Origin of the sequence: Pseudomonas sp. SWRI179 (assembly GCF_014268705.1) — a bacterium.
Taxonomy (GTDB): domain Bacteria; phylum Pseudomonadota; class Gammaproteobacteria; order Pseudomonadales; family Pseudomonadaceae; genus Aquipseudomonas; species Aquipseudomonas zanjanensis.
This window is the reverse complement of sequence record NZ_JABWRA010000008.1, coordinates 54,639-111,548: the sequence shown is the minus strand read 5'-3', so window position 1 is coordinate 111,548 and position 56,910 is coordinate 54,639. Positions and strand designations below refer to the sequence as shown.

The following is a 56,910-nucleotide window of genomic DNA, read 5'->3' as shown; positions in this document are numbered from 1 at the left end:
TGCCCGGCTGCGGGCCGAAGGCCATGGCGCCGAGGCCCTGGCCCGGCAGTTGGGCCGCCTGGAAATCGAACTGGTCCTCACCGCTCACCCCACGGAAGTGGCCCGCCGTACCCTGATCCAGAAATACGACGCCATCGCCGCGCAACTGGCGGCCCAGGATCACCGCGACCTGACCAGTGCCGAGCGCGCGCAGATCCACGAGCGCCTGCAACGCTTGATCGCCGAAGCCTGGCACACCGAAGAAATCCGCCGCACCCGGCCGACCCCGGTGGACGAGGCCAAGTGGGGCTTCGCGGTGATCGAGCATTCGCTGTGGCACGCCATCCCCAATTACCTGCGCAAGGCCGACCAGGCCTTGCATGCCGCCACCGGGCTGCGCCTGCCGCTGGAGGCCGCGCCGATCCGCTTTGCCTCGTGGATGGGCGGCGACCGTGACGGCAACCCGAATGTCACCGCCGCCGTGACCCGCGAGGTGCTGTTATTGGCGCGGTGGATGGCGGCGGACCTGTACCTGCGTGACGTCGACCAACTGGCGGCCGAACTGTCCATGCAAAACGCCAGCGAGGCCTTGCGGGCCCAGGCCGGCGACAGCGCCGAACCGTATCGTGCCGTGCTCAAGCAACTGCGCGAACGCCTGCGCGCCACCCGCAACTGGGCCCACGCCTCCTTGAGTGCCGCCACGCCGCCAGGCGCCGAGGTGTTGCAGCACAACCGCGAACTGCTGGACCCCCTTGAGCTGTGCTACCACTCCCTGCACGAATGCGGCATGGGCGTGATTGCCGATGGGCCGCTGCTCGACTGCCTGCGGCGGGCGGTGACCTTCGGCTTGTTCCTGGTGCGCCTCGATGTGCGCCAGGACTCGACGCGCCATACCGCCGCCATGACGGAAATCACCGACTACCTGGGCCTGGGTCGCTATGAGGATTGGAACGAGGAGCAGCGCATCAGCTTTTTGCTGGAGGAGCTGAACAACCGGCGTCCACTGCTGCCGGCCCATTTCAAGCCCTCGGCCGACACGGCGGAAGTGTTGGCGACGTGCCGGGAAGTGGCCGCGGCGCCGGCGGCGTCCCTGGGTTCCTACGTGATCTCCATGGCCGGCGCGGCGTCCGATGTCCTCGCTGTGCAACTGTTGTTGAAGGACGCCGGGGTGTTGCGGCCGATGCGGGTGGTGCCGCTGTTCGAGACCCTGGCCGACCTGGACAACGCCGGGCCGGTGATCGAGCGGCTGTTGCTGCTGCCGGGCTATCGTTCACGGCTGCAAGGCCCTCAGGAAGTGATGATCGGCTATTCCGATTCGGCGAAGGATGCCGGGACCACGGCGGCGGCCTGGGCGCAATATCGGGCCCAGGAACGGCTGGTGGACATCTGCCGCGAGCAGCAAGTCGAACTGTTGTTGTTCCACGGTCGTGGCGGCACCGTGGGCCGTGGTGGCGGTCCGGCGCACGCGGCGATCCTGTCCCAGCCACCGGGCTCGGTGGCCGGGCGTTTCCGCACCACCGAGCAGGGCGAAATGATTCGTTTCAAATTCGGCCTGCCGGACATCGCCGAACAGAACCTCAATCTGTATCTCGCCGCGGTGCTTGAAGCGACGCTGCTGCCACCGCCGCCACCCACGCCGCAGTGGCGGGATTTGATGGATGAACTGGCGGCCGATGGCGTCAGTGCCTACCGCGCGGTGGTGCGGGAGAATCCGCAGTTCGTCGAGTACTTCCGCCAGTCCACCCCCGAGCAGGAACTTGGGCGCCTGCCGCTGGGCAGCCGGCCGGCCAAGCGTCGCGCCGGCGGCATCGAAAGCTTGCGGGCGATTCCGTGGATTTTCGGCTGGACCCAGACCCGCCTGATGTTGCCGGCCTGGCTCGGTTGGGAAACCGCACTGAGCAAGGCCCTGGAGCGCGGCGAAGGGGAGTTGCTGGGGCAGATGCGCGAGCAATGGCCGTTCTTCCGGACCCGCATCGACATGCTGGAGATGGTGCTGGCCAAGGCCGACGCCGATATCGCCCGCTCTTACGACGAGCGTTTGGTGGAGCCTGGGCTGCTGCCTTTGGGTGCGCATTTACGCGACCTATTGTCGCAGGCCTGCACGGTGGTGCTTGGCTTGACCGGTCAGTCGCAGCTACTGGCACATAGCCCAGCCACGCTGGAATTCATCCGCCTGCGCAACACCTACCTCGACCCGTTGCACCTGTTGCAGGCCGAACTGTTGGCGCGCTCACGCCAGCAGGAAGTTGCCCAAGGCAGCCCCGTGGAACAGGCATTACTGGTGTCTGTGGCGGGGATTGCCGCCGGGTTGCGCAATACCGGCTAAGATCAGGCAGCGCACCGAAACGGCTCGCCCGGCGTTCCCGGGCGTTGTTCTGCGGGGGCGGGGACAGGTCGGCCAGGCGACAGTTTGTTGCCCGGTTGCGGCGCTCGCCACCCCCTCCGAAGGTCGTATCGGGCGCGGGTTCCTCCGACTTTCGGCGGCTTGTGTGGGTCGGGCCTGCTGTGTATCTTGATCAGCCTTTGGCCGTTTGGGCGGTCACGATCAAGTTTTTCGAAGATTGGCCCCGCGAGGCGAATCCGAGCGTTTTACATAAAAAAATTGAGGAGCACATCGATGCGCGTCATTCTGCTGGGAGCTCCCGGGGCCGGTAAAGGTACTCAGGCAAAGTTCATCACCGAAAAATTCGGTATCCCGCAAATCTCCACCGGCGACATGCTGCGTGCCGCGGTCAAGGCTGGCACGCCACTGGGTGTTCAAGCCAAGAGCATCATGGATGCCGGCGGCCTGGTGTCGGATGACCTGATCATCGCCCTGGTCAAGGATCGCATCGCTCAACCCGACTGCGCCAATGGCTTCCTGTTCGATGGCTTCCCGCGCACCATTCCCCAGGCTGAAGCCCTGGTGACTGCCGGTGTTGAGCTCGATCACGTGGTCGAAATCGCGGTCGACGACGAAGAGATCGTCCAGCGCATTGCCGGTCGTCGTGTCCACGAGGCGTCCGGCCGTGTCTACCACACCGTCTACAACCCGCCGAAACTTGCGGGCAAGGACGACGTCACCGGTGAAGAGCTGGTGCAGCGCAAGGACGACACCGAAGAAACCGTGCGTCATCGCCTGTCGGTCTACCATTCCCAGACCAAGCCGCTGGTGGCGTTCTACCAGAATCTGTCGGCTGCCCAGGGCAAGCCGAAGTACAGCCACATCCCGGGCGTTGGCTCGGTCGATGCGATCACCGGCAAGGTGCTCGAAGCGCTGAGCTGAAAAGCCTGATCAGTTGCATCAACTACGGCCCGCTTGCGGGCCGTAGTTGTTTATACTGGCGCACTTTTTCCCCACCTGATTTACGGACACATCGATGAGCACCTTGCTGGCCCTGGACACCGCGACTGAAGCTTGCTCCGTTGCCTTGCTGCACGACGGCAAGGTCACGAGCCATTACGAGGTGATCCCGCGCCTGCATGCGCAGAAGCTGCTGCCGATGATCCAGAAACTGTTGAGCGACGCCGGCACGACCTTGCAGGCGGTGGATGCGATTGCCTTTGGCCGTGGGCCGGGAGCTTTTACCGGCGTGCGCATCGCCATCGGCGTGGTGCAAGGCCTGGCATTTGCCCTGGAGCGGCCAGTGCTGCCAGTGTCAAACCTGGCGGTGCTGGCCCAGCGTGCCTTGCGCGAACAGGGCGCTCGCCAAGTTGCCGCGGCCATCGATGCGCGCATGGATGAGGTGTATTGGGGCTGCTACCGCGAAACCGACGGCGAGATGCGCCTGGTCGGTGCTGAAGCGGTGTTGCCGCCCGAAGCGGCGGCGTTGCCGGGCGATGCCAGCGGTGATTGGTTCGGCGCCGGCACTGGTTGGGGCTATGGCGAGCGGATCGGTGTCAGCCTCATCGGCCAGGACGCCTCGATGCTGCCCCATGCCGAGGACCTGCTGGCCCTGGCACGTTTCGCCTGGGAACGCGGCGAGGCCATTCCAGCCGATGATGCGCAGCCGGTGTACCTGCGGGACAAAGTCGCAACCCCCAAGTCCGAGCGGTAATCCCAGACTTGACCGCATTCCCAAGTGGGCACAGTTGTGGCGAGGGAGCTTGCTCCCGCTGGGGCGCGAAGCGGCCCTAAAATTTCATTCGCACCTTATCTTGCCAGATTGAAATCAATTTTTTGGGGCCGCTTCGCAGCCCAGCGGGAGCAAGCTCCCTCGCCACAAAGTCATTTTCGCCGCCAAAAGTCACACTCAAATAATGCCAGTCGTCACTTTTTCCGCCCGTTTTTAAACCTTTTCGACTTTATGTGTTCTAGTTATCACTTGCGCATTTGCGCGGCTGCGAAAGTGCCGCTAAATTGCCATCATTGATACCGAGCATTCTGTTATGCGTATAGACGGCGTTTCATCCCAGTCCTACCCCATCAAGCGTCGGCCTCGTGCGGGTAAAGCCAGCGAGCCGGAAAACTTCGATGACATCGATGGCGAGGTGGAATTTCCGTCTGAAGAGCAACTGGCCGCCCGCGCCGCCAAAGCCTCTGCGCAACGCCTGAGCAATCTCCCCGCCCGTCAGCAAGACATGCTTTATCACCGTGCGATGAGCCGCAGTGTCTCCACGGCCCTGGCGAGCTACCTGAGCACCGCCGGTTTCGTCGATTGGGATATGGAAGTGCTGGGACTCGATCTCTACATCTGATGGTCTTGCCTTACTACCTGGGCTGCCCGTCCTGGAGCGAAAACGCCTGGCGCGATTACCTTTATCCCCAGGATGCGAAAAGCACCGATTTCCTCGATCTCTATTCCCAAGTGTTCAATGCCGTGGAAGGCAATACGACCTTCTATGCCAGCCCGTCTGCGCCGACCGTGCAGCGCTGGGCCGAAATCATGCCCGAGCACTTTCGCTTCACCGCCAAGTTTCCTGGCGACATCAGCCACAATGGCGACCTGCGCGAACGGCTGACGGCCACTGAAACCTTCCTGCAACTGCTCAGCCCCTTGGGCGAGCGCGTTGCGCCGTACTGGCTGCAACTGTCCAAGACCTTTACCCCGAATCGGTTGCCGGAACTGGCGGGGTTCATCGACGCCTTGCAGCGCCCCTTGGCCGTCGAAGTCCGTCACGACGATTTTTTTGCCAAGGGCGACGCCGAACGACGGCTCAATCGCCTGTTGCTCGATCGCGGCGTCGAACGCATCTGCCTCGATCCCCGGGCCTTGTTCAGTTGCACCTCCCTTGATCCCGCCGTGCTTCACGCACAATCGAAAAAGCCCCGCGTGCCGCCCCGGCCCGCGGCGTTCACCCAATGTCCGCAAGTGCGTTTCATCGGTCATCCGGTGCTCGAAGCCAACGAGCCGTTCCTGACGCCGTGGGTGGAGAAAATCGCCGGCTGGATCGAAGAAGGGCGCACGCCCTATATCTTCCTGCACACCGCCGACAACCGGCTGGCCGCCAGGCTCGCGCAACGTTTTCACGAGCGATTGATGCATCGATTGCCTGGCTTGCCGGCCCTGCCTGCGCTATATAGAGAGCCCGCCGCCGAGCAACTGGGTTTGCTCTGAGGCCCACTCCCTCTCTGCTCAGGAGCGAACTACATGGAAGCGCACATTCGTCGAGCCCAGGCGTTCAAGGCCTTGCACGAACGCGAAGGGGCTTTTGTCATTCCCAACCCGTGGGACGCCGGTTCGGCCAAGATGCTCGCCAGCCTGGGTTTTGAAGCCTTGGCGACCACCAGTGCCGGTCACGCCTTTTCCCTGGGCCGACCCGATGGCGCGCTGGGTCTGGAAGACACCCTGGCCAACGTGCGGGCGATTGTCGCGGCCACTGACCTGCCGGTGGCCGTCGACCTGGAGAACGGTTTTGCCGATGCCCCCGAGGATTGCGCCCGCAGCCTGATCCGGGCGGCAGAGGCCGGCGCGGTGGGTGGTTCGATCGAAGATGCCACGGGGCGCGAAGACAGCCCGATCTATTGCTTCGACCACGCGGTAGCTCGGGTCAAGGCCGCCGCCGAGGTCGTGCGCAGCTTGTCGTTTCCCTTCATGCTGACGGCCCGGGCGGAAAATTTCCTGCATGGCAATCCGGACCTGGACGACACCATACGCCGCCTCAAGGCCTTCGCGGACGCGGGGGCCGACGTGTTGTACGCCCCAGGGCTGAGCAGCGCCGAACAAGTGCTCGCGGTGGTGCAGGCCGTGGCGCCAAAACCGGTGAACGTGCTGATGTCCGGGGCGCTGGACCTGACGGTGACGCAGTTGAGCGAGTTGGGCGTCAAGCGCATCAGCGTCGGATCGGCGTTGGCCCTGGCGGCGTATGGCGAGTTCTTCCGCGCCGCCGAGGAAATCCAGCAAAAAGGTACGTTCACCTTCACGCGCCGCTCGATGCCGTTCAAGCAGGCCAATCAATTATTCAAGGGTTGAGGCCCGAGGCAACGTCGTGCGGTTTTTGAAAGTTCTTGCGGTAGTGGCACTGCTCATTGGCCTTGCCGTGCTGGGGGTATGGCGCGGCTGGGTAGCGCTGCCGCCCCAATGGAATCCCTGGGCGCCTTTGGACGTCAACCTGGCGCCCAATCTGCTCACCCGTTTCAAACTCATGGCCCTGCGCAACGACCCGCAGCTGTGCGACCAGGCCCTCGCTACCTCCGGGCTGCGCACCGCGCGCCAGGCCGACAGCGGCGCCAATACCACATGCCCATTGACCAATGTGTTGAGGGTGCAGGGCGGTGAGGTGGCGTTGAGCAGCAGCTTCCTCGCCAGTTGCCCGCTGGCGGTGGCGTTTGCGTTGTTCGAGCGTCACGGGTTGCAGCCGGCGGCAATGGCGGTCTACGGGCAGAAAGTAACGCGGGTCGATCACTTGGGCAGTTTCGCCTGTCGCAACATGTACGGGCGTGAGAGCGGGGCGCGCAGCCAGCACGCCACCGCCAGCGCGCTGGACATCGCCGGGTTTCGCCTGGCCGATGGGCGCACGATCAGCGTGCTCAGGGACTGGCCCAAGGACACCGCCGATGCGCGCTTCTTGCGTCAGGCTCGGGATGGCGCCTGCGATATGTTCAGTGTGGTCTTGAGCCCGGATTACAACGCGGCGCACCGCAACCATTTTCATCTGGATGTGGGGCCATGGTGGATCTGTCGCTGATTTAAGCGGCGATGCGCAGGTTCTGCAGCACGATCGGACGTGCCCAGCGGGTGTCGAAGTCCAGTTGTTTCTGCTGCGCCACCAATTCCTCTTCCGGGAACGGCGGGAACGGCTTGTCCAGCAGCTCGAGTTCGAATTCGGCGATCGGCAGGTGCAACGGACGCGGTTGTGGCGCCGGGCCCGGTTCCGGCAGTGGTTGGCCGGCGGTGAGGACGAGTGGGCGGACCCAGTTGCTTTCGAAGGTCTGCTGGTGTTGCTGGGCAACGATTTCTTCTGGCGGGAACGGCGGGAAGGGTTTATCCAGCAGGTCGAGTTCGAATTCGGCGATGGGCAGGAACAGCGGCTCAGGCGGCTTGACCTGTGTTTCGGTCACTTCGCAGGTACGCTGGCTGACAATGTGCGCCAGCAGTTCGGCACCGAGGGTCGGTTCAACGGCCTCATCGAGGGGCTTTGGCTGGTAGCTGCCAGGCGCCGGTGCGTTATCACCCAGTTGATCGGCCAGGGCCCGGGCAAAAAAATCCTGCCACAGGTGACTGACGCCGCTCAGCGCTTGGGTGTTACGCAGGCTGTAATCGCCGTAAGGGGAGATAACGCCTATCGATGTGGATTGAATGTCTGACATTTTTCTCGGTCGACGCTCAGCTCTGGCAAAATGCCGTTCACCGTTGTTATCGGCCGTTTTTGCCGATCCTTAATTTTTTGAGCATGTTTTCCATAAGTGAACAACTTCCATGAGTGAGCAACCCGCGGCCTGCCGCATCCATGTCGAGGCCCTGGCCCCGGCCTTCCAACCGCAGGCCGAACACTGGGCCGAGCGGCTTGGCCTGCCTTTGCAAGGGGACGAAGGCGAGTTCGCCTTGCAGGTCGGTGAGCAAGGGGTGCAGTTGCAGCAGTTGGGCCCGGATGCGCCAGGGCCGGTGCGCGTGGACTTCGTCGAGGGTGGGGCGGCCCATCGGCGGTTGTACGGCGGCGGCAGTGGCCAGATGATCGCCAAGGCAGTCGGGATCGCCCAGGGTGTGCGCCCGCGGGTGCTGGATGCCACCGCCGGGTTGGGCAAGGATGCGTTTGTGCTGGCCAGCCTGGGCTGTGAAATGAGCTTGATCGAGCGCCAGCCGCTGATCGCGGCCTTGTTGGAGGATGGCCTGGCCCGTGGCGCAGAGGACTTCGACGTGGCGCCGATCGTGGCGCGCATGCGCTTGCTCAAGGGCAACTCCATCGAGGTGATGCGCAACTGGGAAGGCGAACCGCCCCAGGTGATCTACCTGGACCCGATGTTCCCTCATCGTGAGAAAACCGCCTTGGTGAAGAAGGAGATGCGCTTGTTCCGGCCCCTGGTGGGCGATGACCCGGACGCCCCGGCGCTGCTCGCCGCGGCCCTGGCCTTGGCGACTCATCGAGTGGTGGTCAAGCGCCCACGCAAGGCCCCGTGCATCGAAGGGCCGAAGCCGAGCCATGGGCTCGATGGCAAGTCCAGTCGCTACGACATCTATCCGAAGAAAGCGCTCAAGCCTTGAGACCGAGTTGCCTGCATCGCGAGCAGGCTCGCTCCCACAGGGTTTGTCGTCGAATGATGGAGATGTGTTCGCACCGGTCAACTGTGGGAGCGAGCCTGCTCGCGATAGCGGTTTGTCTGAGACGGTGATGTTGGCTGTGCCATCGCCTTCGCGAGCAAGCCCGCTCCCACATTGGATCTGTGGTGTTCATCAAACCCTGTGGGAGCGAGCTTGCTCGCGATGGGGCCCTTCCAGCCAGCGAAAGGCTAAGGCCGATAAGCCCGCACGAACAACCCCACCACTTCCTGCACATGAGCCTCGGCGGCTTCCGGTTCCGGGGCCGGGCCGCAGCCTGACAACAAGCGGAAGTTCGCCGCGCCCTTGATCAGGCAGAAGAAGTGCTCGGCGGCATTGCGCGGTTTATCGATGCTCAGGGCGCCGCTCTGGTTGACCTTGGTCAGCAGCCGCTCCATGCCTGAGAGCATCCGTTGCGGACCGGCTTCGTAGAAAATCGTCGACAGCTTCGGGTCCTGGCTGCCCAGGGCCATGATCAGGCGATGCAGGTTCAACGATTCATCGCTGTTGATCAGTTGATTGAACCCGCGGGCAATGTTCAGCAACACGTGTTCGATGGGAACGCCGTCAGGCCATTCGTAAAACAGCGATGGCACCTGCTCTTCACATTTGGCCATCACGGCAGCGGAAAACAGCGTCTCCTTGTCGTTGAAATGGCTGTAGACCGTCAGTTTCGAAACACCCGCCTCGGTGGCGACGGCGTCCATGCTGGTATTGGCATACCCCATGCTCAGGAACAGGCGTTTCGCCGCGTCGAGAATGGCCTGGCGCTTGGCCAGGTCCTTGGGGCGGCCAGGGCCGCTGGGGGTTGAAGGATTGTTCGACATTCTTCGCTTTAATACTGGACTGGTGAGTTTGCTATTAATAACATACTCGCCAGTATAATTATTCCAAGCACCATTAGCGAAAGGTCACTCGCCATGTTCCGCTATGCCCTGCCCCTCGCCATGCCAGTCGCCCTGGCTTTTTTATTGTCTGCGTGCGGTCATGACGAGCCGGTGCCCGTCGCCGTGCGTCCCGCCATGGTGGTCAAGCCCGAGCCGTCGGCCCAGGCGATGGACAGTTACCCTGGCGAAGTGCGGGCACGTTTCGAGCCTGAACTGGCCTTTCGCATTGGCGGCAAGGTGAGCCGACGACTGGTGGAAGAGGGGCAGCGGGTCAAGGCCAATCAACCGCTGGCCGAGCTCGACCCCGAGGACGTACGCCTGCAACTGGAAGCGACCCGTGCCCAGGTCGCCGCCGCCGAGGCCAACCTGAACCTGGTCCGCGCCGAACGTGACCGCTACAAGACCTTGATGGAGCGGCAGATGGTCAGCCGCTCCCAATACGACAACGCCGAAAACCTCTACCGCTCCGGCACCGCGCGGCTCAAGCAGATCAAGGCCGAGTTCGATGTCGCCAACAACCAGGCCAGCTATTCGGTGCTGCGTGCGCCCCAGGATGGCGTGGTGGCCCGGCGTTCGGTGGAAGTCGGGCAAGTGGTTTCGGCCGGGCAAACCGTTTTCACCCTGGCCACCGATGGCGAGCGTGAAGTGCTGATCAGCCTGCCGGAACAGGGCTTTGGCCGGTTCAAGATTGGCCAGCCGGTGTCGGTCGAGTTGTGGAGCCAGCCTGACCAGCGCTTCAGCGGGCGGATTCGTGAGCTGTCGCCGGCCGCCGACCCCAAGTCCCGCACCTTCGCCGCCCGCGTGGCCTTCACCGCCGGCAGTGTTCCGGCGGAGCTGGGCCAAAGTGCCCGGGTGTTTATCCAGACGGCTGAAAAGGCGCCGCTGTCAGTGCCGCTATCAGCCCTCACTGCCGAGAATGGCGCCACCTACGTCTGGGTCGTCAACCCGGACAACACGGTCAGGAAAGCCCCGGTGCGCGTGGGTGCCTTCGGCGAAAAAACCGTGCCGGTGCTCGAAGGCTTGAGCGCCAATGACTGGGTGGTGGCGGCTGGCATACATGTGCTCCTCGACGGCCAGCAGGTGCGGCCGGTGGATCGCTCCAACCGCGTGGTCAACCTGGCGGCCAAGGAGTAATCCCAATGGGTTTCAATCTTTCCGAATGGGCGTTGCGTAACCGCCAGATCGTACTGTTCCTGATGCTGTTGCTGGCCATCGTCGGGGCGCTTTCCTACACCAAGCTCGGCCAGAGCGAGGATCCGCCGTTCACCTTCAAGGCCATGGTCATTCGCACCGTGTGGCCGGGAGCGACGGCCGAGGAAGTGTCGCGCCAAGTCACCGAGCGTATCGAAAAGAAGCTGATGGAAACCGGCGATTACGAAAAGATCGTCTCGTTCTCCCGCCCGGGGGAATCCCAGGTGACTTTCGCGGCGCGTGATTCCATGCATTCGGCGCAGATTCCCGAGCTGTGGTATCAGTTGCGCAAGAAGATCGGCGACATCCGCCACACCTTGCCGCCGGATGTCCAGGGGCCGTTCTTCAACGATGAATTCGGCACCACCTTCGGCAATATCTACGCACTGACCGGCGAAGGCTTCGACTATGCCGTGCTCAAGGACTACGCCGATCGCATCCAGCTCCAGCTGCAGCGGGTCAAGGATGTGGGCAAGGTCGAACTGATCGGTTTGCAGGACGAGAAGATCTGGATCGAGTTGTCGAACGTTAAGCTGGCGACCCTCGGCCTGCCCTTGGCGGCGGTCCAGCAGGCCCTTGAAGAGCAGAACACGGTTTCCACCGCCGGCTTCTTCGAAACCGGCAGCGAGCGTTTGCAGCTACGGGTCTCGGGGAATTTCCAGACCGTGGAGGAGATCCGCAACTTCCCGATCCGGGTCGGCGATCGTACGTTCCGTATCAGCGACCTGGCGGACGTGCGTCGCGGTTTCAACGACCCGCCGGCGCCCCGCATGCGCTTCATGGGCGAAGACGCCATTGGCCTGGCCGTGGCGATGAAGCAAGGCGGGGATATCCTGATTCTGGGCAAGGCCCTTGAGGTCGACTTTGCTCGCCTCCAGAACTCACTGCCGGCCGGCATGCAATTGCACAAGGTGTCGGACCAGCCGGCGGCGGTAAAGACCGGGGTCGGTGAGTTCGTCCAGGTGCTGGTGGAAGCCCTGACGATCGTGTTGCTGGTGAGCTTCTTCTCCCTCGGGTTGCGCACCGGGATGGTGGTGGCCCTGGCGATTCCGCTGGTGTTGGCGATGACCTTCGCCGCCATGTATTACCTGGGTATCGGCCTGCACAAGATTTCCCTCGGTGCGCTGGTGTTGGCCCTGGGGTTGCTGGTGGACGACGCGATCATTGCGGTGGAGATGATGGCGATCAAGATGGAGCAGGGTTTCGACCGGATCAAGGCGGCCAGCTTCGCCTGGACCAGCACCGCATTCCCGATGCTCACCGGTACCTTGATTACGGCGGCGGGCTTCCTGCCGATCGCCACCGCGCAATCGGGCACCGGCGAATACACCCGTTCGATTTTCCAGGTGGTGACTTTGGCATTGCTGGCCTCCTGGGTGGCCGCCGTGGTGTTCGTACCGTACCTGGGGGAAAAGCTCCTGCCGGACCTGGCGAAAATTCACGCGGCCAAACATGGCACGACTGACGGCCAGACCGACCCTTACGGCACGCCGTTCTATCAGCGTGTCCGGCGGATGGTGGAGTGGTGCGTGCGTCGGCGCAAAACCGTCATCCTGCTGACCGTGCTGTTGTTTGTCGGCTCGGTGGCGTTGTTCCGGTTCGTACCGCAGCAGTTCTTCCCGGCATCGGGGCGGCTGGAGCTGATGGTCGACTTGAAACTGCAGGAAGGCGCCTCGCTGAGTAATACCGCCGAGCAGGTCAAGCGCCTGGAAGCGCTGCTCAAGGACCATGCCGGCATCGACAACTATGTGGCCTACGTCGGCACCGGTTCACCGCGTTTCTACCTGCCGTTGGACCAACAGCTGCCGGCCTCCAGCTTCGCCCAGTTCGTGGTGCTGGCCAAGACCATCGAAGACCGCGAGCCGTTGCGCAGTTGGTTGATTTCGACCCTGAACGAGCAATTTCCGACCCTGCGCTCGCGGGTCACGCGCCTGGAAAACGGCCCGCCGGTCGGCTATCCGGTGCAGTTCCGCGTCACGGGTGAACACATCGAAGAAGTCCGGGCCCTGGCGCGGAAAGTGGCGACAAAAGTTCGCGAAAACCCCTACGTGGTCAACGTGCATCTGGACTGGGAGGAGCCGAGCAAGGTGGTGTACCTCAACGTTGACCAGGACCGCGCCCGGGCCCTGGGTGTCAGCACCACCCACCTGGCGAGTTTCCTGCGCAGCTCCCTCACCGGCTCCAGCGTCAGCCAGTACCGGGAAGACAATGAATTGATCGAGATTTTGCTGCGCGGTACGGTGCATGAGCGCACCGAGTTGTCGTTGCTGCCGAGCCTGGCAGTGCCGACCGACAACGGCAAGAGTGTTGCCTTGTCGCAGATCGCGACGTTGGAATACGGTTTCGAGGAGGGCGTGATCTGGCACCGCAATCGGCTGCCGAGCGTGACCGTGCGGGCCGATATCTACGGCAAGGAACAACCGGCGACCCTGGTGCAACAGATCTTCCCGACCCTGGACCCGATTAGCGCCGAGCTGCCGGACGGTTACCTGCTGGAAGTGGGCGGTACGGTGGAGGATTCGGCCCGTGGCCAGAAATCGGTGAATGCCGGTGTGCCGTTATTCATCGTGGTGGTGCTGACGCTGCTGATGCTGCAACTGCGCAGCTTCTCACGCACGGCCATGGTGTTCCTTACGGCGCCCCTGGGATTGATCGGCGTCACGCTGTTCCTGCTGGTGTTCCGCCAGCCGTTCGGCTTCGTCGCCATGCTGGGCACCATTGCGCTGTCGGGGATGATCATGCGCAACTCGGTGATCCTGGTGGACCAGATCGAGCAGGACATCAAGGCCGGGCTGGCGCCTTGGCAGGCGATCATCGAAGCCACGGTGCGACGCTTCCGCCCCATCGTGCTCACCGCACTGGCGGCGGTGCTGGCGATGATCCCGCTGTCGCGCAGTTTGTTCTTCGGGCCGATGGCGGTGGCGATCATGGGCGGCCTGATCGTGGCCACGGCGTTGACGCTGTTGTTCCTGCCAGCGTTGTATGCGGCGTGGTTCAGGGTCAAGAAAACCTGATCAACAGGTGTACACCTAACCTGTGGCGAGGGAGCTTGCTCCCGCTCGGTTGCGCAGCAACCGCAAAAGCTTGGGGCCGCTGCGCAGCCCAGCGGGAGCAAGCTCCCTCGCCACAGGATTGTGGTTTGTCAGATAGACGGTGTATTCATCGCGAGCAGGCTCGCTCCCACAGTGTTTTTGCGCTTGGCTTAGAGCGTACCGAACACCTTCTTCGCCAAACTGGTCGCCGCAGCCGCCGGGTTCTGGCGAATGGTGGCTTCCTGCTTGCCGATCATCTCGAACAAGCCGTCCAGCGCCCGCTCGGTCACGTAGTTTTCGATGTTGGCGCTCTTGGCATCCAGCACGCCGAACGTCGCGGCCTGGCCGGCGAAGGCGTTGTATTTCTGGGCCAGGCCGACCTTGTCGGTGGCCAGCTTGACGATGGGCAGGAACTTGGCGCGGATCTGCTCGCGGCTGCTCTTGTTCAGGTATTGCGTGGCCGAGTCGTTGCCGCCGCTCAAGATGCCCTTGGCATCGCTCACGCTCATGTTCTTCACGGCATTGACCAGGATCGGCTGGGCCTGGACTACGGCGGCCTCAGCAGCCTGGTTCATGCTGGTTTCCAGTTGATCGACCTGCTCGCCCATGCCGAAGGCCTTCATCTTGCTGGCAACTTTGCCCAGCTTGCCTGGCAGTTCGATCTTCACGTCCGGGTTGTTGCTGAAGCCGCCGGGAGTGCCGAGTTGCTTGACCGCCACCTGTGCGCCTTGGGTCAAGGCGTCCTTGAGGCCACCCGTGGCATCTTGTTGCGACAGGTCGCCCAGGGACAGGGCCATGGCATTGGCGCAGATCAACAGGCCGGCACACAGGCCGGTGAAACGAAGGGTAGGGCGGAGCATGGCAGCTTCCTTGATGGAATTTAAAAGGAATCAGCGTGCGGCGTTGACGCGAATCTTCAACGGCTGCGGATCTTTGCCATCGAGTTGGACCGTATGCTGTTCAGTGGTGATGAACATCAACTGGCCGTCCACTTCGATGCGGGCGCTCACGGCATAACGATGGCCGGGCTTGACCTGATTGGCATCATAACTGAGGTGGAACGGCAACGGGACCTGGCCTTTGACTGGGCCGCGCTGCTCATCGAGCACCACCGCAGGAGCGTCGGCCAGGGAAACGTCCTGCAGGCTCACGCTCAAGGTGGCGTTGGGCGGCAGGGCGATGCGTTGCAGATAGAAGACTTCGCCATCGAGGCTCGCGACGGAGGCGGCGGGTGGCGTTGATGATTGGCACGCGGCCAGCAGTGAAGTGAATGCAAGCAGAAGACATTTTTTCATGTGGAAGTACCTTTCCTTTGACGCCAGCAACACGCTGGCGTCAAAGAGAATCTGGAGGAATCGGCACCAAAAATCCAGCCGAAACGTAACGACTCAGATGTTGGACGCGATCTCACTGGCCGACGAGGGCGCCAGGCTCAGATCGATCTCAACGTCTTGATCGCCTCCATTCCAAATGAAGGCATGTTCGTTATCGGCTAGAAAGTCAGTGCCTTCATGGTTGATTTGCATCTTCACCGAGAACTCATCCCCTGGGACAGCCGGGTCGAAATCGGGAACGATGTGGAAGGAAAAGACCAGAGGTGTTCCCGCCGGAAATACGTTGGAGCTGATGGCAGGATAGGCGCCTGGCAGACCGGTCTTTTTTTCGATGGAAATTGCATAATCCCCTGCGCCTGTTTGTGGGACTTGATAATCGTCTGGCAGACGCAGTGTTACGTTGATTGCGTGTTTCATGAGTTGAATTCCTTTTCAATACGTCGAGATTGACGTAAGCCCATCCTAGAGAGCTGCTCCAAAGTTCTCTGTAGGTCTTTTCTCCGTTTGACGTCGCTTTGGCCGCTGCGCAACGTCGGAGTACGCCTGTCTATCGACCGATGCACTCACCAGAACCGTTCTCTGTTCACGGTGAGTGATCGGCATGCGTCAAAGGTCGGGGCTGACGGCGACCTCCGCCGCGTCTTCACTGCGATGCAATGCCACCTGGCGGATCGACAAACGAATCTCCGCCGGCAGCACCCGCTTGGCCGCACCTTCGGCCAGTTCGCCGAGCAGCTCGTGATAGCTGAGCTTGCCCGCTTCGTCCCGGCGCAGCACGTCGAGGTCGAGCATCGTCTGGATAAAGTGGCGGAACAGGCTTTTGTCGAAGAATTCCGGCGCATTCAGGCCATGCAGGATCGACAGGCGCTGGGCCATGACGGTGCAGAGGTCTTCCAGTTCTTCGGCGCTGACGGTGTTTTGACCGCTGTTGAGCAGCAGCGAGACGGTCATGTAGAAGCGCTGCAAGGTCTGGGCGATGCTTTTCGACAGCAACGTCAGCAGCACGAAGTGCCGCGAACTTGGCGCCGGACGCAGGTACAGGTCGTTTTCGAAACGCAGCAGGCCCTGTTCGACGAACGCGTCGAGCCACTGGTCGACCACGCCGTCCAGTTCTTCCAGCGACCAGCGAATGAACAGCTCCGATTGCAGGTACGGGTACAACGCATGGGTGTAGCGCAGGATTTGTTCGCGGCTCATGCGCGAGCTGCTCTGGAAGAAGCTCGCCAGCAACGCCGGCAGGGCGAAGATGTGCAGCACGTTGTTGCGGTAGTAGGTCATCAGCACCGCGTTCTGCTCGTCCAGGTACAGAATCTTGCCCAGGGCATCGCTCTGTTCCGACAGCAGGTCCATGCCTTTGACGTGCTTGATCAGCGCTTGGCCATCGCCTTCGGGCAGGGTGGTATGGGGCGAGTACGGGACTTTGCGCAACAACGCCAGGTACAGGTCGAGCACCCGGGCCATGGCGCGGTCGTCCAGGGCCAGGCGGCTGGTGGACAGCAGCGCCAGGGCGACGAGGTTGACCGGGTTGATGGCCGCGGCTTCGTTCAGGTGCCGGGCCACGCGTTCGCCGAGGCGGTGGGTGGTCGCGTTGAGCCAGGCCGGTTTGAATTGCGGGCCCAATTCCTGTTGGCGCCAATCCGGTTGTTCGCTGTCGAGGAATTCCGCCAGCTTGATGGGTTCGCCGAAGTTCACCGCCACCTGCCCGAAGCGCTGCTTGAGGGCGCCGATGACCTTGAAGATGTCGAAGATCGATTCTTTTTTCTTGCTGGCCCCGCGCAGTTCGCCCAGGTAGGTGCGGCCTTCCAGTACCCGTTCATAACCGATGTAGACCGGCACGAAGACGATGGGCATGCGTGACGAACGCAGGAAGCTGCGCAGGGTGATGGCGAGCATGCCAGTCTTGGGTTGCAGCATGCGCCCGGTGCGCGAACGACCGCCCTCGACGAAGTATTCCACCGGAAAGCCTTTGGTGAACAGCGTGTGCAGGTATTCGTTGAACACCGCGGTGTAGAGCGGGTTGCCCTTGAATGTACGGCGCATGAAAAACGCCCCGCCACGGCGCAGCAGGCCGCCGATCACCGGCATGTTGAGGTTGATGCCGGCAGCAATGTGCGGCGGCGTCAGGCCGTTACGAAACAGCAGGTATGACAGCAGCAGGTAGTCGATGTGGCTGCGGTGGCACGGCACATAGATGACTTCGTGGCCCTGGGCGACCTTCTGCACGCCTTCGATGTGGTTGACCTTGATGCCGTCGTAGATCTTGTTCCAGAACCAGCTCAGCACCACTTCCAGGAAACGGATCGCGGTGTAGGTGTAGTCCGAGGCGATCTCGTTGCCGTAGCGCAGGGCCTGGGCCTTGGCTTTTTCCGGGGAGATCTTTTCCCGCTCGGCTTCCTCGGCAATCGCCTGCTTGACTAGCGGCTGGTTCAACAGGCCCTTGACCAAGTGGCGTCGGTGGGAAATATCAGGGCCGATGACCGCCGCCTTCAGATTGCGGAAGTGCACCCGCAGAATCCGCTGGGCCATGCGCACGGTGCGTTCGTGGCCCTTGTCGTGTTCGATCAATTCGCGCAGGTGGATCGGCGCGGAGAATTGCACGCGGGTCTTGCGCCCCAGGATCATGATGCTCAGCAGGCGACGCAGGCGCCCGGTGACGGCCCAACTGTCGGCAAACAACAGCTTCCAGGGGCTGGATTCGCTGTCCGGCGACTGCCCCCAGAACACGCTGACCGGGATGATTTGTGCATCTTCGGCGGCGTTGTGGGTCAGGGCGTCGACCAGCCGCGTCAGGGTGGGCGGCGCACCGCGCTTGTCCTGGCGCCCGATCCAGTCTGGCGCTGGCGTCAGGTAGAAAAACGCCGCCGGCTCCAGCAGGTTGCCCACCGAGACCGGGAGCACCGGACGGGGCAGGCCGGCCTTGGTGCATTCGGTGTCGAGCACCGCCAGGTCGGTGAGCGAGGGATCTTGCAGGACGTAGAACACCGGACGACTGCGGTCGAGGTTGAGGGTGAAGGACGACTGGTTGATCGTCTCGGAGCGAACCCAGAGGTACAACAGTCGGCGCAGGGTGCCAAACACAAGACGGCGGAACGGGGAGCGGGTCATACGGCTTCTGCATGAGTGGATAAAACCGAGCGGCTGCTCGGGCTCGCTAGTGTGCCGGATTCATCGAAAATCGGCAAAAAAGCGCCGAAGTAAAGTCAGTTGAGAGTTTTTCCGGGTGTCATATACTCGGCCAGCTACTGCCCCGGCCTTCTCCATGGACGGCCGGACGGTGGCTTAGGTTCGTACGGCTTTGCCTTTTGCGGTTGGGCGGGAAAAGCCGACTTAATAATAAGAGATGGGAGTGAGCATCATGGCAGCACGGGAAACCGGCAGTGTGAAGTGGTTCAACGACGCGAAGGGTTACGGCTTCATCCAGCGTGAAGGCGGCGCGGATGTATTCGTGCACTACCGCGCCATCCGCGGTGAAGGCCACCGTTCACTGACCGAAGGCCAGCAGGTCGAGTACGCGGTCGTGGAAGGGCAGAAGGGCTTGCAGGCTGAGGATGTGGTGGGGTTGTAACCCGTTCTTGCAGTCACCGCAAATCCCTTGTGGGAGCGGGCTTGCTCGCGAAAGCGGTGTGTCAGCCAATGAAAATATTGCCTGATATACCGCTTTCGCGAGCAAGCCCGCTCCCACATTTAGGTTCAGGTTGGACCTGAGACTAGGGTCACGCCGTCTTCCAGGTAATCTCTTCTTCCCCATCGGCGCTGATGCGAATCCAGCGGTCCGCCGATTCTTCCCCTTCCTCTTCCACCCAGGAGCCAGGCGCGCAGCGCACTTCGACGTTCAGCGCGGCGAAGGCGGCGCGGGCGCAGGCGATGTCGTCTTCCCACGGGGTCTGGTCGCTTTCCAGGTACAGGCTGTTCCATTTGCCCACGGCCTTCGGCAGCCAGGTCACCGGGATGTTGCCAGCCTTGCACTTGTAGGTCTGGCCTTTCTGTACCCAGTCGCTGCAAGGGCCCAGGGCCTGGCCGAGCCAGTGGGCAATGGCCTTGTGGTCGACGTCGGCGTCCTTCAGGTAAATCTCGATATCGGGTTGGCGCATGGATGTCCTCGCTGCGGTCTTGAAAAATCCATTCGCGGATTTAACTGGCCCCAGGCGATTGCCCGAGGCCTAAAGGTCATTATTGAAGAATGAAATAATCGTAGCGCATCGACACCGTGACTTCGAACGGCTCGGCCTGCTCGATCACGCTGGCACGGCGTTCGGCACTGGCGCGCCAGCCATGGGGCGTCATCGCCAGCAGGTTGGCGCGGTCCTGGCCATCGGTGAGCACCAGTTTGAATTCCAGGGTTTCGCTGTGATCCAGCTCCATGCCCGGTGGTACCAGGGCCAGGTGCTTGTCGTCGGTGTATTCGCGTACTTCGTCGTAGAGACGCTCGCGCAATTCCATCAGGTGGCCGGCGGTGGGGCCGACTTTCATCAGTCCGCCGCCGGGGCTGAGCAAGCGCTTGGCCTCCTGCCAGTCCAGCGGGCTGAAAACGCTGGCCAGGAACTGGCAACAGCCGTCCGCCAGCGGCACCCGGGCCATGCTGGCGATCAACCAGGTCAGTTGCGGGTTACGCTTGCAGGCTCGTTTGACCGCTTCGCGAGAGATGTCCAGGGCATAGCCATCGGCATTGGGCAGCGCTTCGGCAATTTGCGCGGTGTAGTAGCCTTCGCCGCAACCGATGTCGAGCCAGCGCCCAGGCGCACGTTCGGCGGCCAGCTCGGCCAGGCGCCGGGCGACCGGGGCGTAATGCCCGGCGTTGAGAAAGTCGCGGCGAGCTTCGACCATCGCCTGGTTGTCGCCAGGGTCGCGGCTGTTCTTGTGCTGCACCGGCAGCAGGTTCAGGTAACCCTGCCGCGCACGGTCGAACCGATGCCCGGCCGGGCACACCACGCCGGTGTCCGCCGCGTTCAGCGGTTCACTGCAGATCGGACAGGCAAGCATCAGGCGAGCAACTTGATCAGCGTCTTGTAGTAGATCTCGGTGAGCACGTCGAGATCGGCGGCCAGCACACGTTCGTTGACCTGATGGATGGTCGCGTTGACCGGCCCCAGTTCTACCACTTGCGTGCCCATGGTGGCGATGAAACGACCATCGGACGTGCCGCCGCTGGTGGAGGCTTTGGTTTCGCGTCCGGTCACGTCCTTGATGCTCGACGACACGGCGTCCAGCAAGGCACCCGGCTCAGTGAGGAATGGCAGGCCGGACAAGGCCCAGTCGATGTGCCAGTCCAGTTGATGCTTGTCGAGGATATCGGCGACGCGTTGTTGCAGGCCTTCGACGGTGGATTCGGTGGAGAAACGGAAATTGAACACCGCTTCCAGGTCACCGGGGATCACGTTGGTGGCACCGGTGCCGGAATTGAGGTTGGAAATCTGGAAACTGGTCGGCGGGAAGAAATCGTTGCCGTGGTCCCAATGCTCGGCGGCCAATTCAGCCAGGGCCGGCGCGGCCAGATGGATCGGGTTCTTCGCCAGGTGTGGATAAGCCACGTGGCCTTGCTTGCCGCGCACGGTCAGCTTCGCGCCGAGGGAGCCGCGACGACCATTCTTGACCACGTCGCCCACCAACGTGGTACTCGACGGCTCGCCGACGATGCACCAGTCCAGTCGTTCCTGGCGGGCCTTGAGGCGTTCGACCACGGCTTTGGTGCCGTGGTGGGCCGGGCCTTCTTCATCGCTGGTGATCAGGAAAGTCAGCGAGCCCTTGTGGTCCGGGTAGTCGGCGACGAACCGCTCGGCCGCCACGACCATCGCCGCCAGGCTGCCTTTCATGTCCGCCGCGCCACGGCCGCAGAGCATGCCCTGCTCGTCGATGACCGCGTTGAACGGGTCGAGCTGCCAGGCCTGCACCGGACCGGTCGGCACCACGTCGGTGTGCCCGGCGAAGCACAGCACCGGCCCGTCATGCTTGCCATGGCTGGCCCAGAAGTTATCCACATCCTCGATACGCATCGGCTCAAGCTTGAAACCGGCGTCGCCCAGGCGCTGCATCATGATGTTTTGGCAATCGGCATCCACCGGCGTCACGGACGGACGGCGAATCAGGTCGCAGGCGAGTTGCAGGGTCGGCGAGAGGTCGGCGTGGGCCGTCATGGAAAACTCCGGAAGCAGGAAAGGAGATCGCAGTCCATGTGGGAGCGGGCTTGCTCGCGAAGCTCTTAGCGTCAGTGATGACGCCTTCGCGAGCAAGCCCGCTCCCACAGGTCCTGAGTTCGACCGTTGGATGGTATTCGGCCGAGGCTACAAAATGGCGGTTATCTTATAGCAAAACGACCCTCATGGGCCCCTGGCGGGGGACAGGTGGAACACAAAACCTGTGGGAGCGAGCCTGCTCGCGAAAGCGTTGGATCAGCAGAATCGATTTAACTGACACATCGCCTTCGCGAGCAGGCTCGCTCCCACAGAGGAGATGGGGTGAGATTCATGTCGCGAACAGCTCGAATTGCCACGGCAAAGCCCTATAATGCGCGCCGGTTTTTGGGGTAATGGTCATGAGTACAGAAGATCCACGGTTTGCCGGCATCGCCCGTTTGTATGGCATCGAAGGCCTGGAGCGCCTGCGGGCGGCCCATGTGGCGATTGTCGGCGTCGGCGGTGTCGGGTCCTGGGCGGCGGAAGCCATTGCCCGTTGCGGCGTGGGCGAGATTTCGCTGTTCGACCTGGACGATGTCTGCGTGAGCAACGCCAACCGTCAGTTGCACGCCCTGGACAGCACCGTCGGCAAGCCCAAGGTCGAGGTCATGGCCGAGCGGCTGCGCGGGATCAACCCCGACTGCACGGTGCACGCGGTGGCGGACTTCGTCACCCGCGACACCATGGCCGAGTACATCACGCCGAACATCGATTGCGTGATCGACTGCATCGACAGCGTCAACGCCAAGGCCGCGCTGATCGCCTGGTGCAAGCGCCGCAAGATCCAGATCATCACCACCGGCGGCGCGGGTGGGCAGATCGATCCGACGCTGATCCAGGTCTGCGACTTGAACCGTACGTTCAACGATCCACTGGCCTCCAAGGTGCGCTCCACCTTGCGCCGCGACTACGGCTTTTCCCGCACCGTGACCCGCCACTACAGCGTGCCTTGCGTGTTCTCTACCGAACAACTGCGCTACCCGAAGCCGGACGGCAGCATTTGCTTGCAGAAGAGTTTTGTCGGTGACGGCGTCAAGCTCGACTGCGCGGGTGGGTTTGGCGCGGTGATGATGGTCACGGCGACGTTCGGCATGGTCGCGGCGACCAAGGCTGTGGATAAGATCGTGGCGGGTGTGCGACGGCCGGCGGACAGAGTCAAGCCCGGGCAGTAATGCAACGCTGCTCACTAAGGGAGTGGTGAACCTGTGGCGAGGGAGCTTGCTCCTGCTGGACTGCGCAGCAGTCCCCATTTTCATGAGCGCTTCGCACTCAAGCGGGAGCAAGCTCCCTCGCCACAGTTATTGCGTCAGCTCAAACATCCGCTTCAACACCGCATTCAACCCATTGCTGCGCGACGGCGATAGCTGTCGCGACAACCCCAACTGATTGAACCAATCCGGCAAATCCACCTGCTGCAACTCGTCAGCGGACAAGCCATTGACCCGCGCCAGCAACAACGCCACCAACCCCCGGATCAACCGCGCATCGCTGCTGGCGGAAAACTGCCAATGCCCGTCGTGCAAGCGACCCACCAGCCACACCTGGCTCTCACAGCCGTGGACGAGGTTGGCCTCGCACTGGTCGGCGTCGCTCAGGGGCGGCAGGCGTTCGCCCCATTGCATCAGCAGACGGGCCCGTTGTTCCCAGCCGGAGGCTTCCTGGAAAATCTGCAACGCGGTGAGGGCGTCGGCGGGCAGGCTCATCGCAGCATCTCCAAGGCCTGGTCCAGGGCTTCGAAGAAACGTTCGAGATCGGCGGAATCGTTGTACAGCGCCAGCGATACCCGAATCGCCCCGGACAGCTTCAAATGCTTGAACAGCGGCATTGCGCAGTGATGCCCGGCGCGCACGGCGATGCCTTGCTCGGTCAGCAGGTGCGCCAGGTCGGCGTTGTGGATACCTTCGACCACGAAGCTGACCAGGGCCAGGCGTGGGTTGCCGACCAGGCGCACGCCGTTGCGCGCCAGCAGGCCGCTAATCAAATAGTCGTGCAACGCTGTTTCATGGTCGATGACCGCTTGCCCGTCGAGACCGGACAGGTAGTCGAGTGTCGCCCCCAGGCCAATCACGCTGGCGATGGGCGGTGTGCCGGCCTCGAAACCCAGCGGCGCCGGGCGGAAGGTGGCGCTGTGGTAATCGGCTTGCTGGACCATTTCGCCGCCAAATTGCCAGTGACGCAGTTTGCTGAGCGCTTCGGTGCGACCGAACAACGCCCCCAGGCCTTCGGGGCCGTACAGCTTGTGACTGGAAAATACATAGAAGTCGCAGCCCAGTGCCTCCACATCGTGGCGGCCATGGACGACACCCTGGGCGCCATCGATCACCGTCAGCGCATCTTGCGCCTTGGCCATCGCCAGCAATGCCGGCAATGGCTGCCACGTGCCGAGGACGTTGGATAGCTGGCTCACGGCCAACAAGCGCGTGCGCGGCCCGATCAGCTCGGCGGCGGCATTGGTATCGATCACTCCATCGGCATCCAGCGGCAGCACTACGAGCTTCAACGCGCGACGCTCGGCCAGTTGCTGCCAAGGCAACAGGTTGGCGTGATGTTCCAGGGCGCTGACAACAATTTCATCGTCAGGGTTGAACAGATGTTCCAGTCCGTAGGCGAGCAGGTTCAACGCCGAAGTGGCGCCGTGGGTGAAAACGATCTGTCCGCAGTCCGTCGCGTTGAGCCATTGCGAAACCTTGAGGCGACTGTCTTCGAATGCCTGGGTGGCCAGCGCTCCGGGCAAATGTTGCGCACGGTGCACGTTGGCCGCGCCGTTAGCGTAATAGTGCGTCAGGGCGTCCAGCAGGGCTTGGGGTTTTTGCGTGGTGGCGGCGCTGTCCAGGTAGGTCTGGCCTTGCCGTTGCAGGGCGGCGATGGCCGGGAAGTCGGCGCGCCAAGGGGATTGGATCAACATGCTTTCGGGCCCTGCTGGAGTTACGCCGGACCCTGTGGGAGCTGGCTTTTTTTTGTGGGAGCCAAGCTTGCTCGCGATGAACGATGACACGGTCTCGCGGTAAACCGTGTCGCTGCCATCGCGAGCAAGCTCAGCTCCCACAAAAAAAGCTCGCCCCACAGGTGAGGGAGTGAAGCTTAGTTATGAGCGTGCAGTGCTTCGTTCAGCTCGATGGCCGACTTATGCGTCTTGCATTCCACTGCACCGGTTTCGGAGTTGCGACGGAACAACAAGTCGGGCTGGCCGGCCAGGTCGCGGGCCTTGACCACTTTGACCAGTTGGTTGTTTTCGTCCAGCAGCTTCACTTTGGTGCCGGCGGTCACGTACAGGCCCGACTCTACGGTGTTGCGGTCGCCCAGCGGGATACCGATGCCGGCGTTGGCGCCGATCAGGCAGCCTTCGCCCACCTTGATCACGATGTTGCCGCCGCCCGACAGGGTGCCCATGGTCGAGCAACCGCCGCCCAGGTCCGAGCCCTTGCCGACGAACACGCCCGCCGAGACACGGCCTTCGATCATGCCCGGGCCTTCGGTGCCGGCATTGAAGTTGACGAAACCTTCGTGCATGACCGTGGTGCCTTCGCCCACGTAGGCGCCCAGGCGCAGGCGCGCGGCATCGGCGATACGCACGCCGGCCGGGACCACGTAGTCGGTCATTTTCGGGAATTTATCCACCGAGAACACTTCCAGCAGCTCGCCGCGCAAGCGGGCTTCGAGCTGGTGCTCGGCCAGTTCGGCCAGGTCGATCGCGCCCTGGCTGGTCCAGGCCACGTTCGGCAGCAGCGGGAAAATGCCGGCCAGGTTCAGGCCGTGGGGCTTGACCAGGCGATGGGACAACAGGTGCAGCTTGAGGTAGGCCTCAGGCGTGGAGCTCAGTTGGGCATCTTCGGCCAGCAAGGTGGCGACCAGTGGCTTGTGGCTTTCGGCCAGGCGGGTCAGCAGCTTGGCTTGCGCGGCATCGACGTTGCGCAGTGCCTCAGCCAACTGCGAAGCCTGGGCGGTGGTGAAGGTGATGGCCTGGTTGCCTTCGCTGTAGCCCAGGATCGGCGCGATAGCGGCAACGATCTCAGCCGACGGCTTGAGCATCGGCTGTGCGTAGAACACCTCCAGCCAAGCGCCTTCACGGTTTTGGGTGCCGACGCCGAAGGCCAGGCTGAACAGGGTAGTGGACATGAAATTACCTCTACAAAATGGACTGGGCAGGCTTACTTGATCTCTGCCGCATAAATATCTGGCTTGAAGCCAATCAGGGTTCGGTCACCGAGATCGAGCACCGGGCGCTTGATCATCGAGGGTTGGGCGAGCATCAGTTCGATGGCTTTCGTCTGGTCGAGATCGGCTTTGCGTTCGTCGTCGAGTTTGCGAAAGGTCGTACCGGCACGGTTCAACACCACTTGCCAGCCATGCTCGTCGCACCATTGGGTCAGGTGCTCACGGTCGATGCCGGCGGTCTTGTAGTCATGAAAATCGTAATGCACAGCGTGATCATCGAGCCAGGTGCGCGCCTTTTTCATCGTGTCACAGGCTTTGATGCCGAAAAGGTGCAACGTTTTGCTTGAATCGGTCAAGGAACTGCCCCCTTTGCAGGTGCTGGAAAATAAAAGGTGAAGGATTATGCCATGACCGGACGGTTTCGCGGCGGCCCAGGTTGATGCGCTACAAAACCTGTGGGAGCGAGCTTGTGGGAGCAAAGCTTGCTCGCGATACAGGCGACACGGTTCAACTGCAACACTGTGCCATCGTTCATCGCGAGCAAGCTTTGCTCCCACTGGCTCATTCCACAGGGCAGGCTGCGACATAGGTGTAACGGTCAGGCTAATGCTAGGCGGTTAATATGGCACTTCAACGGCAAGCTGTTGCTGGATGTGTGTAGTTGGCATTGCAAGGCGGACCTAGCCTTATGATGGGCTTTACAAGATGTACACCCTTCTCTAATGTTTGCCACGAGTGTGCATGAGCCTCCCGCTCGTTAAATCCAGATGAGGCCTGCGTAGCACCGCCCATGGTCAGCCCGTAAAGGGTAAGTAATGGGATGGTTAGGCAGCGGCTAACCCCTCAACCTTTTGGTTGTTGATGCTCCATGAGGGCCTACTGGCCCTATCTATTCTTGAAGCCGAGCGAAAGTTCGGCTTTTTCTTGCCTGTCTTTTGCGCCCCAAGATCAGACTCTGGGGCTGGCTTAGTGCGGGTACATCCCTATCCTCATAAAAAGCAAAGCCGCCCGAAGGCGGCTTCAATCGACACGCAGTTGAGCTTGCTCTGCCCCGTCTGCGTGGCTGGGTCAACCCCGAGAGGGATTCAGAAGGTCAACAATTGCGATCATCGAGATCACATCCGTTTTCTGATCCTTAACCTAACGACAAAGCCCGCAGATGTGGGTTTTGTCGTTTCTGGAAGACATAAGAAGCCCGGACTGTCCGGGCTAGTATCAGGCAGCTTTTACTGGCTTTATCAGGCTTTCTGCTGGGATGCCGAACATATCGTGAAGCTTCCAGATCATGGGCAGAGTTAACGAGCGTTTACGGTTGAGCACCTCGTATACGCGGTTCGTTTTTCCGATAGCGGGAACCAGATCGGCCGCGGTGAGTCCGGATTGCTCCATGCGAAACTTGATGGCTTCAATTGGGTCAGGCAGATCAACCGGGAAGTTCTTGGTTTCGTAGGCCTCGATCAGAGTGACCATGACTTCAAAAGCATCGCCTTCCGGGGTGCCAAGTTCAGGCTCATTCTCAAATAGGGGAGAGATCTCTTTGAGAGCTACCCGGTATTCGTCATCGGTGCGGATTGGACGAATGTTCATGGTGATTACTCCATTTCCACGGTGTTTGCGTCGATCTCATCGTACCGACGATGAGTGCCGACAAACTTGATGTACACAGCGCCGAAGCGGTAGGCAATGGCGACCACCAGGCGGTAGTCGTTACCCTTGATGTTGAATACCACGCGGCGACTCTTGAGAATGCTTGCGTTACCGTATTGCGCCTTGATGTCGTTTGGGTTGGTCCAAGTGGCTTTTTTGGCATCGTCAAGCCAAGCCTTAAGCTGCTGTTCGGAATCTGGGTATTTCTCCCAGAAGGCTTTCAGGTGACTGATGGCGATAATTCTCATGGGTGAGAATGTAGTCCCATGGTGGGACTTTTGCAAGCATTCACAAGCAACAGCTTGCGGTCCTGCCGGGCACTCATCCTTAACCTCATAAAAAGCAAAGCCGCCCGAAGGCGGCTTCAATCGACACGCAACTGAGCTTGCTCTGCCCCGTCTGCGTGGCTGGGTCAACCCGGAGAGGGACCCAGACTCCTGCCAGCGTTCACCGGTGACGGGGGCGATCATGGCTACTGGTATCAGCGAATTCAAGCGAGCTTGATTCTTGAAACAGGGCTGCATGAGTTTTGTTGAGGTGTTAAACCCGTAAAATCAAGGGCTTGCTTTGATGAGGTGCGTTTTATTTCTTTTCTTGTCTGAGTAAGCGCTTATGGTCTGTCAGACGCACCGAAGTTTCCGACACGTTTTTAAGGTTGTCCGTCGGAAGCGAGGGCTCTAGCCTCTGGGTGTCGCTACCAATTCAGCGACCGGACGTGAGAATCCGAATACCCACTATGCGCATAAGCGCCCGCCATATAAAGTGCAGGCGCGTTTCGTCCATACATCATGTTATGGCGGCTGTGCGCGGGCATGTTTCGACATGGCCGGGTATTTAGTGGGTGTTTGACCCGGATTCTCACCCCGCGTACGGCTGCCACTCTCTAGTCCGTGAGAAGGCTTTGTGGCGGCTCCAACACCCAAGGAGCATCCAAATGATCAAAGAAACTCCAAACCCACCAAAATCAGCCTCCACTTTTCCCTACGGCGACTATGCCCCCGAAAAGCTGCAAGAGGCAGCTGACCGTGTGCTGGATCAATATCTCAAGCCTGATGACGACAGCAAGTCAGAACCCAAGCCTTCAGTACAGTTATTCACGGTGGCTGACGGTATCGACACCGAAGTGTTGCTGGCCAACCTCAGCGAAACCCTGGCTTCGGCCAATGCGATGCTCAATGACCTTGCCTTCGATCAGGACGGCTCGCGACGGCATGTAGCGTTGGGGGTGGCGCAGATGATTGAGTTGGGGATGTTGCTGGCGAACAAGTGCCTGGATCGGGTAGAGCTTCGGACTTGATGTAATAAGTGCTGGCCTCATCGCGAGCAAGCTTTGCTCCCACAGTGGTTGGGTATTGTTCACAGGACGCGCGATCAACATCAACCCTCTGTGGGAGCGAGCTTGCTCGCGAAGACGTAGGCCCATTCAACATGGGTGCAAGCTGAACCACCGCTTTCGCGAGCAAGCCCGCTCCCACAGGGGATTTGTGGTGTTCGCAGATATGGGGGCGACACCAGCCCCCTGTGGCGAGGGAGCTTGCTCCCTCTGGGCCGGGCTGGCGCTCCAGCGCGAAGCGGCCCTGAAACCGGGCTGCGCGGTATGTCAGGCAGATTGAGTTGACTGCTTCAGGGGCCGCTGCGCAGCCCAGCGGGAGCAAGCTCCCTCGCCACAACAGCGCTTATGCGTGAGCTTCTTCCTGCTCAGGCACCAACCGTACTTCCACCCTCTGACCCAACGCACGTGCTGCGCTGGCAAGTGTAGCCAGCGTCATTCCCGCATCGTTCTGATTCATTGCTAGGTCAACAGCGGTGCGATTACTGAGCATCCGCTGTGTCAGGGTCTTTTTGACCACTTTCTGAAGCATCATTTGCATCGGTCATCTGCCAAGAAGTGACGCGATTGAAGGCCGTTACGCAAACCTCTTCGGCGATACCTTGCTCGGCGAGAAAGTCGTCAAAGTCAGATCCGATGTGCTTGTTCATTCTAAGTGACTCGGTTGGTATGGACGTGTTGGGGCCGCTGCGCAGCCCAGCGGGAGCAAGCTCCCTCGCCACAACAGCGGTCCGCTTCAGTGCGATACAGCCATCAACCCCGACGCTGGATGAACGCGCGGATCCGCTCCGCCGCTTCCACGCATTCAGCCAATGGCGCGACCAGGGCCATGCGCACGCGGCCGGCGCCTGGGTTGACGCCGTCCACGTCGCGGGAGAGGTAGGAGCCCGGCACGACGGTCACGTGCTCCTGTTCGAACAGGTCACGGCAGAAGGCTGCGTCGTCGCCCGCCACGTTCGGCCACAGATAGAAGCTGCCATCGGGACGTTGCACGTCCAGCACTGGGCTGAGGATTTCCAACACGGCGTCGAACTTCTCCCGGTACAGCGCGCGGTTGGCCCGTACGTGCACTTCGTCGTTCCACGCGGCAATGCTTGCCAGTTGGGTTTGAACCGGCATCGCGCAGCCGTGGTAAGTGCGGTACAGCAGGAAACCCTTGAGGATGTCCGCGTCGCCGGCCACGAAGCCGGAGCGCAGGCCAGGCAGGTTGGAGCGCTTGGAGAGGCTGTGGAAGACCACGCAGCGCTTGAAGTCCTTGCGACCGAGTTCGACGCAAGCGGTGAGCAGGCCTGGCGGCGGGGTCTGTTCGTCAAAATACAATTCGCTGTAGCACTCGTCCGAGGCGATGACGAAGTCATATTCATCCGCCAGGGCGATGAGTTTCTTCAGCACGTCCACCGGGATCAGCGCGCCGGTCGGGTTGCCCGGGGAGCACAGGAACAGGATCTGGCAGCGTTTCCAGACGTCCGGCGAAACGGCATCGAAATCCGGGTTGAAGCCGTTCGCGTCCAGGCACGGCAGATAGTGCGGCTTGGCCCCGGCCAGGAACGCCGCGCCTTCGTAGATCTGGTAGAACGGGTTCGGGCTGACCACCAAGGCATCGTCGCCCCGGTTGACCACGGTCTGGGTGAAGGCGAACAGGGCTTCACGGGTGCCGTTGACCGGCAGCACGTGGCGCGCCGGGTCCAGCCAGCCGTTCGGCACGTTGAAGCGGCGCTCGCACCAGCCGGTGATGGCTTCGCGCAGTTCCGGGATGCCGAGGGTGGTCGGGTACACGGCCATCTTTTCCAGATTGCTGGCCAGGGCCTCGGCCACGAAGCTTGGCGAGCGATGCTTGGGCTCGCCGATGGACAGCGCGATTGGGCGCTTGTCCGGGTTGGGCGTGACGCTGCCGAGCAGGGCGCGGAGTTTTTCGAACGGGTAGGGCTGGAGCTGGTTCAGAGCGTTGTTCATTGAGGGCCTCTTTCAATGTGGGAGCGAGCCTGCTCGCGATAGCGGTGTATCAGGAAGCATCAATGCTGGATGTTCCGCCGCCATCGCGAGCAGGCTCGCTCCCACAGGGGACATGTGTTCGTTCAGATGCTGATGCGTGTCAGGTGGGCATCAGGTTCCTGGTTGACGCTCAAGTGCTGCACGATCGCTTCCTGCAAGCGGCTGCACAGTTGCGGATCGGACAACGGCTGGTTCTGAGCGTCGGTAATGAAAAATACGTCTTCCACCCGTTCGCCGAGCGTGGCGATCTTGGCGTTTTGCAGCGACAGGTCGAACTCCAGGAAAATATGGCCGACCCGCGCCAGCAGGCCCGGGCGATCCGGCGCGCTGAGTTCCAGCACCGTGACCTGGCGCTGGGCGTCGTTATGAATCGTCACTTGCGGCGCGAAGGCGAAATGCTTGAGCTGGCGCGGCACCCGGCGTTGGATGATGGTCGGGTAGTCCGCCGGGTTGCGCAGGGCTTCGGTGAGGCCGTCGCGAATCTGCTTGACCCGCGCCGGGTTGTCGCCAATCGAATCGCCGTCGGTGTCGAGCACGATGTAGGTGTCGAGGGTGAATTGGCTGGTGGACGTAATGACTCGGGCGTCATGAATGTTGAGGTTGAGCTGGTCCATCGCTGCCACCGTCACCGCGAAGAAGTCGTGCTGGTCCGGGGCATAGATGAAGATCTGCGTACCGCCCTCGAACTCACGCTGGGTGGTTTCCTTGATCAGCACCAGCGGCCCGCCATCGGCCGGTTGCTGCAGGATCGCGTCGCTGTGCCAGGCCACGTCGCCGGCGGTGTGGCGCAGGAAGTAATCATCGCCCAATTGCGACCAGAGCTGCTCGACATCGTCCGGGTCGGTGCCGCCGCGGACCAGGATGTCCAGGGCTGCGCTTTGGGTACGACGGATCTGCTCTTCGCGGTCCACCGGGTTTTCCAGGCCGCGGCGCAAGGCCCGCTTGGTCTCGGTGTAGAGCTGGCGCAACAGGCTGGCGCGCCAGGAGTTCCACAGGGTTGGATTGGTGGCGTTGATATCGGCCACGGTCAACACATAGAGATAATCCAGGCGGATTTCGTCGCCAACGGTCTGGGCGAAGTCATGGATGACCTGCGGATCGGACAAGTCCTTGCGCTGGGCGGTGGTCGACATCACCAAATGGTTCTGCACCAGCCAGACGATCAGCCGGCTGTCCCACAGAGGCAGTTGATGGCGCTGGCAGAACGCCTCGGCGTCCACCGCGCCGATCTCGGAATGGTCGCCCTGGCGGCCCTTGCCGATGTCGTGGTACAGCCCGGCCATGTAGATCAGCTCGGGCTTGGGCAGCTTGCCCATGAGCTTGCTGGCCAGTGGGAATTTCTCCGACACCTGGGTGTACTGCAATTTACGCAGGTGCTTGATCAGGTTCAGCGTGTGGGCATCGACCGTATAAATGTGGAACAGGTCGTGCTGCATCTGCCCGACGATGAAGCCGAACTCCGGCAGGTAGCGCCCGAGGATCCCGTAGCGGTTCATCCGGCGCAGGTTGCGGTGCACGCCGATCTTGCATTTGAACAGCTCGATGAACAGGCTGGTGTTGCGGATGTCGTGACGGAAATCCTCGTCGATCAGATGACGGTTTTCCCGCAGCAGGCGGATGGTATCGGCGCGTACACCCTTGATTTCCGGCTGCTGGGCCATGAGCACGAAAATCTCGAGCATGGCGAAGGGCGTGCGGCGAAACACGTTGGCGTTACGCGCTTCGATGTAGCCGTCGTGCAACTGAAAGCGTGAGTTGATTGGCAGCGGCGGTTCTTCGTCCTCGGGGGCGAGGATGACTTCCTCGAAGTGCTGGATGATCAGTTCGCTGAGCTGGGCGATGCTCATCACCACGCGGTAGTACTGCTGCATGAAGTTTTCGATGGACTGCTTGGCATCCTGCCCCTCGAAACCCAGCAGTCCGGCGATGGAGCGCTGGTGATCGAACAGCAGGCGGTCCTCGGAGCGCCCGGCGAGCATGTGCAGGGCGTAGCGGACCTTCCACAGGAATTCCTGGGACGAGGCCAGCAAGGCGTTTTCGCTTTCCACCAGGAAACCTTCCCCGGCCAGGGCGCGCAGGTTCAGCGTGCCGTACTGGCGGCGGGCGACCCACAGGATCGTCTGGATGTCCCGCAGCCCGCCGGGCGAGCCCTTGACGTTGGGTTCCAGGTTGTATTCGGTGTCGTTGTACTTGTGGTGACGGGCTTTCTGCTCGGCGTGCTTGGCCAGGAAAAAGTCCTTGCTGGGCCACATGTGCGCCGTGCTGGTGACATCGAGCATGCGCTGGCGCAGGTGCTCGGGGCCGGCAACGGTGCGGCTTTCCATCAGGTTGGTGATCACTGTCAGGTCGGCGCGGGCCTCGTCGGCGCATTCCTGTACCGAACGCACGCTTTGGCCGACTTCCAGGCCGATGTCCCACAACAGCGTCAGGAAGCGCTCGATGGAGTCGCGGAAAATTTCATGATCGGCGCTGTCCAGCAGGATCAGCAGGTCGATGTCGGAGTAGGGGTGCAGCTCGCCGCGCCCATAGCCGCCCACCGCCACCAGGGCGATGTCGGCATCCTCGCTCCAATCGAACTGCTCCCAGGCCTTTTGCAGGATGTTATCGACGAACCAGGCGCGGTCCTCGATCAGCCGACGAATGTCCCGGCCATTGCGAAAGCGCTGGTCGAGCACTTCGTGGGCCTGGCGGATGGCCTTCTTGAATGCCGAGATGGGGCTTGCCTTCAGGGCCAGTTCAGCCTGGAACTGGCCGCGGTCGAAGAGTTCGGGATCCACCTGCGGCATTGAATGGCTTTCCTTTCTATCTATATCTGTTGGATCTATAGGCTGGGTACGGATCAGGCGGAAACGCGCGCGATGGTGTCATCGCTGCGCAGGGTGAAGATTTCGTAGCCGGTCTCGGTGACCAGCAGGGTGTGTTCCCACTGGGCCGACAACTTGCGGTCCTTGGTGATGGCGGTCCAGCCGTCGCCCAGCACCTTGGTGTCGGCGCGGCCCTGGTTGATCATCGGCTCGATGGTGAAGGTCATGCCCGCCTGCAACTCCATGCCGGTGCCGGCGCGGCCGTAGTGCAGGATCTGCGGTTCTTCGTGGAACACCTTGCCGATGCCGTGGCCGCAGAACTCGCGCACCACCGAGAAACCGTTCTTCTGCGCATGCTTCTGGATCACTTCGCCGATGTCGCCCAGGCGGCAGCCCGGTTTCACCAGTTCGATGGCCATGTACATGCATTCCTGGGTGACCTTGGACAGGCGCTGGGCCCACTCCGGTACGTTGCCGACATGGAACATGCGGCTGGTGTCGCCGTGATAGCCGTCCTTGATGACGGTGACGTCGATGTTCAGGGTGTCGCCATCCTTCAACGGTTTTTCGTTGGGGATGCCGTGGCAGACCACGTGGTTGATCGACGTGCAGATCGACTTCGGGAAGCCTTTGTAGTTGAGCGGGGCGGGGATGGCTTTCTGCTCGTTGACGATGTAGTCGTGGCAGATACGGTCCAGCTCTTCGGTGGTCACGCCCGGCTTGACGTAGTCGGCGATCATCTCCAGCACTTCGGCGGCGAGTTTGCCGGCGACACGCATTTTGGCGATGTCCTCGGGCGTCTTGAGGGTAACGGTCATACAGGCTCTCTCTGCGCCCGACGGCGCTGTTCAAAACGAAATGGGCAGCGGATGATGACTCGCGTGGCCCTGAAAGAGGCGATTCTAACAGACGATCAGCGCAAAGAACTCCCCAGCCCGGAACTCTGTGGCCTGGGCGCGAGAGTGGGAGCAAAGCTTGCTCGCGATCCAGGCGACTCGATTTCTAAAGGACCGCATCGCCTTTTCGCGGGCAAGCCTTGCTCCCACAATCCCCTCGCCACAGGGATTTGAGAATCCGTGTTCCGTTTTCGCCCTTGCTGTGGTATAAAATGCGCCGCTTTCCGGGGATGACCCCGTAAGCTTAAATCCACACACGTGTCGACACGATGACCTGGGTGCCTTCGGTTTATATAGCCGCTGGTTGGTCATTGGGATACGTGGAGGCCAAACCCGACTTATCAAGGAACTATCATGTCCCAAGTCAACATGCGCGATATGCTGAAGGCCGGTGTGCACTTCGGTCACCAGACCCGTTACTGGAACCCGAAAATGGGCAAGTACATTTTCGGCGCGCGTAACAAGATCCACATCATCAACCTTGAAAAAACCCTGCCGATGTTCAACGAAGCACTGACCTTCGTAGAGCGCCTGGCCCAGGGCAAAAACAAGATTCTGTTCGTCGGCACCAAGCGTTCCGCTGGCAAGATCGTTGCTGAAGAAGCAGCACGTTGCGGTTCGCCGTACGTCGATCACCGCTGGTTGGGCGGCATGCTGACCAACTTCAAGACCATTCGCGCTTCCATCAAGCGTCTGCGTGACCTTGAAGTCCAGTCCGAAGACGGTACTTTCGCCAAGCTGACCAAGAAAGAAGCGCTGATGCGCACTCGCGATCTTGAGAAGCTGGACCGCTCCCTGGGCGGTATCAAGGACATGGGCGGTCTGCCTGACGCACTGTTCGTGATCGACGTTGACCACGAGCGCATCGCGATCACCGAAGCCAACAAGCTGGGTATCCCGGTCATCGGCGTTGTCGACACCAACAGCAGCCCGGAAGGCGTTGACTACATCATCCCAGGCAACGATGACGCCATCCGCGCCATCCAGCTGTACATGGGTTCGATGGCTGACGCTGTAATCCGTGGTCGCAACAATGTTAACGGCGGCACCGAAGTCTTCGCTGAAGAAGCTCCGGCAGCAGCCGCTGAGTAATCGACGCCCCTGGCGTTGACTCAGTAAGCAAAAAGGGGGCTTGGCCCCCTTTTTGCCACCTCGAAAACCATTTGCCGCCAGCGCAGTGACTTGTTTGTAACCTGCCGTGGCCTATAAGCAGTGGTTTTCCAGGAAGAATTGATCGCCCGTTCGATCGGGTGGAATGGTTGAAAACCTATCCAAGAGGATTTTGAAATGGCAGAGATTACTGCAGCGTTGGTCAAAGAACTGCGCGAGCGTACCGGCGAAGGCATGATGGATTGCAAGAAAGCCTTGACCAAGGCTGGCGGCGACATCGAAAAAGCCATTGATGACATGCGTGCTTCGGGCGCCATCAAGGCTGCCAAGAAAGCTGGCAACATTGCCGCTGAAGGCGCTATCGGTATCAAGGATGACGGTAAAGCTGCCGTTATCATCGAAGTCAACTCGCAGACTGACTTCCTGGCCCTGCAAGACGACTTCAAGGCATTCGTTGCCGCCAGCGTCGAAAAAGCATTCGCCGACAAACTGACCGACGCAGCTCCGCTGATCGCCGCTCAGGAATCGGCTCGTGAGGCCCTGGTTGCCAAAGTAGGCGAAAACGTCAACATCCGTCGTCTGGTTCGTGTCGAAGGCGATGTTGTCGGTTCTTACCTGCACGGCAACAAGATCGGTGTTGTTGTGGCCCTCAAAGGCGGCAACGTCGAGCTGGCCAAGGACATCGCAATGCACGTCGCTGCCAGCAACCCTGAGTTCCTGCTGCCGTCGGAAGTTTCCGCTGATGCCATCGAGCGCGAAAAAGCCGTGTTCATGCAGCTCAACGAAGACAAGATCAAAGGCAAACCTGCCGAAATCGTTGAAAAAATGGTTGCCGGTCGTATCACCAAGTTCCTGGCTGAAGCCAGCCTGGTTGAGCAGGCGTTCGTCAAGAACCCTGAAATCAAGGTCGGTGAACTGGCCAAGAAGGGCGGCGCTGAAATCGTTTCCTTCACTTACTTCAAAGTGGGCGAAGGCATCGAGAAGCCAGTAGACAACTTCGCTGAAGAAGTAGCTGCTCAGCTGGCTGCCAGCAAGCAATAAGACAGTTTGTATAACTGTCGCCCTGAAGAGGCTGCCCGCTTAACGCGCGCAGCCTCTTTTTGGATGGGGATGCCGATTTTTATTGGTTTCCTGTCGGAACTGGCTTACAAAGCCGTGTTCCGATGGCGCTGTGTCAGCGTCAAGCTAGAGTGAACGCAGGCTGAAAACAGCCGGCAAAGAATTTTTTGAACACATACGCCGCAGGAGAGATTCGCAATGGCTCAGCAGGGCAGTGGTTATCAGGCTCGCTATAAACGCATTCTACTCAAGCTTAGCGGCGAGGCCCTGATGGGCTCGGAAGAGTTCGGGATCGATCCGAAAGTGCTGGATCGCATGGCCCTGGAAGTCGGCCAGTTGGTCGGGATCGGCGTTCAGGTCGGCCTGGTCATCGGCGGCGGCAACCTGTTCCGCGGCGCAGCGCTGAGCGCGGCCGGCATGGATCGGGTCACGGGCGACCACATGGGCATGCTGGCCACTGTGATGAACGCCCTGGCTATGCGCGACGCGCTGGAGCGTGCCAATATCTCGGCCATCGTGATGTCGGCCATTTCCATGGTTGGCGTGACCGATCACTACGACCGCCGCAAAGCCATGCGCCACCTCAATTCCAAGGAAGTGGTGATTTTTGCCGCCGGTACCGGTAATCCGTTCTTCACCACGGATTCGGCCGCCTGCCTGCGAGCGATCGAGATCGATGCCGATGTCGTGCTCAAGGCAACCAAGGTCGACGGCGTGTATACCGCTGACCCGTTCAAGGACCCGCATGCCGAGAAGTTCGATCATCTGACCTACGATGAAGTGCTGGATCGCAAGCTGGGTGTCATGGACCTGACGGCTATCTGCCTGTGCCGCGACCACAAGATGCCGTTGCGCGTCTTTAACATGAACAAGCCGGGCGCCCTGCTGAATATCGTCCATGGCGGCGCCGAAGGAACACTGATCGAGGAAGCTCAACAATGATCAATGAAATCAAAAAAGACGCTCAAGAGCGCATGCAGAAATCCCTGGACTCCCTGAACCACGCATTCGGCCAGATTCGTACCGGCAAGGCTCACCCCAGCATCCTCGGCAGCGTCATGGTGCCTTACTACGGCACTGACACACCGCTGAGCAGCGTTGCCAACGTCACCGTGAAAGACTCGCGCACCCTGCAGGTCGTGGCTTTCGAGCGCAACATGCTCGCTGCCGTAGACAAGGCGATCCAGAGCGCCGGCCTGAACCTCAACCCAACTAACCTGGGGGAGCTGCTGCTGATCCCGATGCCGGCCCTCACCGAGGAAACGCGCAAAGGCTTCACCAAGCAAGCCCGTAGCGCAGCGGAAGATGCGCGTGTTGCTGTGCGCAATATCCGTCGTGACGCGTTGGGTGAGCTGAAGAAGTTGGTCAAGGACAAGGAAATCAGTGAAGACGAAGAGCGTCGTGCCATCGCTGATATCGATAAGCTGACCAAAGAATCCGAGGCCCAGATCACCAAGGCCACGGACGAGAAAGAAAAAGACCTGATGGCCGTATAAGGGTCTCGTTTTCATGGAAAAGACCAAGCAGGCCGTGCCGTTCGCGGTGCCGCGCCACGTGGCGATCATCATGGACGGCAACAACCGCTGGGCCAAGAAACGCTTTATGCCTGGCGTCGCCGGGCACAAGGCGGGGGTCGACGCTGTGCGTGCGGTCATCGAGGTGTGCGCCGAGGCAGGGGTCGAGGTGCTGACCCTGTTCGCCTTCTCCAGCGAGAACTGGCAGCGCCCGGCCGATGAAGTCAGCGCCTTGATGGACCTGTTCCTCAAGGCCCTGCGTCGCGAGGCCAAGCGCCTCAGCGATAACAAGATCAGCTTGCGCATCATCGGTGACCGCTCGCGCTTCCATCCTGAATTGCAGGCTGCGATGCGTGAAGCCGAAGCCGCGACGGCGGGTGCCAATCGGTTCGTCCTGCAAATCGCCGCCAACTATGGTGGCCAATGGGACATTGCCCAGGCTGCGCAGCGGCTGGCGCGGGAAGTCCAGGCCGGGCACTTGCGTCCAGAAGACATCACCCCTGAGCTGCTACAGACTTGCCTGGCGACCGGTGACCTGCCGTTGCCGGACCTGTGCATCCGTACCGGTGGCGATCATCGCATCAGCAACTTCCTGCTCTGGCAATTGGCTTATGCCGAGCTGTACTTCTCCGACCTGTTCTGGCCGGACTTCAAACACGAAGCCATGCGCACCGCATTGGCCGATTTCGCTTCCCGTCAGCGTCGTTTCGGTAAAACGAGCGAGCAGATCGAAGCTGGAGCCCGGATTTAATGCTTAAACAACGAATCATCACTGCCTTGATCCTGTTGCCCATCGCCCTGGGTGGTTTCTTCCTGCTCGAAGGTGCCGGTTTTGCGCTGTTCATCGGGCTGGTCGTGACCCTGGGCGCATGGGAGTGGGCGCGGCTGGCGGGTTTTCCTGCACAGTCGGCGCGGGTGGCCTACGCAGCGGCCGTGGCGGCCATGCTGTTCATCATGTACGTGGTGCCCGGCCTCGCGCCTTGGGTGCTGGGGGCTGCGGTGCTGTGGTGGGCGACGGCGACCTTCCTGGTCCTGACCTACCCACGGACCACGCATCACTGGGCCAACGCGGCGACCAAGCTGGTCATCGGCCTGTTGATCCTGCTGCCGGCCTGGCAGGGGCTGATCTGGATCAAGCAAGGTCCGCTGGGCAACTGGCAGATCATGGCCGTGATGGTGTTGGTCTGGGGCGCCGATGTCGGGGCCTACTTCTCCGGCAAGGCCTTCGGCAAGCGCAAGCTGGCGCCGAAAGTCAGTCCCGGCAAGAGCTGGGAAGGGGTCTATGGTGGCCTGGTCCTGAGCCTGGTGATCACCACGGTGGTCGGCTTCGTACGGGACTGGACGGTCGCGCAACTGTTCATGGGCCTTATTGGCGCGGCCCTGATCGTCTTTGTGTCGGTGGTCGGCGACCTGACCGAAAGCATGTTCAAGCGTCAATCCGGGATCAAGGACAGCAGTAACCTGTTGCCCGGTCACGGTGGCGTGCTGGATCGCATCGACAGCCTGACGGCGGCGATCCCGATCTTTGCGGTGCTGTTGTGGATGGCGGCATCGTGAGTCGCCCCCAGCAGATCACTGTTCTTGGCGCGACCGGTTCGATTGGCCTGAGTACGCTTGACGTCATCGGTCGGCATCCGGAGCGCTACCAGGTGTTTGCCCTCAGTGGCTTCACGCGCTTGAGTGAATTGCTGGCGTTGTGCATTCGCCACGCCCCGCGGTTTGCCGTGGTGCCTGAGGCTGGCGTGGCGCGGGCGTTGCAGGACGATCTGCGCGCAGCCGGCTTGCAAACCCGCGTGTTGGTAGGGGAGGAGGGCCTCTGCCAAGTGGCTTCCGACCCCGAAGTCGACGCCGTGATGGCGGCGATCGTCGGTGCGGCGGGCTTGCGTCCGACGCTGGCGGCGGTGGAAGCCGGCAAGAAGATCCTGCTGGCCAATAAAGAAGCGTTGGTGATGTCCGGCGCGCTGTTCATGCAGGCTGTACGCAAAAGCGGCTCGGTGTTGTTGCCCATCGACAGCGAACACAATGCGATTTTTCAATGCATGCCGCAGGATTTTTCCCGTGGTCTCGGTGCGGTAGGGGTTCGGCGGATTTTGCTGACGGCCTCCGGTGGTCCGTTCCGGCAGACGCCGCTGGAAGAATTGGTGCATGTTTCTCCCGAGCAGGCCTGTGCGCACCCGAACTGGTCCATGGGGCGCAAGATCTCGGTGGATTCGGCCAGCATGATGAACAAGGGGCTGGAGCTGATCGAGGCCTGCTGGCTGTTCGATGCCAAGCCGACGCAGGTCGAGGTGGTGATTCACCCCCAGAGCGTGATTCACTCCCTGGTGGACTACGTCGACGGTTCGGTGCTGGCCCAGTTGGGCAATCCGGACATGCGCACGCCGATCGCCAACGCCCTGGCCTGGCCGGAGCGCATCGACTCGGGCGTTGCGCCGCTGGATTTGTTCGCCATCGCGCGCCTGGATTTCCAGGCGCCCGATGAGCAGCGTTTCCCCTGCCTGCGCCTGGCGCGCCAGGCGGCCGAGGCGGGCAACAGTGCACCGGCCATGCTTAACGCTGCCAATGAGGTGGCCGTTGCCGCGTTTCTCGATGGACGTGTCCGTTATCTCGAGATCGCGAGTATCATCGAGGAAGTCTTGAACCTCGAAGCCGTGGTTTCGGTCGAGGACCTCGATACGGTATTCACGGCGGATGCCAGGGCTCGTGAGTTGGCGGGCCAATGGCTGCAGCGCCACGGGCGTTGAAGCTGCGATACGTTAGCCAGGGTTGCCCTGGACAGGATTGCGGAGAAAACAGATGAGCGCGCTCTATATGATTGTCGGCACCCTGGTTGCGCTGGGGGTGTTGGTCACCTTTCACGAATTCGGTCATTTCTGGGTCGCGCGTCGCTGTGGCGTCAAGGTCCTGCGTTTTTCCGTGGGCTTTGGCATGCCATTGCTGCGTTGGCACGACAAGCAAGGCACCGAGTTCGTCGTGGCGGCTATCCCGCTGGGCGGCTACGTCAAGATGCTCGACGAGCGTGAAGGCGAAGTCCCGGCCGATCAGCTCGACCAATCCTTCAATCGCAAGAGCGTCCGCCAGCGTATCGCCATCGTCGCGGCGGGACCGATTGCCAACTTCCTGCTGGCCTTGGTGTTTTTCTGGGGCCTTGCGATGCTGGGTAGCGAGCAGGTGCGTCCGGTCATCGGTGGCGTAGAGGCTGGCAGCGTAGCCGCTCGTGCCGGGCTGGGTGCCGGGCAGGAAATCGTCGCGATCGACGGCGAGCCGACATCGGGCTGGGCGGCGGTCAACCTGCAGCTGGTACGTCGCCTGGGTGAGAGCGGTTCGTTGCAGTTAATGGTGCGCGAGCAGGGTTCCACGGTGGATTCGCCGCGCGAACTGATCCTGGACAACTGGCTCAAGGGCGCCGACGAGCCGGATCCGATCCGGTCCCTGGGGATCAAGCCTTGGCGTCCGGCGTTGCCGCCGGTTCTCGCCGAACTCGACCCGAAAGGCCCGGCCCAGGCTGCCGGCCTGAAGACCGGCGATCGGTTGCTGGCCCTCGATGGCCAGCCGGTCAGCGACTGGCAGCAGGTGGTCGACTCGGTTCGTGTACGTCCTGATACCAAGATTATGCTGCGCATCGAGCGCGACGGTGCTCCAATCGACGTCCCGGTGACCCTGGCCGCCCGTGGCGAAAGCAAGGCGCCGACCGGTTACCTGGGGGCGGGCGTCAAGGCGGTCGATTGGCCACCGGAAATGATCCGCGAAGTCAGTTTCGGCCCTGTGGCGGCGATTGGCGAGGGTGCGCGTCGTACTTGGACCATGAGCATCCTGACGCTGGACTCGCTCAAGAAAATGTTGTTCGGCGAGCTCTCGGTAAAAAACTTGAGTGGACCGATAACCATTGCTAAAGTGGCGGGCGCTTCTGCCCAGTCGGGCGTCGCTGATTTCCTGAATTTCCTTGCTTATCTGAGCATTAGCCTGGGGGTTCTGAATTTGCTGCCCATCCCGGTACTGGATGGGGGGCATCTGCTGTTTTATCTGATCGAGTGGGCGCGTGGTCGTCCCTTGTCGGATCGGGTGCAAGGTTGGGGGATACAGATCGGTATCAGCTTGGTGGTCGGGGTCATGTTGCTTGCCCTCGTCAACGATCTGGGTCGTCTGTAACGCTTCGCTGAATTGCGAATCTGCCGCATTTTGCGGCAGTTTGTTTATTGCCAGTTGGAATAAGAAAGGACTTCATGAAACGTCTGCTGCTAACTGCGGTTCTCACCGTATTGATGATCGCCGAAGTTCACGCCGAGTCCTTCACTATCTCTGATATTCGCGTCAACGGCCTCCAGCGGGTTTCCGCGGGTAGCGTCTTTGGTGCCTTGCCGTTGAACGTCGGCGAGCAGGCGGATGATCGGCGCCTGGTGGAATCCACGCGTGCGCTGTTCAAGACCGGCTTCTTTCAAGATATCCAGCTAGGCCGTGACGGCAATGTCCTGGTCATCACGGTAGTCGAGCGCCCGTCGGTCGCCAGTATCGAGATCGAAGGCAACAAGGCGATCTCCACTGAAGACCTGATGAAGGGCCTCAAGCAGTCCGGCCTGGCCGAAGGCGAGATCTTCCAGCGCGCCACCCTCGAAGGCGTGCGTAACGAGCTGCAACGCCAGTACGTCGCCCAGGGCCGCTACTCGGCCACCGTCGACACCGAAGTGGTGCCGCAGCCGCGCAACCGCGTCGGCCTGAAGGTCAACATCAACGAAGGCACCGTGGCGGCCATCCAGCACATCAACGTGGTGGGCAACACGGTTTTCCCGGATGAAGACCTGATCGACCTGTTCGAACTCAAGACCACCAACTGGCTGTCGTTCTTCAAGAACGATGACAAGTACGCCCGTGAAAAACTCTCCGGTGACCTGGAGCGCCTGCGTTCCTACTACCTGGACCGTGGCTACATCAACATGGACATCGCTTCCACCCAGGTGTCCATCACCCCGGACAAGAAGCACGTCTACATCACCGTCAACGTCAACGAAGGCGAGAAGTACACCGTTCGTGACGTCAAGCTCAGCGGTGACCTGAAGGTTCCCGAGGACCAGGTCAAGTCGCTGCTGCTGGTGCAGAAGGGCCAGGTATTCTCGCGCAAGCTGATGACCACCACGTCCGAGCTGATCACCCGCCGCCTGGGTAACGAGGGCTACACCTTCGCCAACGTCAGCGGCGTGCCGCAGCCGCACGATGAAGACCATACCGTCGACATCACCTTCGCCGTGGACCCTGGCAAGCGTGCCTACGTCAACCGCATCAACTTCCGTGGCAACACCAAGTCCGAGGACGAAGTGCTGCGCCGTGAAATGCGCCAGATGGAAGGTGGCTGGGCGTCGACCTACCTGATCGACCAGTCCAAGACCCGCCTGGAGCGCCTGGGCTTCTTCAAGGAAGTCAACGTCGAGACGCCGGCCGTGCCGGGCGTCGATGACCAGGTCGATGTGAACTACAGCGTCGAAGAGCAGGCTTCCGGCTCGATCACCGCCAGCGTCGGTTTCGCCCAGAGCGCCGGCCTGATCCTCGGTGGCTCGATCACCCAGAACAACTTCCTGGGCACCGGTAACAAGGTCAGCATCGGCTTGACCCGCAGCGAATACCAGACCCGCTACAACTTCGGTTTCGTGGACCCCTACTGGACCGCTGACGGCGTGAGCCTGGGCTACAACGCCTTCTACCGCACCACCGACTATGACGAACTCGATTCCGATGTCTCCAGCTATGCAGTAGACAGCTTGGGTGCCGGCGTCAACGTAGGTTATCCAATCAGCGAGACTTCGCGTCTTACATTCGGCCTCACCGCCCAGCAGGACGAGATCAGCACCGGCCGCTATACCGTTGACGAGATTTTCGATTTCGTCGATAAGGAAGGCGACAAATACCTGAACTTCAAAGCCTCTGTTGGTTGGTCCGAGTCGACCTTGAACAAGGGTGTGTTGGCAACCCGTGGCCGTTCCCAGAGCCTGGTATTGGAAACCACCACGCCTGGCAGCGACTTGTCGTTCTTCAAGCTCGATTACCGCGGCCAATTGTTCCAGCCGCTGTCTGACAACTACACCATGCGCTTGCACACCGAGCTTGGTTATGGCGATGGTTACGGTTCGACCGATGGCCTGCCGTTCTACGAGAACTACTACGCCGGTGGTTTCAACTCGGTACGTGGCTTCAAGGACAGTACCTTAGGCCCACGCAGTACGCCGAGTCGCGGTGCAGCTGAGACTGGCAACCAGGGGACCATCCGGGACCCGGATCAGGATCCGCTGCCATTCGGTGGTAACGTCCTGATTCAGGGCGGGGTTGAATTGCTGTTCCCCATGCCGTTCGTCAAGGATCAGCGCTCCCTGCGTACCTCGGTATTCTGGGACGTGGGTAACGTATTCGACTCCAGTTGCGATAAACCTACCAACAACAATGGCACGTCATCCAACGCAGAGTGCAACGACATCAGCCTCAGCAACCTGGCCAGCTCCGTCGGTGTGGGCGTGACCTGGGTCACCGCACTGGGTCCTTTGAGCTTCGCGTTGGCGATGCCGATCAAGAAACCGGATGACGCTGAAACCCAAGTGTTCCAATTCTCCCTCGGCCAGACGTTCTAAGCGTCCGGCCCAAGATAACGACAATGGATTTTGTAGGAGTGCATCGTGCGTAAGTTGACTCAATTGGTTCTCCTGGCGACCGTACTGGTTGCCGGTCCGGCTTTTGCCGACATGAAGATTGCCGTGCTGAATTATCAGATGGCCCTGCTGGAATCCGACGCGGCGAAGAAATACGCCGTGGATGCCGAGAAAAAATTCGGCCCGCAACTGACCAAGCTCAAGGGCCTGGAAAGCAGCGCCAAGGGTATCCAGGACCGTCTGGTCGCCGGTGGCGACAAGATGGCCCAGGGTGAGCGCGAGCGTCTGGAGCTGGAATTCAAGCAAAAGGCCCGTGACTTCCAGTTCCAGTCCAAGGAGCTGAACGAAGCGAAAGCTGTTGCCGACCGCGAAATGCTCAAGCAACTCAAGCCGAAACTCGACAGCGCTGTGGAAGAAGTCATCAAGAAAGGTGGTTTTGACCTGGTGTTCGAGCGTGGCGCAGTGATCGATGTCAAGCCTCAATACGACATCACGCGCCAAGTGATCGAGCGCATGAATCAGCTGAAGTAATCCATGACAGCGACTATCAAGCTCGGCCAGTTGGCCGAGTTCCTCGGCGCCACCCTGCGTGGCGACCCGGAGAAGGCAATTACTGGGCTAGCCACTTTGCAAGAGGCTGGCCCAGCTCAGTTGAGCTTTCTGGCAAATCCCCAGTACCGCAAGTATCTGGCTGACTGCCGGGCGGCTGCGTTGTTGCTCAAGGCTGCCGATGCCGATGGTTTTGCCGGCGATGCCTTGATCGTGCCCGATCCGTACCTGGCGTATGCCCGCATTTCCCATCTGTTCGATCCCAAGCCGACATCGGCCGCCGGTATTCATCCCAGCGCTGTGATCGCCGCAGATGCCGTGGTTGACCCCACGGCCAGCGTCGGCCCGTTCGTGGTCATCGAAAGCGCGGCCCGAATCGGCGCTGGTGTCACGCTGGGCGCCCATTGTGTCATTGGTGCGCGCAGCGAGATCGGCGAAGGCGGCTGGCTGGCGCCACGGGTTACCCTGTATCACGACGTGCGCATCGGCAAGCGGGTGGTGATCCAGTCCGGTGCCGTGCTGGGCGGGGAAGGGTTCGGTTTTGCCAACGAGAAGGGCATCTGGCAGAAGATCGCCCAGATCGGCGGTGTCACCATTGGCGATGACGTGGAGATCGGCGTCAACACTGCGATCGACCGCGGTGCCTTGGCCGACACGGTCATCGGCAATGGCGTCAAGCTCGACAACCAGATCCAGATCGCCCACAACGTCCAGGTCGGTGACCACACCGCCATGGCCGCCTGCGTGGGCATCTCCGGCAGCACCAAGATCGGCAAGCACTGCATGCTCGCCGGTGGCGTAGGCCTGGTGGGCCATATCGATATCTGTGACAACGTGTTCCTGACCGGGATGACCATGGTGACCCACTCGATTACCGAGCCAGGTGCCTATTCTTCCGGCACAGCCATGCAGCCGGCAGCCGAATGGCGCAAGAGCGCGGCGCGTATCCGCCAGCTCGACGACATCGCGCGGCGCCTCAAGCAGGTGGAAAAGCGTGTAGGGGACGTGACCCCTGGCGGTAATGCTTCATCAGATGGCTGATACCATTTCCATATCAAGTGTGCACAGCCGTTAGGGCATCTTGATTTGCTAGCGGAGTGCGCGTCACTCGTGCGCTCCCAATCTTTACATAGGCTTCCCCCCGAAATGATGGACATCAACGAGATTCGCGAATACCTGCCTCACCGTTACCCGTTCCTGCTGGTGGATCGGGTGGTGGACCTGGACGTTGAAGGCAAGCGCATTCGCGCCTATAAGAATGTCAGCATCAACGAGCCGTTCTTCAATGGTCACTTCCCCGCGCATCCAATCATGCCGGGCGTATTGATCATCGAGGCGATGGCCCAGGCTGCCGGGATCCTTGGTTTCAAAATGCTCGACGTAAAGCCTGCCGACGGCACGCTCTATTACTTCGTCGGCTCCGACAAGCTGCGCTTCCGCCAGCCGGTCACGCCGGGCGATCAATTGATCCTCGAAGCCAAGTTCATCAGTTGCAAGCGCCAGATCTGGAAGTTCGAATGCCAGGCTTCGGTCGACGGCAAGCCAGTCTGCTCCGCTGAAATCATCTGTGCGGAACGCAAACTATGAGTTTGATTGACCCTCGCGCAATCATCGATCCGACGGCCGTCCTGGCCGCCGATGTCGAGGTCGGCCCGTGGTCGATTGTCGGCGCAGGTGTGGAAATCGGCGAGGGTACGGTGATCGGTCCCCACGTAATTCTCAAGGGACCGACCCGGATTGGTCGTCACAATCGCATCTACCAGTTTTCCTCGGTAGGCGAGGACACGCCCGATCTCAAGTACAAAGGTGAAGAAACCCGCCTGGTCATTGGCGATCACAACGTGATCCGCGAAGGCGTGACGATTCACCGTGGCACTGTCCAGGACCGTTCCGAAACGACCCTGGGCGACCACAACCTGATCATGGCTTACGCACACATCGGCCATGACAGCGTGATTGGCAACCATTGCATCCTGGTCAACAACACCGCGTTGGCCGGCCATGTGCACGTGGACGATTGGGCGATCCTGTCCGGGTTCACCTTGGTGCACCAGTATTGCCATATCGGCGCCCACAGCTTTTCTGGCATGGGCACCGCCATCGGCAAGGATGTCCCGGCCTATGTCACGGTGTTCGGCAACCCGGCCGAAGCCCGCAGCATGAACTTCGAAGGCATGCGCCGTCGGGGTTTCAGCGAAGAGGCGATTACCGCGCTGCGCCGTGCCTACAAAGTGGTGTACCGCCAGGGCCTGACCGTCGAGCAGGCGCTCGCCGAACTGGCCGAGGCGTCGGCACAGCACCCGGAAGTCGCGATTTTCCGCGATTCCATCCAGTCTTCGACCCGCGGCATCACTCGCTGACCATGGCTAACGTGCGCGTTGCACTGGTGGCGGGAGAGGCTTCCGGTGACATTCTGGGCGCGGGTCTGATGCGAGCGCTCAAGGCGCAGCACCCTGCGGTGGAATTCATCGGCGTCGGCGGGCCTTTGATGCAGGCCGAGGGCCTGACCTCCTATTTTCCGATGGAGCGCCTGTCGGTGATGGGCCTGGTGGAAGTGCTCGGTCGCCTGCGTGAGCTGCTGGCTCGACGCAAGAAGCTGATCCAGACCCTGATTGACGAAAAACCGGATGTGTTCATCGGCATCGATGCGCCGGATTTTACCCTCAATATCGAGCTCAAGTTGCGTCAGGCCGGGATCAAGACCGTGCACTACGTCAGCCCGTCAGTCTGGGCCTGGCGGCAGAAGCGCGTGCTGAAGATCCGCGAAGGCTGCGACCTGATGCTGACGCTGCTGCCGTTCGAGGCCCGCTTTTACGAAGAAAAGGGCGTGCCGGTGCGGTTTGTCGGGCACACCCTGGCCGATACCATTCCCCTGGAAGCCGACCGCGAGGCCGCTCGCCAAGCGTTGGGTCTGCCCAACGGGCCGCTGGTGGCCTTGATGCCCGGCAGCCGCGGTGGCGAAGTGAGTCGCCTGGGTGGCTTGTTCTTCGACGCCGCCGAACGTCTTCTGGCGCTGCGCCCCGGTGTGCGGTTTGTCCTGCCGTGTGCCAGTGCCCAGCGTCGCGTCCAACTGGAAGCCTTGTTGGACGGTCGCGATTTGCCGGTAACGTTGCTCGACGGTCGCTCCCATGACGCACTGGCGGCCTGTGACGCCGTGTTGATTGCCTCCGGCACGGCTACCCTTGAGGCGTTGCTGTTCAAACGCCCGATGGTGGTCGCCTATCGCCTGGCGCCGCTGACGTTCTGGATTCTCAAGCGCATGGTCAAGAGCCCCTACGTCTCCTTGCCGAACCTGCTGGCCCAGCGTCTGTTGGTGCCGGAACTGCTGCAAGACGATGCGACTGCCGAGGCGCTGGCCACCACGCTGTTGCCCTTGATCGATGGCGGCGAGGAACAGACCCGGGGCTTTGACGAAATCCATCGTACCCTGCGTCGCGATGCCTCCAACCAGGCGGCTGACGCGGTACTGACCCTGATTGGCGCAAAACCATGAGCAACGTAAAGCTACAGATGGGCCTGGACTTCAACCTGGTCGCCGAAGTGGAAGAGCTGGTGGCCGGTGTCGATGAAGTGGGGCGCGGCCCTTTGTGTGGCGCGGTGGTGACGGCGGCGGTGATTCTCGACCCTAAGCGGCCAATCCTCGGCCTGAATGATTCGAAGAAACTCACGGAAGCCGGTCGCGAAAAACTCTACGACGAAATCTGCGAGAAGGCCCTGAGCTGGTGCATCGCTCGGGCCGAAGTCGAAGAAATCGATGAACTCAATATCCTGCACGCCACCATGCTCGCCATGCAGCGTGCCGTGCAAGGGCTGCATATCACGCCGAAGCTGGCGATGATCGATGGCAATCGCTGCCCGAAACTGTCGATGCGCGCCGAAGCGGTGATCCAGGGCGACGCCAAGGTGCCGGCCATTGCGGCGGCCTCGATCCTTGCGAAGGTCAGTCGCGACCGGGAAATGGCCGCCTTCGAATTGATTTACCCGGGGTATGGCATCGGTGGCCACAAGGGTTACCCGACCCCCGTTCATCTCGAAGCCCTGGCGCGCCTTGGGCCAACGCCGATTCATCGGCGATCGTTTGCCCCGGTGCGGCTGGCTTATGAGGCCCGTGATGGGTTGATCGAAAGCGAGGGGTTCACCTGATCGTGGCGAGGGAGCTTGCTCCCGCTGGGCTGCGCAGCAGCCCCCCCTTCTTATGGGCGCTTCGCACCCAAGCGGGAGCAAGCTCCCTCGCCACGGGTTCGAGTGGACAGCGCGGTTGCTGGCTGATGTTTTACCCAAGGCCCGGTACAATCCGGGCCTTGTTGTTTTCATGACTTAACGCAGGATCACTATGCCGGCTTCATTCGTTCATCTACGCCTGCACACTGAATACTCCCTGGTCGACGGTCTGGTGCGGATCAAGCCCCTGGTCAAGACCCTGGTGGGCATGAACATGCCTGCCGTGGCGGTCACCGACCAGAACAACATGTGTTCGCTGGTCAAGTTCTACAAGGCTGCCATGGGCGCCGGGATCAAGCCGATCTGTGGCGCCGACCTGTGGCTGTCGAACAAGGACCCGGACGCGCCGCTGAGCCGGATCAGCCTGTTGGTGATGAACGCCCTCGGTTATCGCAACCTCACCGAGTTGATCTCCCGCGGCTTTATCGACGGCCAGCGCAACGGCTCGATCATCATCGAGCGCGAGTGGGTGGCCGAGGCCAGCGAAGGGCTGATCATGCTGTCCGCGGCCAAGGAAGGTGAAATCGGCCTGGCCCTGCTCAGCGGCAACCCCGAGGAAGCCGAGACCCTGGCCCGAGACTGGATGGCGGTGTTTCCGGATCGCTTCTACATCGAAGTGCAGCGCACCAACCGTCCCAATGACGAAGAACACCTGCACGCCGCCGTGGCCTTGGCCGACAAGATCGGCGCGCCGCTGGTGGCGACCAACGATGTGCGGTTCATCAAGCAGGAAGATTTCGAAGCCCACGAAACGCGGGTTTGCATCGGTGAGGGCCGCGCCCTCGACGACCCGCGTCGGTCAAAGAACTACAGCAATCAGCAATACCTCAAGAGCGCCGAGGAAATGGCCGAGTTGTTCAGCGACCTGCCCGAGGCGCTGGAAAACACCGTCGAGATCGCCAAGCGCTGCAACATCGACGTGAAGCTGGGCAAGCACTTCCTGCCCAACTTCCCGATTCCCGATGGCATGACCATCGATGAGTATTTTCGCAAGGTGTCCTTCGACGGTCTCGAAGAGCGCCTTAGCGTCCTGTTGCCCAAGGACACCACCGAAGACTACGAAGCCAAGCGCCAGGTCTATGTCGATCGGTTGAATTTCGAACTGGATATCATCATCCAGATGGGCTTTCCCGGTTACTTCCTGATCGTGATGGACTTCATCCAGTGGGCCAAGAACAACGGCGTGCCGGTGGGTCCTGGCCGTGGATCGGGTGCCGGGTCCCTGGTGGCCTACGTGCAGAAGATCACCGACCTCGACCCGCTGGAATATGACCTGCTGTTCGAACGTTTCCTCAACCCGGAACGGGTCTCCATGCCCGACTTCGACGTCGACTTCTGCATGGACGGTCGCGACCGGGTGATCGACTACGTGGCCGAGAAGTACGGCCGCAACGCGGTGAGCCAGATCATCACCTTCGGTTCCATGGCCGCCAAGGCGGTGGTGCGTGACGTGGCGCGGGTGCAGGGCAAGTCCTACGGTTTGGCGGATCGTCTGTCGAAGATGATTCCGTTCGAAGTCGGCATGACCCTGGAGAAAGCCTACGAGCAGGAAGAAATCCTGCGGGACTTCATCAAGGTCGACGAAGAGGCCGCGGAAATCTGGGAGATGGCCCGCAAGCTCGAAGGCGTGGTGCGTAACGTCGGCAAGCATGCCGGTGGCGTGGTGATCGCGCCAACCAAGCTGACGGACTTCTCGCCGATCTATTGCGACGAAGAAGGCGACGGCCTGGTGACCCAGTTCGACAAGGACGACGTCGAGGCGGCAGGCCTGGTGAAGTTCGACTTCCTCGGCCTGCGGACCCTGACGATCATTGACTGGGCGCTGAAGACCATCAACCGCGACCGGGCCAAGGTCGGCGAAGAACCGCTGGACATTGCCTTCATCCCACTGGATGACAAGCCGACCTACAGCCTGTTGCAAAAAGCCGAAACCACGGCGGTGTTCCAGCTTGAATCCCGGGGCATGAAGGAGCTGATCAAAAAGCTCAAGCCCGACTGCCTGGAAGACCTTATTGCACTGGTGGCCCTGTTCCGTCCGGGGCCTCTGCAATCGGGCATGGTGGATGACTTCATCAACCGTAAGCACGGTCGCGCCGAGCTGGCCTACCCGCACTCGGATTATCAGTACGAAGGCTTGAAACCGGTGCTGGCACCGACCTACGGCATCATCCTGTATCAGGAACAGGTGATGCAGATTGCCCAGGTCATGGCCGGTTACACCCTCGGCGGCGCGGACATGCTGCGCCGGGCCATGGGTAAGAAAAAGCCCGAGGAAATGGCCAAGCAGCGCGGCGGTTTCATTGAAGGTTGCGCGACCAACGGCATCGACCCTGACCTGGCCGGTAACATTTTCGACCTGGTGGAAAAATTCGCCGGCTACGGCTTCAACAAATCCCACTCCGCCGCCTATGGCCTGGTGTCGTACCAGACCGCGTGGCTGAAAGCGCATTACCCGGCGCCGTTCATGGCGGCGGTACTGTCGGCGGATATGCACAACACGGACAAGGTCGTGACCTTGATCGAAGAAGTGCGAACCATGAAGCTGCGCCTCGACGCGCCGGACGTGAACGCTTCGGAGTTCAAGTTCACGGTGAACGACGAGGGCCGGATCATCTATGGCCTCGGCGCGATCAAGGGCGTGGGCGAGGGGCCGGTGGAAGCCATCACCGAAGCGCGCCAGGATGGGCCGTTCAAGGACCTGTTCGACTTCTGCGCGCGGGTCGACCTCAAACGCATCAACAAACGCACCCTCGACGGTTTGATCCGCAGTGGCGCCCTGGACCGGTTGGGACCTTATTTTCACGACGAGCCAAAGGCCTACCAGGCCAACATCGACCGCAACCGCGCGGTCTTGCTGGCGGCGATGGAAGAGGCGATCAAGGCCGCCGAACAGACCGCCCGCACCCACGACAGCGGCCACGCCGACCTGTTTGGCGGGCTGTTCGTCGAGGAGGACGCCGATGTCTACGGCAACCATCGCAAGGCCAAGGAGCTGACCCTCAAGGAACGTCTCAAGGGTGAAAAAGACACCCTGGGCCTGTACCTGACCGGTCACCCGATCGACGAATACGAAGGCGAGATCCGCCGTTTCGCCCGCCAGCGCATCATTGACCTCAAGCCGGCGCGCGACACCCAGACCGTCGCCGGCATGATCATCGCCCTGCGGGTAATGAAGAACAAAAAGGGCGACAAGATGGGCTTCATCACCCTCGACGACCGCTCCGGGCGTATCGAGGCGTCACTGTTCGCCGATGCGTTCCATTCGGCGCAGTCGTTGTTGCAGACCGACGCGATGGTGGTGGTGGAAGGCGAGGTCAGTAACGATGACTTCTCCGGTGGCCTGCGGCTGCGGGTCAAGCGCGTGATGAGCATGGAAGATGCCCGCACCAACCTGGCCGAGAGCCTGCGCCTGAAGTTGCAGACCCAGGATCTGAAGGGCGATCAGCTACGCTGGTTGGGCGAGTTGTTCAAGCGCCATCGCGGTGCTTGCCCGATCACCATGGAGTACGTACGCCCCGATGCCAAGGCCGTGCTGCAGTTCGGCGAAGGCTGGCGGATCGATCCGGCGGATGCGTTGATTCAAGCCTTGCGTGACCAGTTCGGCAAAGACAACGTCTTCCTCCAATACCGTTGACGGCCAGGGGCCACCGTTGAAACCGGAAAGCCCCTGATCTCGACCCGAATTTTTAATCTCGACCTGAACGCGCCTCTCCCTTAAGGTAGGCGCGAATAGACAACCGGCCGGCCCAAGCTCTCTTGGACGTCGACCCTAGACGGACGCCTATGAACCCGAATTTTCTAGATTTCGAACAGCCGATCGCCGACCTGCAAGCCAAGATCGAAGAGTTGCGCTTGGTCGGTAATGACAATTCGCTGAATATCGGCGATGAAATCTCTCGTCTGCAGGACAAAAGCCGCACGCTGACCGAAGACATCTTTGGCAAGCTGACCAGTTGGCAGATTGCCCGCCTGGCGCGGCACCCTCGTCGTCCCTATACCCTGGACTACATCGACCACATCTTCACCGAGTTCGATGAGCTGCACGGCGACCGTCACTTCTCCGACGACGCCGCGATCGTCGGCGGCGTTGCCCGCCTGGACGACCAGCCGGTGATGGTCATCGGTCATCAGAAAGGTCGCGAAGTGCGTGAGAAGGTACGCCGCAACTTTGGCATGCCGCGTCCGGAAGGCTACCGCAAGGCGTGCCGCCTGATGGAAATGGCCGAGCGCTTCAAGATGCCGATCCTGACCTTCATCGACACCCCGGGTGCCTACCCAGGCATCGATGCCGAAGAGCGCAACCAGAGCGAAGCGATTGCCTGGAACCTGCGCGTCATGGCGCGGCTGAAAACCCCGATCATCGCCACCGTGATTGGCGAGGGCGGTTCCGGCGGTGCGTTGGCCATCGGTGTCTGCGACCAGCTGAACATGCTGCAATACTCCACTTACGCGGTGATCTCGCCGGAAGGCTGCGCCTCGATCCTGTGGAAAACCGCCGAAAAGGCGCCGGATGCCGCCGAAGCCATGGGCATTACCGCCGAGCGTCTCAAGGGGCTGGGCATCGTTGATAAAGTGATCAACGAGCCAGTGGGTGGCGCCCATCGCGACCCAGCCGCAGCCGCAGCGCTGATTCGTGCGGAGCTGAGTTCGCAGCTGTCGATGCTCAAGAAGTTCGACAACGACGCGCTGCTGACCCGTCGCTATGAGCGGTTGATGAGCTACGGTCTCTGATCTGACCAAGCCTCCAGCAGTTGTGGGGAGCCGATGTGGGAGCGGGCTTGCTCGCGAAAGCGGTTTAACATTCAGCCCATGTGTTGACTGATTTACCGCCTTCGCGAGCAAGCCCGCTCCCACATTTGATTTGTGCCAAGGCTGAGACCGATGAACGCAAGCAACGATCTGCCAAGCCGCCTGCTGGCCCAGCTCATTCCCTGGCGCAACGCCGCCACCTGGCGCATCGCCTTCTCCGGTGGTCTCGACTCCACCGTCCTGTTGCACCTGCTCGCGACCCTTTCGCAACACCACGCCTTGCCCGCGCTGAGCGCCATCCATGTGCATCACGGCCTTCAAGCTGTGGCCGATGCTTGGCCGGAGCATTGCCGTTCGGTCTGTGCGGCCCTGGGCGTGCCGTTGGACGTGGTGAATGTACACGTGCGTCCCGGCGCCAGTGTCGAGCGCGCTGCCCGCGAGGCGCGTTACGCCGCCTTCGTCGCGGCGATCGGCAGTCATGAAGTGCTGCTCACCGCCCAACATCTTGATGATCAGGCAGAGACCCTGTTGTTTCGCCTGCTGCGGGGGGCGGGGGTGAGGGGGCTGGCGGCGATGCCACGGCAGCGGCCATTGGGCCAGGGGCATCTGCTGCGGCCGTTGCTCGATGTGTCCCGCTTGGAGCTGGAAGCCTATGCGGCACAGCAAGGCTTGAGCTGGATCGACGACCCGTCCAACGACGATCACCGGTACGCGCGCAATTACCTGCGCCAGCGGGTTTTTCCGATGCTGGCCGAGCACTGGCCGCAAGCCTCGCCAACCCTGGCTCGCGGCGCAGCGCACATGGGCGAAGCCCAAGGCTTGCTGGACGACTTGGCGCGGATCGACCTGGCCCAGTCCGCCACCCCGTGTGCGTTCGACTGGCTTGGGCTGCGATCCCTGGCGCTGGCGCCTTTGCGGGCGTTGTCGCCGGCCCGTCAGCGCAATGCCTTGAGCCACTGGCTGGCGCCGCTGACCCTGCTGCCCGACAGCGATCACTGGGCGAGCTGGGATTCGTTGCGCGATGCCGCGGACGATGCCCGGCCAGTCTGGCGCCTGGCCGGTGGCGAATTGCACCGGGCCGGCGGGCGGGTCTGGTGGTTATCCGACCACTGGCTGTCTTCGCCGCCAGGCGCCGTCGATTGGGCGGATCCGGCGGTTGCGCTGCGCTTGCCGGGCAATGGTCAGCTGGTGCTCAACGGCAAGCCGCCTGCGGGACCGCTTAGCGTGCGCTATCGTCAAGGCGGCGAAGTGATGGTGCTACCTGGCCGTGGTCATCGTGATCTCAAGCGTTTGCTCAACGAAAAGGGCGTGCCGGCGTTCGTTCGCGACCGATTGCCGCTGCTCTATCAGGGCGAGCAATTGCTGGCGGTGGCCAACCTGGCCGGCCTCGATGCACAGGCTGATGGCAGTTGGCAATTGATCTGGACGCCAGGAAACCAAGATCTGGGTTTGAGCTGAAAGGGGCTTTCCGGTAGACTACGCTCCCTTCTTGATACAACTTCTGTGGATTCGCCTGAATTGCAGGAGTTGCCGATTACCAAGCAGTCTTTGCTGGGCGATTCCAAAAAATGTGTAGCGAGCAACGTACCGGTGATTTCACTTCCGGTCTGTCCCAACGCGGCGGTTTTTTTGAAAGGTGCACTGTGATTAATGCAGGTGATCGGGGGCTTCGGCCTTCCTTCGCTTTCCCCGGCGGCTCGGACCGCTTTAACGCAGACTTCTAGGGTTTTTCATGACGCGCTACATATTCGTCACGGGCGGTGTTGTTTCTTCATTGGGGAAAGGCATTGCCTCGGCTTCATTGGCGGCCATCCTGGAGGCGCGGGGACTTAAGGTCACCATGCTCAAGCTGGACCCGTACATCAACGTCGACCCGGGCACCATGAGCCCGTTCCAGCACGGTGAAGTGTTCGTCACCCACGACGGCGCCGAGACCGACCTGGACCTGGGCCACTACGAGCGGTTCATCCGCACGACCATGACCCAGAACAACAACTTCACCACCGGCCGTGTCTATGAGCACGTCCTGCGCAAGGAGCGTCGTGGTGACTACCTGGGCGCGACCATCCAGGTCATCCCGCACATCACCGACGAAATCAAGCGCCGCATCATCAAGGGTGCCGGCGACGCCGACGTGGCGATGGTGGAAATCGGCGGTACCGTGGGCGATATCGAGTCCCAGCCGTTCCTCGAAGCCATCCGCCAGTTGCGTTTCGAAATCGGCGCCAAGCGCGCGATGCTGATGCACCTGACACTGGTGCCGTACATCGCCACCGCCGGCGAAACCAAGACCAAGCCTACCCAGCATTCCGTCAAGGAGCTGCGTTCCATCGGCCTGCAGCCGGACGTGCTGATCTGCCGCTCCGATCACCCGATCGACATTTCTTCGCGCCGCAAGATCGCCCAGTTCACCAACGTCGAAGAGCGCGCGGTCATCGGCCTGGAAGACGCCGACACCATCTACAAGATCCCGGGCATCCTGCATTCCCAAGGCCTGGACGATTTCGTCGTCGAGCGTTTCGGCCTGCAATGCGCCGGCGCCGACCTGTCCGAATGGGACGCCGTGGTCGATGCCAAGCTCAATCCGGAACACGAAGTCACCATCGCCATGGTCGGCAAGTACATGGAGCTGCTGGACGCCTACAAGTCGCTGATCGAAGCGATGAGTCACGCCGGTATCAGCAACCGCACCAAGGTCAACCTGCGCTACATCGATTCCGAAGACATCGAGAACCAGGGCACCGGCCTGCTCGAAGGCGCCGATGCGATCCTCGTGCCGGGCGGCTTCGGCCTGCGGGGCGTGGAAGGCAAGATCACCGCCGTGCAATACGCTCGTGAAAACAAGGTGCCGTACCTGGGGATCTGCCTGGGCATGCAAGTGGCGGTCATCGAGTTCGCCCGTAACGTGCTGGGCTGGAAAGACGCCAACTCCACCGAATTCGATCGCGCCAGCGGCCACCCGGTCGTCGGCCTGATCACCGAGTGGG

General features: G+C 61.3%; 50 protein-coding genes and 1 pseudogene (2 of these 51 running past the window's edge). 32 read left to right on the top strand and 19 right to left on the bottom strand.

The window, feature by feature from the left end; all coding sequences use genetic code 11:
• From ppc to HU767_RS06845, 7 genes are all read left to right on the top strand, one after another.
• On the top strand, positions 1–2,305 hold the 3' portion of the coding sequence (gene ppc, locus HU767_RS06875) for a phosphoenolpyruvate carboxylase (protein ID WP_186728949.1). The gene continues 326 nt to the left of window position 1, outside the view; the window shows 2,305 of its 2,631 coding nt (coding positions 327–2,631); its start codon lies beyond the left edge, outside the window; the stop codon is at positions 2,303–2,305.
• 291 nt (positions 2,306–2,596) lie between these two features.
• On the top strand, positions 2,597–3,244 hold the full coding sequence (adk, locus tag HU767_RS06870) for an adenylate kinase (RefSeq protein ID WP_186705472.1): 648 nt from the start codon (positions 2,597–2,599) through the stop codon (positions 3,242–3,244).
• Positions 3,245–3,338: 94 nt separating this feature from the next.
• The gene (tsaB, locus tag HU767_RS06865; RefSeq protein WP_186705473.1) at positions 3,339–4,016 is read left to right on the top strand and encodes a tRNA (adenosine(37)-N6)-threonylcarbamoyltransferase complex dimerization subunit type 1 TsaB; all 678 of its coding nucleotides are present in this window, start codon (positions 3,339–3,341) and stop codon (positions 4,014–4,016) included.
• A 331-nt stretch (positions 4,017–4,347) separates the two neighbouring features.
• Complete coding sequence (locus tag HU767_RS06860) at positions 4,348–4,656, top strand: hypothetical protein (RefSeq protein ID WP_186705474.1); 309 nt, start codon at positions 4,348–4,350, stop codon at positions 4,654–4,656.
• Positions 4,656–5,516 (top strand): DUF72 domain-containing protein, encoded by an 861-nt coding sequence (locus tag HU767_RS06855; protein WP_186705475.1) that lies wholly within the window; start codon positions 4,656–4,658, stop codon positions 5,514–5,516. The genes HU767_RS06860 and HU767_RS06855 overlap by 1 nt, the downstream gene beginning before the upstream one ends.
• A gap of 33 nt (positions 5,517–5,549) precedes the next feature.
• Positions 5,550–6,371 (top strand): isocitrate lyase/phosphoenolpyruvate mutase family protein, encoded by an 822-nt coding sequence (locus HU767_RS06850; protein ID WP_186728947.1) that lies wholly within the window; start codon positions 5,550–5,552, stop codon positions 6,369–6,371.
• A 16-nt stretch (positions 6,372–6,387) separates the two neighbouring features.
• Positions 6,388–7,086 (top strand): extensin family protein, encoded by a 699-nt coding sequence (locus HU767_RS06845; RefSeq protein ID WP_186728945.1) that lies wholly within the window; start codon positions 6,388–6,390, stop codon positions 7,084–7,086.
• A 1-nt stretch (position 7,087) separates the two neighbouring features.
• On the opposite strand, the gene HU767_RS06840 is transcribed toward HU767_RS06845, so the two are convergent.
• Positions 7,088–7,708, bottom strand: a complete 621-nt coding sequence (locus HU767_RS06840; protein ID WP_186728943.1) for an energy transducer TonB — start codon at positions 7,706–7,708, stop codon at positions 7,088–7,090.
• A 109-nt stretch (positions 7,709–7,817) separates the two neighbouring features.
• Here HU767_RS06840 and HU767_RS06835 point away from each other — a divergent pair, with 109 nt between their 5' ends.
• Positions 7,818–8,600, top strand: a complete 783-nt coding sequence (locus tag HU767_RS06835) for a class I SAM-dependent methyltransferase (protein WP_186705479.1) — start codon at positions 7,818–7,820, stop codon at positions 8,598–8,600.
• A gap of 245 nt (positions 8,601–8,845) precedes the next feature.
• On the opposite strand, the gene HU767_RS06830 is transcribed toward HU767_RS06835, so the two are convergent.
• Positions 8,846–9,481, bottom strand: coding sequence for a TetR/AcrR family transcriptional regulator (locus HU767_RS06830; RefSeq protein ID WP_186705480.1), 636 nt, complete (start codon positions 9,479–9,481; stop codon positions 8,846–8,848).
• A 93-nt stretch (positions 9,482–9,574) separates the two neighbouring features.
• Between HU767_RS06830 and HU767_RS06825 the strand changes: the two genes are divergently transcribed.
• The gene (locus tag HU767_RS06825; protein ID WP_186705481.1) at positions 9,575–10,675 is read left to right on the top strand and encodes an efflux RND transporter periplasmic adaptor subunit; all 1,101 of its coding nucleotides are present in this window, start codon (positions 9,575–9,577) and stop codon (positions 10,673–10,675) included.
• A 5-nt stretch (positions 10,676–10,680) separates the two neighbouring features.
• The gene (locus tag HU767_RS06820; RefSeq protein ID WP_186728941.1) at positions 10,681–13,746 is read left to right on the top strand and encodes an efflux RND transporter permease subunit; all 3,066 of its coding nucleotides are present in this window, start codon (positions 10,681–10,683) and stop codon (positions 13,744–13,746) included.
• A 188-nt stretch (positions 13,747–13,934) separates the two neighbouring features.
• Here HU767_RS06820 and HU767_RS06815 read toward each other — a convergent pair whose 3' ends face one another.
• From HU767_RS06815 to plsB, 4 genes are all read right to left on the bottom strand, one after another.
• Complete coding sequence (locus HU767_RS06815) at positions 13,935–14,624, bottom strand: DUF4197 domain-containing protein (protein ID WP_186728939.1); 690 nt, start codon at positions 14,622–14,624, stop codon at positions 13,935–13,937.
• A gap of 30 nt (positions 14,625–14,654) precedes the next feature.
• Entirely contained in the window at positions 14,655–15,059 is a 405-nt protein-coding gene (locus HU767_RS06810; RefSeq protein WP_186705484.1) for a YbaY family lipoprotein, read from the bottom strand.
• A gap of 93 nt (positions 15,060–15,152) precedes the next feature.
• Complete coding sequence (locus HU767_RS06805) at positions 15,153–15,515, bottom strand: hypothetical protein (protein WP_186728937.1); 363 nt, start codon at positions 15,513–15,515, stop codon at positions 15,153–15,155.
• Between the two features lie 189 nt (positions 15,516–15,704).
• Positions 15,705–18,203, bottom strand: a complete 2,499-nt coding sequence (gene plsB, locus HU767_RS06800) for a glycerol-3-phosphate 1-O-acyltransferase PlsB (protein WP_186728935.1) — start codon at positions 18,201–18,203, stop codon at positions 15,705–15,707.
• A gap of 250 nt (positions 18,204–18,453) precedes the next feature.
• On the opposite strand from plsB, the gene HU767_RS06795 reads away from it, so the two are divergent.
• Positions 18,454–18,663, top strand: a complete 210-nt coding sequence (locus HU767_RS06795) for a cold-shock protein (protein ID WP_003198198.1) — start codon at positions 18,454–18,456, stop codon at positions 18,661–18,663.
• Positions 18,664–18,811: 148 nt separating this feature from the next.
• Here HU767_RS06795 and HU767_RS06790 read toward each other — a convergent pair whose 3' ends face one another.
• From HU767_RS06790 to dapE, 3 genes are all read right to left on the bottom strand, one after another.
• A complete protein-coding gene (locus HU767_RS06790; RefSeq protein WP_186705487.1) occupies positions 18,812–19,189 on the bottom strand; it encodes a hypothetical protein in 378 nt (125 codons plus the stop codon).
• A 79-nt stretch (positions 19,190–19,268) separates the two neighbouring features.
• On the bottom strand, positions 19,269–20,078 hold the full coding sequence (locus tag HU767_RS06785) for a putative RNA methyltransferase (RefSeq protein WP_186728928.1): 810 nt from the start codon (positions 20,076–20,078) through the stop codon (positions 19,269–19,271).
• Positions 20,078–21,229 (bottom strand): succinyl-diaminopimelate desuccinylase, encoded by a 1,152-nt coding sequence (gene dapE / locus HU767_RS06780; protein ID WP_186705489.1) that lies wholly within the window; start codon positions 21,227–21,229, stop codon positions 20,078–20,080. Before dapE ends, HU767_RS06785 begins: the two co-directional genes overlap by 1 nt.
• A 392-nt stretch (positions 21,230–21,621) precedes the next feature.
• Between dapE and tcdA the strand changes: the two genes are divergently transcribed.
• Positions 21,622–22,440 carry a tRNA cyclic N6-threonylcarbamoyladenosine(37) synthase TcdA gene (gene tcdA, locus HU767_RS06775; RefSeq protein WP_030139502.1) on the top strand — a complete coding sequence of 273 codons (819 nt, stop codon included), beginning with the start codon at positions 21,622–21,624 and terminating at the stop codon, positions 22,438–22,440.
• A 126-nt stretch (positions 22,441–22,566) separates the two neighbouring features.
• Here tcdA and HU767_RS06770 read toward each other — a convergent pair whose 3' ends face one another.
• From HU767_RS06770 to HU767_RS06745, 6 genes are all read right to left on the bottom strand, one after another.
• Positions 22,567–22,971, bottom strand: coding sequence for a SufE family protein (locus HU767_RS06770; RefSeq protein WP_186705490.1), 405 nt, complete (start codon positions 22,969–22,971; stop codon positions 22,567–22,569).
• Positions 22,968–24,173, bottom strand: a complete 1,206-nt coding sequence (locus HU767_RS06765; RefSeq protein ID WP_186728927.1) for a cysteine desulfurase — start codon at positions 24,171–24,173, stop codon at positions 22,968–22,970. Before HU767_RS06765 ends, HU767_RS06770 begins: the two co-directional genes overlap by 4 nt.
• Before the next feature lie 176 nt (positions 24,174–24,349).
• Positions 24,350–25,384, bottom strand: a complete 1,035-nt coding sequence (gene dapD, locus HU767_RS06760) for a 2,3,4,5-tetrahydropyridine-2,6-dicarboxylate N-succinyltransferase (protein ID WP_186705492.1) — start codon at positions 25,382–25,384, stop codon at positions 24,350–24,352.
• Between the two features lie 32 nt (positions 25,385–25,416).
• On the bottom strand, positions 25,417–25,725 hold the full coding sequence (locus HU767_RS06755) for an arsenate reductase (RefSeq protein WP_238349422.1): 309 nt from the start codon (positions 25,723–25,725) through the stop codon (positions 25,417–25,419).
• A 913-nt stretch (positions 25,726–26,638) separates the two neighbouring features.
• Entirely contained in the window at positions 26,639–27,010 is a 372-nt protein-coding gene (locus HU767_RS06750) for a transcriptional regulator (protein ID WP_186705493.1), read from the bottom strand.
• Positions 27,011–27,015: 5 nt separating this feature from the next.
• The gene (locus HU767_RS06745; RefSeq protein ID WP_053118835.1) at positions 27,016–27,318 is read right to left on the bottom strand and encodes a type II toxin-antitoxin system HigB family toxin; all 303 of its coding nucleotides are present in this window, start codon (positions 27,316–27,318) and stop codon (positions 27,016–27,018) included.
• A 686-nt stretch (positions 27,319–28,004) separates the two neighbouring features.
• Here HU767_RS06745 and HU767_RS06740 point away from each other — a divergent pair.
• Positions 28,005–28,367 carry a DUF6124 family protein gene (locus HU767_RS06740; RefSeq protein WP_039591988.1) on the top strand — a complete coding sequence of 121 codons (363 nt, stop codon included), beginning with the start codon at positions 28,005–28,007 and terminating at the stop codon, positions 28,365–28,367.
• A gap of 379 nt (positions 28,368–28,746) precedes the next feature.
• Here the strand turns inward: HU767_RS06740 and HU767_RS06735 are convergent.
• The 4 genes and pseudogenes from HU767_RS06735 to map all read right to left on the bottom strand — a co-directional run bounded on the left by HU767_RS06735 (position 28,747) and on the right by map (position 34,014).
• A pseudogene (locus tag HU767_RS06735) lies at positions 28,747–29,050 on the bottom strand (Fis family transcriptional regulator).
• A 103-nt stretch (positions 29,051–29,153) separates the two neighbouring features.
• Positions 29,154–30,353, bottom strand: coding sequence for a succinyldiaminopimelate transaminase (gene dapC / locus HU767_RS06730; protein WP_181289171.1), 1,200 nt, complete (start codon positions 30,351–30,353; stop codon positions 29,154–29,156).
• Between the two features lie 122 nt (positions 30,354–30,475).
• Positions 30,476–33,178 carry a [protein-PII] uridylyltransferase gene (locus tag HU767_RS06725; RefSeq protein WP_186705494.1) on the bottom strand — a complete coding sequence of 901 codons (2,703 nt, stop codon included), beginning with the start codon at positions 33,176–33,178 and terminating at the stop codon, positions 30,476–30,478.
• A 53-nt stretch (positions 33,179–33,231) separates the two neighbouring features.
• Positions 33,232–34,014 carry a type I methionyl aminopeptidase gene (gene map, locus HU767_RS06720; RefSeq protein ID WP_053118843.1) on the bottom strand — a complete coding sequence of 261 codons (783 nt, stop codon included), beginning with the start codon at positions 34,012–34,014 and terminating at the stop codon, positions 33,232–33,234.
• Positions 34,015–34,446: 432 nt separating this feature from the next.
• On the opposite strand from map, the gene rpsB reads away from it, so the two are divergent.
• The 19 genes from rpsB to HU767_RS06625 form a co-directional block, all read left to right on the top strand.
• Entirely contained in the window at positions 34,447–35,184 is a 738-nt protein-coding gene (gene rpsB / locus HU767_RS06715) for a 30S ribosomal protein S2 (protein ID WP_003198231.1), read from the top strand.
• A 195-nt stretch (positions 35,185–35,379) separates the two neighbouring features.
• Positions 35,380–36,243 (top strand): translation elongation factor Ts, encoded by an 864-nt coding sequence (tsf, locus tag HU767_RS06710; protein WP_024619613.1) that lies wholly within the window; start codon positions 35,380–35,382, stop codon positions 36,241–36,243.
• A gap of 216 nt (positions 36,244–36,459) precedes the next feature.
• Positions 36,460–37,203 carry a UMP kinase gene (pyrH, locus tag HU767_RS06705; RefSeq protein ID WP_186705496.1) on the top strand — a complete coding sequence of 248 codons (744 nt, stop codon included), beginning with the start codon at positions 36,460–36,462 and terminating at the stop codon, positions 37,201–37,203.
• On the top strand, positions 37,200–37,757 hold the full coding sequence (frr, locus tag HU767_RS06700) for a ribosome recycling factor (RefSeq protein WP_060739001.1): 558 nt from the start codon (positions 37,200–37,202) through the stop codon (positions 37,755–37,757). Before pyrH ends, frr begins: the two co-directional genes overlap by 4 nt.
• Before the next feature lie 13 nt (positions 37,758–37,770).
• The gene (gene uppS, locus HU767_RS06695) at positions 37,771–38,526 is read left to right on the top strand and encodes a polyprenyl diphosphate synthase (RefSeq protein WP_186705497.1); all 756 of its coding nucleotides are present in this window, start codon (positions 37,771–37,773) and stop codon (positions 38,524–38,526) included.
• Positions 38,526–39,332 carry a phosphatidate cytidylyltransferase gene (locus HU767_RS06690; RefSeq protein WP_186728923.1) on the top strand — a complete coding sequence of 269 codons (807 nt, stop codon included), beginning with the start codon at positions 38,526–38,528 and terminating at the stop codon, positions 39,330–39,332. Before uppS ends, HU767_RS06690 begins: the two co-directional genes overlap by 1 nt.
• On the top strand, positions 39,329–40,519 hold the full coding sequence (gene ispC / locus HU767_RS06685; protein ID WP_186728921.1) for a 1-deoxy-D-xylulose-5-phosphate reductoisomerase: 1,191 nt from the start codon (positions 39,329–39,331) through the stop codon (positions 40,517–40,519). The genes HU767_RS06690 and ispC overlap by 4 nt, the downstream gene beginning before the upstream one ends.
• Positions 40,520–40,571: 52 nt before the next feature.
• A complete protein-coding gene (gene rseP / locus HU767_RS06680) occupies positions 40,572–41,924 on the top strand; it encodes an RIP metalloprotease RseP (protein WP_186728919.1) in 1,353 nt (450 codons plus the stop codon).
• Positions 41,925–41,998: 74 nt separating this feature from the next.
• Positions 41,999–44,386: an outer membrane protein assembly factor BamA gene (bamA, locus tag HU767_RS06675; RefSeq protein WP_186705501.1), complete on the top strand. Its 2,388-nt coding sequence runs from the start codon at positions 41,999–42,001 to the stop codon at positions 44,384–44,386.
• 45 nt (positions 44,387–44,431) lie between these two features.
• A complete protein-coding gene (locus HU767_RS06670) occupies positions 44,432–44,935 on the top strand; it encodes an OmpH family outer membrane protein (protein WP_003184901.1) in 504 nt (167 codons plus the stop codon).
• A 3-nt stretch (positions 44,936–44,938) separates the two neighbouring features.
• Positions 44,939–45,994: a UDP-3-O-(3-hydroxymyristoyl)glucosamine N-acyltransferase gene (lpxD, locus tag HU767_RS06665; protein WP_186705502.1), complete on the top strand. Its 1,056-nt coding sequence runs from the start codon at positions 44,939–44,941 to the stop codon at positions 45,992–45,994.
• A gap of 105 nt (positions 45,995–46,099) precedes the next feature.
• Positions 46,100–46,540: a 3-hydroxyacyl-ACP dehydratase FabZ gene (gene fabZ, locus HU767_RS06660; protein WP_003184897.1), complete on the top strand. Its 441-nt coding sequence runs from the start codon at positions 46,100–46,102 to the stop codon at positions 46,538–46,540.
• The gene (gene lpxA, locus HU767_RS06655; protein ID WP_003198252.1) at positions 46,537–47,313 is read left to right on the top strand and encodes an acyl-ACP--UDP-N-acetylglucosamine O-acyltransferase; all 777 of its coding nucleotides are present in this window, start codon (positions 46,537–46,539) and stop codon (positions 47,311–47,313) included. The genes fabZ and lpxA overlap by 4 nt, the downstream gene beginning before the upstream one ends.
• Positions 47,314–47,315: 2 nt before the next feature.
• Entirely contained in the window at positions 47,316–48,446 is a 1,131-nt protein-coding gene (gene lpxB, locus HU767_RS06650; RefSeq protein WP_186728917.1) for a lipid-A-disaccharide synthase, read from the top strand.
• Positions 48,443–49,096, top strand: a complete 654-nt coding sequence (rnhB, locus tag HU767_RS06645; protein WP_186728915.1) for a ribonuclease HII — start codon at positions 48,443–48,445, stop codon at positions 49,094–49,096. The genes lpxB and rnhB overlap by 4 nt, the downstream gene beginning before the upstream one ends.
• A gap of 190 nt (positions 49,097–49,286) precedes the next feature.
• Complete coding sequence (dnaE, locus tag HU767_RS06640; protein WP_186705506.1) at positions 49,287–52,808, top strand: DNA polymerase III subunit alpha; 3,522 nt, start codon at positions 49,287–49,289, stop codon at positions 52,806–52,808.
• 149 nt (positions 52,809–52,957) lie between these two features.
• Entirely contained in the window at positions 52,958–53,905 is a 948-nt protein-coding gene (locus tag HU767_RS06635) for an acetyl-CoA carboxylase carboxyltransferase subunit alpha (RefSeq protein ID WP_053182408.1), read from the top strand.
• A gap of 150 nt (positions 53,906–54,055) precedes the next feature.
• A complete protein-coding gene (gene tilS, locus HU767_RS06630) occupies positions 54,056–55,381 on the top strand; it encodes a tRNA lysidine(34) synthetase TilS (protein WP_186728913.1) in 1,326 nt (441 codons plus the stop codon).
• Between the two features lie 274 nt (positions 55,382–55,655).
• Positions 55,656–56,910 carry the 5' portion of a CTP synthase gene (locus tag HU767_RS06625; RefSeq protein ID WP_003184880.1) on the top strand. The gene runs 377 nt beyond the window's last position, so 1,255 of the gene's 1,632 nt are visible here — the first part of the coding sequence; the start codon lies at positions 55,656–55,658; its stop codon lies beyond the right edge, outside the window.

What these genes read in the sequence shown, in the direction of transcription:
- adk (WP_186705472.1), top strand. Translation starts at nt 2,597, where the DNA reads ATGCGCGTCATTCTGCTGGGAGCTCCCGGGGCCGGTAAAGGTACTCAG.
- tsaB (WP_186705473.1), top strand. Translation starts at nt 3,339, where the DNA reads ATGAGCACCTTGCTGGCCCTGGACACCGCGACTGAAGCTTGCTCCGTT.
- HU767_RS06860 (WP_186705474.1), top strand. Translation starts at nt 4,348, where the DNA reads ATGCGTATAGACGGCGTTTCATCCCAGTCCTACCCCATCAAGCGTCGG.
- HU767_RS06855 (WP_186705475.1), top strand. Translation starts at nt 4,656, where the DNA reads ATGGTCTTGCCTTACTACCTGGGCTGCCCGTCCTGGAGCGAAAACGCC.
- HU767_RS06850 (WP_186728947.1), top strand. Translation starts at nt 5,550, where the DNA reads ATGGAAGCGCACATTCGTCGAGCCCAGGCGTTCAAGGCCTTGCACGAA.
- HU767_RS06840 (WP_186728943.1), bottom strand. Translation starts at nt 7,708, where the DNA reads ATGTCAGACATTCAATCCACATCGATAGGCGTTATCTCCCCTTACGGC.
- HU767_RS06835 (WP_186705479.1), top strand. Translation starts at nt 7,818, where the DNA reads ATGAGTGAGCAACCCGCGGCCTGCCGCATCCATGTCGAGGCCCTGGCC.
- HU767_RS06830 (WP_186705480.1), bottom strand. Translation starts at nt 9,481, where the DNA reads ATGTCGAACAATCCTTCAACCCCCAGCGGCCCTGGCCGCCCCAAGGAC.
- HU767_RS06825 (WP_186705481.1), top strand. Translation starts at nt 9,575, where the DNA reads ATGTTCCGCTATGCCCTGCCCCTCGCCATGCCAGTCGCCCTGGCTTTT.
- HU767_RS06820 (WP_186728941.1), top strand. Translation starts at nt 10,681, where the DNA reads ATGGGTTTCAATCTTTCCGAATGGGCGTTGCGTAACCGCCAGATCGTA.
- HU767_RS06815 (WP_186728939.1), bottom strand. Translation starts at nt 14,624, where the DNA reads ATGCTCCGCCCTACCCTTCGTTTCACCGGCCTGTGTGCCGGCCTGTTG.
- HU767_RS06810 (WP_186705484.1), bottom strand. Translation starts at nt 15,059, where the DNA reads ATGAAAAAATGTCTTCTGCTTGCATTCACTTCACTGCTGGCCGCGTGC.
- HU767_RS06805 (WP_186728937.1), bottom strand. Translation starts at nt 15,515, where the DNA reads ATGAAACACGCAATCAACGTAACACTGCGTCTGCCAGACGATTATCAA.
- plsB (WP_186728935.1), bottom strand. Translation starts at nt 18,203, where the DNA reads ATGACCCGCTCCCCGTTCCGCCGTCTTGTGTTTGGCACCCTGCGCCGA.
- HU767_RS06795 (WP_003198198.1), top strand. Translation starts at nt 18,454, where the DNA reads ATGGCAGCACGGGAAACCGGCAGTGTGAAGTGGTTCAACGACGCGAAG.
- HU767_RS06790 (WP_186705487.1), bottom strand. Translation starts at nt 19,189, where the DNA reads ATGCGCCAACCCGATATCGAGATTTACCTGAAGGACGCCGACGTCGAC.
- HU767_RS06785 (WP_186728928.1), bottom strand. Translation starts at nt 20,078, where the DNA reads ATGCTTGCCTGTCCGATCTGCAGTGAACCGCTGAACGCGGCGGACACC.
- dapE (WP_186705489.1), bottom strand. Translation starts at nt 21,229, where the DNA reads ATGACGGCCCACGCCGACCTCTCGCCGACCCTGCAACTCGCCTGCGAC.
- tcdA (WP_030139502.1), top strand. Translation starts at nt 21,622, where the DNA reads ATGGTCATGAGTACAGAAGATCCACGGTTTGCCGGCATCGCCCGTTTG.
- HU767_RS06770 (WP_186705490.1), bottom strand. Translation starts at nt 22,971, where the DNA reads ATGAGCCTGCCCGCCGACGCCCTCACCGCGTTGCAGATTTTCCAGGAA.
- HU767_RS06765 (WP_186728927.1), bottom strand. Translation starts at nt 24,173, where the DNA reads ATGTTGATCCAATCCCCTTGGCGCGCCGACTTCCCGGCCATCGCCGCC.
- dapD (WP_186705492.1), bottom strand. Translation starts at nt 25,384, where the DNA reads ATGTCCACTACCCTGTTCAGCCTGGCCTTCGGCGTCGGCACCCAAAAC.
- HU767_RS06755 (WP_238349422.1), bottom strand. Translation starts at nt 25,725, where the DNA reads ATGAAAAAGGCGCGCACCTGGCTCGATGATCACGCTGTGCATTACGAT.
- HU767_RS06750 (WP_186705493.1), bottom strand. Translation starts at nt 27,010, where the DNA reads ATGAACATTCGTCCAATCCGCACCGATGACGAATACCGGGTAGCTCTC.
- HU767_RS06745 (WP_053118835.1), bottom strand. Translation starts at nt 27,318, where the DNA reads ATGAGAATTATCGCCATCAGTCACCTGAAAGCCTTCTGGGAGAAATAC.
- HU767_RS06740 (WP_039591988.1), top strand. Translation starts at nt 28,005, where the DNA reads ATGATCAAAGAAACTCCAAACCCACCAAAATCAGCCTCCACTTTTCCC.
- dapC (WP_181289171.1), bottom strand. Translation starts at nt 30,353, where the DNA reads ATGAACAACGCTCTGAACCAGCTCCAGCCCTACCCGTTCGAAAAACTC.
- HU767_RS06725 (WP_186705494.1), bottom strand. Translation starts at nt 33,178, where the DNA reads ATGCCGCAGGTGGATCCCGAACTCTTCGACCGCGGCCAGTTCCAGGCT.
- map (WP_053118843.1), bottom strand. Translation starts at nt 34,014, where the DNA reads ATGACCGTTACCCTCAAGACGCCCGAGGACATCGCCAAAATGCGTGTC.
- rpsB (WP_003198231.1), top strand. Translation starts at nt 34,447, where the DNA reads ATGTCCCAAGTCAACATGCGCGATATGCTGAAGGCCGGTGTGCACTTC.
- tsf (WP_024619613.1), top strand. Translation starts at nt 35,380, where the DNA reads ATGGCAGAGATTACTGCAGCGTTGGTCAAAGAACTGCGCGAGCGTACC.
- pyrH (WP_186705496.1), top strand. Translation starts at nt 36,460, where the DNA reads ATGGCTCAGCAGGGCAGTGGTTATCAGGCTCGCTATAAACGCATTCTA.
- frr (WP_060739001.1), top strand. Translation starts at nt 37,200, where the DNA reads ATGATCAATGAAATCAAAAAAGACGCTCAAGAGCGCATGCAGAAATCC.
- uppS (WP_186705497.1), top strand. Translation starts at nt 37,771, where the DNA reads ATGGAAAAGACCAAGCAGGCCGTGCCGTTCGCGGTGCCGCGCCACGTG.
- HU767_RS06690 (WP_186728923.1), top strand. Translation starts at nt 38,526, where the DNA reads ATGCTTAAACAACGAATCATCACTGCCTTGATCCTGTTGCCCATCGCC.
- rseP (WP_186728919.1), top strand. Translation starts at nt 40,572, where the DNA reads ATGAGCGCGCTCTATATGATTGTCGGCACCCTGGTTGCGCTGGGGGTG.
- bamA (WP_186705501.1), top strand. Translation starts at nt 41,999, where the DNA reads ATGAAACGTCTGCTGCTAACTGCGGTTCTCACCGTATTGATGATCGCC.
- lpxD (WP_186705502.1), top strand. Translation starts at nt 44,939, where the DNA reads ATGACAGCGACTATCAAGCTCGGCCAGTTGGCCGAGTTCCTCGGCGCC.
- fabZ (WP_003184897.1), top strand. Translation starts at nt 46,100, where the DNA reads ATGATGGACATCAACGAGATTCGCGAATACCTGCCTCACCGTTACCCG.
- lpxA (WP_003198252.1), top strand. Translation starts at nt 46,537, where the DNA reads ATGAGTTTGATTGACCCTCGCGCAATCATCGATCCGACGGCCGTCCTG.
- lpxB (WP_186728917.1), top strand. Translation starts at nt 47,316, where the DNA reads ATGGCTAACGTGCGCGTTGCACTGGTGGCGGGAGAGGCTTCCGGTGAC.
- rnhB (WP_186728915.1), top strand. Translation starts at nt 48,443, where the DNA reads ATGAGCAACGTAAAGCTACAGATGGGCCTGGACTTCAACCTGGTCGCC.
- dnaE (WP_186705506.1), top strand. Translation starts at nt 49,287, where the DNA reads ATGCCGGCTTCATTCGTTCATCTACGCCTGCACACTGAATACTCCCTG.
- HU767_RS06635 (WP_053182408.1), top strand. Translation starts at nt 52,958, where the DNA reads ATGAACCCGAATTTTCTAGATTTCGAACAGCCGATCGCCGACCTGCAA.
- tilS (WP_186728913.1), top strand. Translation starts at nt 54,056, where the DNA reads ATGAACGCAAGCAACGATCTGCCAAGCCGCCTGCTGGCCCAGCTCATT.